A 57,671-nucleotide genomic window follows, 5' to 3' on the forward strand; every position below is an offset into this window, starting at 1 on the left:
TTGCTCCTTCGGAGAGAGGAATGTCTTAATTGCTTCTTCCAATTTTAAGGTAGAACGACTAGGTGCAGAATGTGGGAAGCGTAAGCGTTTAATACCCATAAAATCAGGAGAGTGGTTGTTGTTATAAGAGTAACCGAGATAACAATTTTCTGAATCCGTAAAGAAGAGATGAAGCGTAATATTTTCCCAACGTTTGGTGGTGTCGATATTGAAATAGCCTAGTGTTTTCATTTTTTGTCGTAGCGGTACGGTAAATTTGCGGCAGAATGTGAGCAATTCTTTTGCTTTATTGGTGTCCGCTGTTTCCACCCAAAGATCAGTAAATTGTTCCAATTTCAACGAAGATTCTTTCAATGTTTTGATAATCGGTGTGATTCGATCTGAATTTTCTGTGAAATTCAATTTTTGAATAGCAGCAAACCATTGACGACAGAAAATCATAGAATGGAATGGAATTTCTCTTATTAATGTTTGTGCATCTTCTTTGTTATTACACTCAAAGATAACAAAGGCACTTTTATCTTCTGTTTTAGCAAATCCATAAATACCCAAATTAGCCGCTTTATCAGTGATTTCCGCAGCCAATTCTTTTTCAAAACCGGCACGACAATAGAGTATGATTTGATTCATAGCACTTTCCTGTAAGTTAGAACGATGTTATTTACTAAAAGGATAACGTATCCCAGTATAGATTAAATTACCCCATCCCAATAAAAAGCAGAGACCGCCGAATGGCGTAAGATGCGCTAAACTTTTATTACCAGTAATAGCTAAACAATATAAGCTAAAACAGAATAATACAATACCACAAAGCCAACAATAACCGCTAAAAGCAATTTTTTTGGTTAATTTTTTATCATTAAGAGGTAGTAATGAGAATATGGTAACACCGAATAAAGCGAGTGTATGAAAAACTTGGTAATCCCATCCTATTTCTACCCACAGTAATGCTTGTTCGGAGAGTTGTGTACTTAGTATGTGAGACGAAAATGCACCAAAGGCAACACAAAAAAAGCCATTTAGTGCGGTGAAGATTAAAAAACGTTTAAACATTATTTTTCTTGCTCCATTACTGAAATCAACCAATCACGGAATGCCTTTACTTTATCATCATTTTCACGATCCGGGTGATAAACAACATAAAATGATTTCGGATCTTGGAGTTGTAGCTGCAATACTTCATGCAGGTTGCCCTGCTGAATTCCCTGTTCTGCTAATAATTCATTAGCTAAAACAATACCCTGTCCGTGAATGGCGGCCTGTAACGCCATAAATGTGTGGCTGAACACCGGATTATGCTGCAATTCAATATTTTCTAATTTCAATGTTTTCAATGCCATCTGCCAATTATCTCGGTTATGTACGTGTAATAAAGTGTGTTGTCGCAGATCTTCAGCCTGATTAATCGGATGAGAATGGAGCAGATCTGGCGAGGCGAGAATCAGTAATCTAGCCTCTTTCAATCGTTTAACGATTAAACTGTGCCAATCACCTTTACCATAATAAACAGCAATATCAATTTCTTGAGTCAATAAGCCCTCATCTTGATCAACGCCATTAATGCGTACATCAATATCGGGATAAAGTTGATTAAATTTGCTAAGTCTAGGAACCAACCATTGCATACCAAATGTTTGAGGAATATTGATCGAAATCACGTTTTGCTCTTTATTTCTTGTAAGGCGTTCGGTTGCATCCATTAATTTTTTTAATATATTAGCAACATCAAAAAAATAAATTTTGCCTGCTTCTGTAAGTTCAAGTGTGCGATTTTTGCGCAAAAAAAGAGCAGTACCTAAAAAATCTTCTAAAATTTTTATTTGGTGACTAATGGCGGCTTGAGTAACAAATAGCTCTTCTGCAGCTTTGGTGAAACTTAAATGTCTAGCAGCGGCATCAAAGGCTTTCAGGGCATTTAAGGGAGGCAAACGTTTAACCATAATTTCCAATCCATTATAAAAATTTTTCGTTAGTATTTATTTTATTTGTTATTAGTTTTTTTTATGCTAAAGATAAAAAAAAATTGTTTGTCTATTGTTAGGTTGACCCCTAGAATGGCGTCATACTTAATGATTGGTCATTCCTTACTAGTTAATGAGTTTCAGATTCTTAAGTATGATGTTGTGTTTGCATATTAGTCTAGATTTTCTAGACTGAGTAACTGAGAAGTTACTCATTTCACTTCCTGTATATTTTTATAAACTCTATTTAGTTTATATGCCACTTAATCTTTTAAGTGGCATTTTTTTCGTTCGGATTTTAGCATAGCCGGATCATCTTCTCTATAATGTTTTTCTTGAATCGCACGGCTTTCGTTTAAAAAGATATTTTTATGCAAATAAATGAATTTTTATGCATATTTACTGCATTTTTATTTTTAAATTTTATAGACAGTTGTCTGATTTTAGGGAATAATACCGACTCGGTAAATGTTCGTTTTATCACACTATCAAACACATCTCATTAATAGGAATTAATATGTCAACAACAATTCTCGAATCACTTCCAGTAGGTCAAAAGGTTGGTATTGCTTTCTCTGGCGGATTAGATACTAGCGCAGCATTGCTTTGGATGCGTCAAAAAGGTGCGGTTCCTTATGCTTATACCGCAAATTTAGGACAACCTGATGAAGATGACTACGATGCTATTCCGCGTAAAGCGAAAGAATATGGTGCAGAAAATGCCCGTTTAATTGACTGTCGTAGCCAATTGGCAAATGAAGGTATTGCGGCAATTCAGTGCGGCGCATTCCATATCAGTACCGGTGGCGTGACCTATTTCAATACTACTCCGCTTGGACGTGCGGTAACAGGTACAATGTTAGTTACTGCAATGAAAGAGGATGATGTCAATATTTGGGGTGACGGCAGTACCTTTAAAGGCAATGACATTGAACGTTTCTACCGTTATGGTTTATTGACTAATCCAAAATTGAAAATTTATAAACCGTGGTTAGATCAACAATTTATTAATGAACTTGGCGGTCGTCACGAGATGTCCGAATTCTTAATTGCAAATGGCTTTAATTATAAAATGTCGGTAGAAAAAGCTTACTCTACTGATTCAAATATGCTTGGGGCAACTCACGAAGCAAAAGATCTGGAGTTTTTAAACAGTGGAATTCGTATCGTAAATCCTATTATGGGTGTTGCTTTCTGGAAAGATGACGTGGCAATTAAAGCGGAAGAAGTTACTATTCGTTTTGAAGAGGGGATTCCGGTAGCGTTAAACGGCAAAACTTTTGCTAATGCAGTTGATCTTTTCTTAGAAGCGAATCGTATCGGTGGACGCCACGGCTTAGGAATGTCGGATCAAATTGAAAACCGTATTATCGAAGCGAAAAGTCGCGGTATTTATGAAGCACCGGGAATGGCATTGTTGCATATCGCTTATGAACGTTTGGTCACAGGAATCCATAATGAAGATACTATTGAACAATATCGTATCAATGGTTTACGTTTAGGTCGCTTGCTTTATCAAGGTCGTTGGTTCGATCCGCAAGCATTAATGTTGCGAGAAACTGCACAGCGTTGGGTGGCCCGTGCTATTACCGGTGAGGTAACACTTGAATTACGTCGCGGTAATGATTATTCAATCCTTAACACTGAATCACCAAATTTAACTTATCAGCCGGAACGCTTAAGTATGGAAAAAATTGAAAATGCACCGTTTGATCCGAAAGACCGTATTGGGCAATTAACAATGCGTAATTTGGATATTACCGATACTCGTGACAAGCTAGGCATTTACACCGAAACAGGTTTGTTATTGAACAATTCTGCATTTCCTCAATTAGGTAAAAAAGAGTAATTTTTTAATCCCTACCAATCGCTAAAAATCGTTAAGGTTTTTAGCGATTTATTTCTTTAATCACGCTTTTGCGCTATTTTTGATCCACGTTTTATCGTTATTTTTGCTATACTTCTGCGCTTAGTACAGTTAAATGGTGAATAGTATGGCGTGGACTCCGACTCGAACATCTCAGCTTAAAAACTCAACGACAACATTGGCAAAAAATAACAAAGATTTAGAACAATTTACGCCACCACACTCATTGGAAGCGGAACAGTCAGTGTTAGGAGCACTATTGTTGGATAACTCTTTATGGGACAGTGTTGCTGAAGCCGTGATAGCACAAGATTTTTACACTTATGCTCATCGTATTATTTTCCAAGAGATTGAAGCCTTATTAAGTTACGGCAAACCAGCAGATTTAATTACTTTAGAGCAGTCATTAAATAGTAAAGATTTAAGTGATTCAGTCGGTGGTTTTTCCTATTTGGTTGAGTTATCGCAGAAGACTCCGAATAGCGCTAATGCCTTAGCATATGCCAATATTATTCGAGAAAAAGCGATTTTGCGTGAGTTAATTGCTGCTAGCAATACCATATCTGAAAACTGTTATTCCACTAATGGGCAGGCTGTGAAAGATATTTTAGACACTGCTGAAAGTAAAATTTTGCAGATTTCTGAACAACGAATGGTAGGCACAGAAAGTGGACCGCAAAATGTGAATAAAATTCTTAAAGATACGGTCAATAAAATTGAGCTGTTGGCACAAAATCCGAATGGCGGTGTGACCGGAATTTCCACTGGCTTTACCGATTTGGATAAAAAAACGGCAGGTTTGCAACCAGGTGATTTGATTATTGTGGCTGCACGACCTTCAATGGGGAAAACTACCTTTGCAATGAATTTGTGTGAAAATGCAGCATTACCAGCAGATCAGGATAAAGCGGTGTTGATTTTTAGCTTAGAAATGCCGGCGGAACAATTAATGATGAGGATGTTGGCTTCATTGGCAAGAGTGGATCAAACCAAATTGCGTACTGGTCAGATCGAATTTGATGGTGCGGAAGGTGATGCGTTGGCAAGCTGTATCGGGATGCTTAAACAAAAACAGAATATTTATATTGATGATACTTCCGGTTTGACCCCGACAGAATTACGTTCGCGTGCCAGACGTATTCATCGAGAAAGTCCGAACGGTTTGGCATTAATTATGGTCGATTATTTGCAGTTAATGCGAGTGCCAGGTTATGCTGAAAACAGAACATTAGAAATTGCAGAAATTTCACGTTCATTAAAGGCATTGGCTAAAGAGTTGAAAGTGCCAGTGATCGCACTGTCACAGCTAAACCGAAGTTTGGAACAACGTGCCGATAAACGTCCGGTCAATTCGGATTTGCGTGAATCAGGTGCGATTGAGCAGGATGCGGACTTGATTATGTTTATTTATCGAGATGAGGTTTATAATCCTAATTCTGAATTTAAAGGTACGGCAGAGATTATTATCGGTAAACAGCGTAATGGGCCGATTGGTAGTGTTCGTTTGGCTTTCCAAGGTAATTTCTCTAAATTTACCAATCTTCAATATGATTCAGGATATGAAGATCATTATTAATAAGGCAGTTATATGAAAGCAGCAACGGCAAAGATTAGCTCTCTTGCCCTTAAACATAATATAGAAAAAATTCATTCGCTTGCGCCGAACAGTAAAATTATTGCGGTGGTGAAAGCGAATGCTTACGGACACGGTGTTGAGTTTGTTTCTCAGACTGTACAAGACAATGTAGATTGTTTCGGTGTCGCTCGCTTAGGTGAAGCGTTGCGTTTGCGCTCCAATGGAATTACCAAGCCTATCTTGTTATTAGAAGGCTTTTTTTCCGCCTCCGATTTGCCGATTTTGTCGGTTAATAATTTGGAAACAGTGGTACATTGTGATGAGCAGTTGGAAGCATTATTAGCGGCTAAATTACCGAATCCGATCAATGTTTGGATTAAAATTGATACCGGAATGCATCGTTTAGGGGTGCAGTTGGATGAAGTCGATCGTTATTATCAAGCGTTATCCGCTTCGCAAAATGTTAATCAAATCCGCTTTATCAGCCATTTCAGTCGTGCCGATGAGTTGGACAGCGATTACACCTTAAAACAGCTGGATCGTTTCCTAACCGCTTGCGCCGGTAAAGTGGGAGAAAAAAGTATTGCCGCGTCAGGTGGTATCTTGTTCTGGAAAGATTCCCATCTGGATTGGATTCGTCCGGGCATTATTATGTACGGCATTTCCGCCAATAACACACCGAGCAGTGCTTATGATTTAATTCCGGTGATGACGTTAACCTCATCATTGATTGCAGTGCGTAATCATAAAAAAGGCGAGCCGGTCGGCTATGGCGGTCGTTGGGTAAGCGAAAAAGATACTAAAATCGGCGTGGTGGCAATCGGTTATGGTGACGGTTACCCACGTGATGTGCCAACAGGAACACCTGTTTATATTAACGGCAGACGCGTGCCTATCGTTGGCAAAGTTTCAATGGATATGTTAACGGTTGATCTCGGTGCGGACGCACAGGACAAGGTCGGAGATGAAGTGATTTTATGGGGTAAAGAATTGCCGATAGAAGAAATAGCTGAAATTATTGGCGTAATCAGTTATGAATTAGTAACGAAACTTACTCCGCGAGTATTAGTAGAATATATTGATTAATTTTTAATTAAGGGAAATTATGTATGAAAAATATTAATCCAACTTCAACAAAAGCGTGGCAAGCATTGTTGCAACATCAAAAAGCACAAAAAGATGTCACTATTCAACAATTGTTTGCACAGCAACCGGATCGTTTTGATCGTTATTCATTAAAATTCAATGATGATATTTTAGTCGATTTTTCTAAGAACCGTTTCACTGATGAAACTTTAACTTTATTGCGCCAACTTATTGATGAAACTGCTGTTAAAGAGGCGATTGAAAGTATGTTCAGCGGTGAAAAGATCAACCGTACTGAAAATCGTGCGGTGTTGCATACTGCATTGCGTAACCGTAGCAATACCCCGGTTTACGTGGATGGCAAAGATGTGATGCCGGAGGTGAATGCGGTATTGGCAAAAATGAAATCTTTCTGTGAACGTGTTATTTCCGGAGAATGGAGAGGTTATAGCGGTAAAGCGATCACTGATGTGATTAATATCGGGATCGGCGGCTCAGATTTAGGGCCTTATATGGTTACTGAAGCGTTAAGACCATATAAAAATCACCTTACAATGCACTTTGTTTCCAATGTTGACGGCACTCATATTGCTGAAACATTGAAGAAAGTTGATCCGGAAACCACGCTAGTGTTGGTGGCATCAAAAACCTTTACCACACAGGAAACAATGACCAACGCACATTCGGCGCGTGAATGGTTTTTGGCAAAAGCGAAAGATGAAGCGCATATCGCAAAACATTTCGCAGCATTATCGACCAATGCAAAAGCGGTAGCGGAATTTGGTATTGATATTGAAAATATGTTTGAGTTTTGGGACTGGGTCGGCGGACGTTATTCTCTTTGGTCTGCAATTGGTTTATCCATCGCACTTTCTATTGGCTTTGATAATTTTGAAGCATTATTAAGTGGCGCACACGAAATGGATAAACATTTCAGAAATACAGCAGTAGAAAAAAATATCCCGATGACATTGGCATTAATCGGTTTATGGAATACTAATTTCTTAGGGGCGCAGACAGAGGCAATTTTGCCATATGATCAATATATGCACCGTTTTGCTGCTTATTTCCAACAAGGTAATATGGAATCCAACGGTAAATATGTCGATCGCAACGGAAATCCGGTTGATTATCAAACCGGTCCAATTATTTGGGGTGAACCGGGTACCAACGGACAACACGCGTTTTATCAATTAATTCATCAAGGAACAACCTTGATTCCTTGTGATTTTATTGCACCGGCAAAAACACATAATCCGTTAGGCGATCATCACCTTAAACTGCTTTCTAACTTCTTTGCACAAACCGAAGCATTGGCTTTTGGTAAAACAAAAGAAGAAGTGGAAGCGGAATTTGTTAAAGCTGGTAAAAACCTTGCTGATGTGCAGCACATTGTGCCGTTTAAAGTCTTTACCGGCAACAAACCGACAAACTCTATTTTGGTGAGTGAAATTACACCATTTACATTAGGTGCATTGATTGCGATGTATGAACATAAAATCTTTGTGCAAGGTGTTATCTTCAATATCTTCACTTTTGACCAATGGGGTGTGGAATTAGGTAAACAGTTGGCAAACCGTATTCTTCCGGAATTGGTGGGAGATGAAAAAGTTACTTCTCACGACAGTTCAACCAACGGCTTAATTAATCAATACAAAGCGTGGCGTTAATGTAGTGAGATAGATTGAAGATTCGGAACAGGCTTCGTCAATTTGGCGAAGCTTTTTTTGTTTCTATTAACAGTCGTTTCTGATACACTTCGGCAATTTATAATAAAGCTTAGAATGAGCCGGGCTAATATGAACTTATCTGTTAAGAACAATTTAAAAAATTTTTTATTAATTGGAATATATAGTGTTATTTTACTTTTTAGCGAAATTTTATATAGAAAGATATTTTCTATTCCCTCATTAACACGCTATTTTGAAAGTTATATTATTATATTTATTTTAGTATCTCTATTTTTCTTTTCTAAATATAGAATAACAAAGTTCTTAATCGCTTTTTTCTATTTTTTATGTGTTGTTGTTAATAATGTCCATTTTCAAATATATCAAAGTTGGATCAATGGAACTAATTATTTTTTAATGCTAAAAGAACTTTCTGAAGTCACTCATGCAGGTATGGGGATGTATGAGAAATGGTTTGGAAGTATGATCTGGGGAGTGGTTGATGTTTCTATATTTATCTCAATTTCCTATTTTAGAAAGAATAAGAGTAAATATGCAATTACCGATATTTTATTTTTGTTATCGATGATTTATATTTTTATTCGTTCTTTCTATACTAGTCAGGAACTGGGGATTTCTCCAAGCTCTAATTATTCAAGGATTAAAGCAAATTACTTTTCATTTGGCTATTTTATAGGTAGGGTATTACCGTATAATGTTCTTAAATTATCAGATATTCCGGAATATATTTACCCACAACCACCTATTAGCACAGAACCTAAAATTAAAAATATTGTTTTTATTATGGGAGAAAGTGAAGCCGCTTCTCACCTCTCTTATTTTGGTTATGATAGGGATACCACGCCATTTTTGAAAGAGTTGTCAAAACAACATCCAGATGCGGTTATTATGAAAACTTATTCAGCTGCATTTATGACAGCAGTTTCATTGCCAATATTATTTAATGCAATTCCTCATCCAAACGGAATGAATCAAATTATGAGAGGAGATACCAATTTATTTAATTTAGCCAAACAACAAAATTATCAAACTTATTTTTATTCTAGTCAGCCTGAGAATCAGATGATGATTATGAATTTAATTGGCAGAAAATGGATTGATATATTACGTTTCCCTACAGATGAAGGTTATAAAATCTCTGAATTAATGCCTGATAAAAATTTATTACCTCATTTATTTTCCTTAAATTTAGATAAAGGTAATAATTTTGTAGTATTACACCAGCGAGGTTCTCACAGTGTATACGGTGAAGCATTAACAGAAGATGAAAAAATATTTAAGGGAAAAACTCAGTTAGATGAGTATGATAATACAATTTTTAATACTGATAAAATTATTCAACAAACATATCATTATTTAAGTCAACGTGAAAAAGATGATTGGATATTAATTTATACTTCCGATCATGGACAAAATGTTACATCAAAAATACAAAATCAAGGAACACAAGCGACAGATAATTATGTTGTTCCATTGGTGATTTATTCTCCAAATAGAGAGATACAACAAAAGGTAAAAACAGTTTTCCAAAAATGTGAAATTGCTTTCCATCAACAGTTAGCTACCTTATTGATAGATTTGATGGGATATGATATGCCGATAGCCGGTTGTTCTTATGGCACAGTGACCGGAAACTTTATCACTGGGGATGTGGGGTATTTAAATATTAATGCGGATGGTCGTTCAGAGTATGTTTATCCTAAGCGAGGAGGGATTAAAAATTAAGCAATTCTTCTTTTTTAACAAAATTTTGTGAACTACAACAAATAATTGAAGATTGCTACAAGACAAATTATGTCGAAGACATTATGATTAGGGAATTGTTAATCATTGCTGCTATTAAGGAGTTTGTATGCAAAATTGGAGTGAAGAAATGTGGCATATTTTGTTGATTGGTTTGATTGCCGGCTTTTTTATTGGCTATTTAGTGGCTCGTTTTACTAACGGTAGTGTACGAAAACAAAAACAAGTTGAGCAACAGCTGCAACAAGCTAAAGAAACAATTTCTGAACAAAAACAGCAACTTGAGCAGCATTTCACTGAAGCATCTGATTTAATGAAAACTTTAGCTCAAGACTACCACAAGTTGTATCAACATTTTGCTTCGACTTCTACCACTTTATTGCCAAATTTAGATAAGGCAGTATTTACAGCGATTGAAGACGATTCTTCAGCAAAAACGCTCAATATCAAGCAACAACCGAAAGATTACTCTGAAGGTTCATCTGGTCTTTTTAAGCAAGAAAGTTAAATTTTTGCTTTAGTCATTTTAAAGTTTAGGTTTGCTTTTTTTAAGGAAAACCTAAACTTTTAATTTATAAAAGCAAACGTTTGCTTTATACTTATGCCCTCAAAATTTCTCATCTTTTTAATCACTAACAAAGGAAAAAATGATGCAATTACAACGTCCTATTCAACGTGCGTTAATTAGTGTTTCGGATAAAACCGGTATTGTCGAATTTGCTAAAGGTTTGATTGATCGTGGCGTACAAATTTTATCAACAGGCGGTACAGCAAAATTATTAGAAAAAAACGGTTTGACAGTGACGGAAGTTTCTGATTATACACAGTTTCCTGAAATGATGGATGGACGTGTTAAAACGTTACATCCAAAGGTTCACGGCGGTATTTTAGGGCGTCGCGGCATTGATGATGAAGTAATGTCGCAACATCAAATTGATCCGATTGATATGGTGGTGGTTAATTTATATCCGTTTGCTCAAACTGTCGCCAGAGCGGAATGCACTTTAGAATTAGCAGTAGAAAATATTGATATTGGTGGGCCGACAATGGTGCGTTCTGCTGCGAAAAATCATAAAGATGTGGCGATTGTTGTGAATAATCAAGATTTTTCTGCAATTTTGGCGGAAATGGATCAAAATCAAAATAGTTTAACGTTTGAAACTCGTTTTGATTTAGCGATTAAAGCATTTGAACATACCGCACAATATGATGCGATGATTGCAAATTATTTTGGTCGTTTAGTCAAACCTTACCAAGCTGCAGATGAACAGGAATTAGCAGAACCTTGTGGGCAGTTCCCTCGCACATTAAATCTTAACTTTATTCGTAAGCAAACAATGCGCTACGGCGAAAACTCGCATCAAAACGCCGCTTTTTATGTGGAAAAAGAGTTGAAAGAGGCAAGTGTTTCGACAGCAACGCAATTACAAGGAAAAGCGCTTTCTTATAATAATATTGCAGATACTGATGCGGCATTGGAATGTGTAAAAGAGTTTTCAGAACCAGCCTGTGTTATTGTAAAACACGCTAATCCATGTGGCGTGGCTTTAGGCAAAGATTTATTAGAAGCCTATAATCGTGCGTATCAAACCGATCCAACTTCTGCTTTTGGAGGCATTATTGCATTTAATCGCGAGTTAGATGCAGAAACTGCGAAAGCGATTATTGATCGTCAATTTGTAGAAGTTATTATTGCGCCGATTATTTCTGCTACAGCAAAAGAAGTGCTTAAATCGAAGAAAAATGTTCGTGTTTTAGAATGTGGGGAATGGCAGCAACGTCAGCCACGTTTAGATTTTAAACGTGTAAATGGTGGTTTATTAGTTCAAGAAGCTGATCTGGGTATGGTTGAGTTAGCTGATTTGAAAGTTGTAAGTAAACGTCAACCAACACCACAAGAATTGCAAGATCTCTTATTCTGCTGGAAAGTAGCTAAATATGTGAAATCAAATGCGATTGTTTATGCGAAGAATAATCAAACAATCGGGATTGGTGCCGGTCAGATGAGCCGTGTCTATTCAGCGAAAATTGCCGGTATTAAAGCCGAAGATGAAGGGTTGGAAGTGAAAGGCACAGTAATGGCTTCTGATGCGTTCTTCCCATTCCGTGATGGCATCGATGCGGCAGCGAAAGTAGGTGTGACTTGTGTTATTCATCCGGGCGGTTCAATCCGTGATCAGGAAGTCATTGATGCAGCGGATGAACACAATATGGTGATGGTGTTAACCGGTATGCGTCATTTCAGACACTAATTCGGAGGGAGCAAATGAAAGTTTTAATTATTGGTAATGGCGGTCGCGAACACGCATTAACGTGGAAAGTGGCACAATCACCATTAGTGGATAAGGTTTATGTTGCCCCTGGAAATGTTGGTACGGCACAAGAAGCTAAAGCGGAAAATGTGAATATTTCTGCAACGGATATTCCGGCATTAGTCAATTTTGCTAAAGAAAATGCAGTGGATTTAACCATTGTTGGACCTGAAGCACCATTGGTTTTGGGCGTGGTTGATGCGTTCCGTGCCGAAGGGTTGAAAATTTTTGGGCCAACTAAAGCAGCAGCACAGTTGGAAGGCTCAAAAGCATTTACCAAAGACTTTTTAGCCAGACACCACATTCCGACAGCAGAATATCAAACTTTTACTCAAGTTGAACCTGCATTAGCTTATTTGCAAAAAAAAGGTGCACCAATCGTGATTAAAGCAGATGGTTTAGCAGCTGGTAAAGGCGTAATTGTTGCTATGACATTAGCTGAAGCGGAAGCTGCAGTGAAAGATATGCTTTCTGGCAATGCGTTTGGTGAAGCGGGAAGTCGTGTGGTAATTGAAGAGTACCTTGACGGTGAAGAAGCTAGTTTTATTGTGATGGTCGATGGTAAAAATGTTGAACCAATGGCAACTAGTCAGGATCACAAACGGGTCGGTGAAGGTGATACCGGTTTGAATACTGGCGGTATGGGGGCATATTCTCCAGCACCAGTGGTAACGCCAGAAATACATCAACGCATTATGCAGGAAGTGATCTATCCTACGGTAAATGGAATGGCATCTGAAAATAATGTCTACACCGGTTTTCTTTATGCCGGTTTGATGATTATGCCTAATGGTCAACCTAAAGTGATCGAGTTTAATTGCCGTTTTGGTGATCCGGAAACGCAACCGATTATGATGCGTTTGCAATCAGATCTAGTAGAACTATGTTTGGCAGCGTGTGATGGAAAATTAGATCAAGTGAAATCACAATGGTGTGAACAAGTGGCGCTAGGTATTGTGCTGGCAGCGGAGGGCTATCCTAGTACACCAAGAAAAGGAGATGTGATTCGTGGTTTGGATGTGCCAACAGAATCGGACAAAAAAGTTTTCTATGCTGGTGTTGCTAAACAGGAGAATGAAATTGTTACTAATGGAGGCCGTGTTTTATGTGTGACTGCATTGGGTGATACAGTGCTAGAATCACAGCAAAAAGCAGTATGTTTAGCAGAATCTATTCATTGGAGTGGGCGTTTTTATCGCCATGATATTGGTTGGCGTGCGATTAAACGAGAGCAGAATTAATGCATTGGTTAAATGATCAAATTTAACCATATTTTATTTTTCGCTTATCAATATGAATAAAATTCATCAAAGAAATGAAAAAATTAATTTTAGATTTTTATGACAATAGTATGGATAAAAAGCTAAACTAAACGGGATTAGACCACCATTTAATTTAAGAGGAAATTTAAATGCTTAAAAGAAGTATGAACATCGCAGATTATGATAAAGAGTTATGGGATGCTATTTGTAACGAAGATCGTCGTCAGGAAGAACATATTGAATTAATTGCTTCCGAAAACTATGCGAGCCCACGTGTGATGCAAGCGCAAGGTTCGCAACTTACTAACAAATATGCAGAAGGTTATCCGGGTAAACGTTATTATGGTGGCTGTGAGTATGTTGATATTGTTGAACAATTAGCAATTGATCGTGCTAAAGCATTATTTGGTGCGGATTATGCCAACGTGCAGCCACACTCAGGTTCACAGGCAAATGCTGCGGTTTACATGGCATTGGCTGAACCGGGTGATACTATTTTAGGAATGAGCTTGGCTCATGGTGGTCACTTAACTCACGGTGCGGCGGTGAGCTTTTCAGGTAAGATTTATCACGCAGAACAATACGGTATTACCGATGACGGTGTAATTGATTATGACGCATTACGTGAACAAGCATTGCGCGTTAAACCGAAAGTGATTGTTGGCGGTTTTTCAGCCTATTCTCAAGTTGTTGATTGGAAAAAAATGCGTGAAATCGCCGATGAAGTCGGTGCTTATCTTTTTGTTGATATGGCACACGTTGCAGGATTAATTGCTGCTGGTGTCTATCCAAATCCATTGGAATATGCACACGTTGTTACTACTACTACTCATAAAACATTGGCAGGTCCACGTGGAGGTTTGATTTTAGCTAAAGGCGGTAACGAAGAGTTATATAAAAAATTAAACAGTGCTGTATTTCCAGCAGGGCAAGGTGGTCCATTAATGCACGTAATTGCAGCGAAAGCTGTTTGTTTTAAAGAGGCAATGGAACCCGAATTTAAAGCTTATCAACAACAAGTAGTGAAAAATGCGAAAGCAATGGTAGAAGTGTTTAAACAGCGTGGCTATAACGTGGTATCTAATGGTACAGAAAACCATTTATTCCTTGTTGATTTAGTTAGTCACGGTTTAACCGGTAAAGCTGCCGATGCTGCATTAGGCAAAGCCAATATTACTGTTAATAAAAATGCAGTGCCAAATGATCCTAAGAGTCCATTTGTGACCTCTGGTATTCGTGTTGGTACGCCATCAGTAACTCGTCGTGGTTTCAAAGAAGAGGAAGTGAAAGAACTGGCGGGTTGGATGTGTGATGTACTTGATGCCGTAGGCAAAGAAAACGAAGAAGAAGTTATTGCTGCAACAAAAGAAAAAGTGCTAGAAATCTGTAAACGTTTACCGGTTTATGCATAAGTCTTAGAAAATCTAGTATTAAAAAATCCTTTTTCTTTATGAAAAAGGATTTTTTATTAACATTTTGTTTTATTTATGTTTTATTTTTGATATTTTATAGGTGAACAATAGTTAATAGGAGAGTTTATGTTAATTTTTTAAGATTTTCTCCTAATATAAAGTCCGCTTTTCTTTGTATTTCGTTGCAATGTACCTTGAGGTTCAAAAATGATAAATAAAACTTTATTATTATTTTATAGCAACCTTATTTTTTTCTATTTCAGTGATATGGCGTTGCTTATGATTATTTTGTGGTTTTCTTATCAAGTAACGCAATCTTCTTTATTATTGGCAGTTATTTTAGCGATCAGTGTAATTTTCCCATTAATCATTAGAAAGTTCATTAAAAAATGGGATTTATTGCATCTTTCATTGAGATCATTACTTAAACTTCGTATTCTGGTTTATCTTGCGATTGCACTTATTGTACCATTTTTTAGTCATTATATTTTTACTTTTATTGTTATTTCATTATTTTTTGGTTTATTGAGTTTGACGTTGCTAAGCACATATGAAACTGAAAACACAAAATTGGTGTTGAGGGGAATGCTGACCGCTAATTTAGCAGCAAGATTAATGCAAACGGTTATTCAAGCTGGAGCATTTGCCGGTGCGATGATAGGCACATTATTATTAGACAAATTTTCTTTTGTTTTTACTATTTTAGTTATCTCTTCTCTAGATATTTTTATTTGCTCGATTTATTATTTTTTTGTAGAAAATACAAGGGAAGAGATAAGTAAAAAAGAAATAAAAATTAGGGAAAAATCAATATCTAAACAATCCATTTTTATTTGTATTACTTTAGGCTTTATTGGATTACATATTTCAACGTTTAACCTAACAACGCCTATTTTCTTTCAAGAAATACATCATTGGAACGCAAGTGATTTTGGTAGAGCGAGTGGATTTGCCGGCATAGGTGCATTTTTAGCAGTATTTATGCCAATCACCAACAGAAAATGGTTTCTTCCTATTGGATTAATCTTTTTTGACCTTTTGTTCGTAATGAATACGACACTCTATTTAATGCCGATTTTCTGTTTTTTGCTAGGATTTCATATTAATAGTTTACGTATTTTTCTGCGTGAGAAATTAATTCTTTTAGCAGAGAATGATCAGCAAGCATCTTATTTAGGTGGATTAAGTGCGTCTTATTATACTTTATTTCAATCAATTGGTAGTTTAATTATCGGTATTGTCATCAGTAAACAATTTGGTTTGGTGAGCTTGGCACAATGGGGGTTACCGTTTGTAGCGGTATTACTGTTAATTTCTTTTTTAATAATGGGAGCTTATGATGAATAATGTCATTTTAATTGTTGATCCATTTTCTACTGGGAAATTATACGCCCCTATTTTTAAGCAGAAAGGATTTGACTGTTATGCGGTCTTTTCCGGTGAAAATATTGCTTCATTTTATTTATCCTCTTTCAATATGAGAGATTTTAGTAATCAACAGCCACTTACACCACAACAGGCAAAACAGCAGTTTTCTCCATCGCAAATTCGAGCAGTGGTGATTGGATCTGAAAGTGGTGTAATTGTCGGCGAAGCGTTGGCAGACTATTTTGGTGTGAATAGCAATGATATATCCGATTCGGAGCTGAGAAGAAATAAATTTAAAATGCAACAGGCGTTATCTCAAGCAAATTTAAATGCAATAAAAACAATAAAAATAACCGAAAATAATAAAAATGTATCATTATTTGACAGTGAAAAAGGATATATTGTTAAACCTTTAAATTCGGCTGGCTCTGAAGATGTTGTATATTTAGTGAATAAAAATAAGGTTTTATCTGAAATCACGACTTTGAATTGGCATAAAAGAAATATTACTGGTGAAGTGAATAGTCACTATTTAATTCAAGAATATTTGGAAGGTATTGAATTTGTGGTGGATATGGTTGCATATCAAGGCAGTTACTTTGTTCTTTCATTATGTAGATATAAAAAGGGAATACACAATGGTAGTCGTTTTGTATATGAAAATATGACAATGTTAGATTCGCAAGAAGGGGTATATCAAAATATTATTCAATATGCTAAAGCTGCCGCTGAGGCATTAGATTTTAAATTTGGACCTATTCATATGGAAATTATGTTGACAGCACGAGGTCCTGTTATGATTGAAGTAGGGGCAAGGTTACACGGAGGAATGGCCCCACAAATTTTTTCTCGTTGTTATCAACCACATTTGTTGGAAAGTGCTGTTTCAGCTTATTTAAGTCATCCAATATTGGAAGATGGTCATTTAATAAAACAGACAAGAATCGTTTTTTTGATTAATGAAAAAATAAATTATAGGTTAGATAATGAAAAGTTTTTGCAAAAAATTTCGTTATGTCCCTCCTTTGTTGATGCCATATTTCCATACAAATCAGCTTTACCATTACCATTAACCGTTGATCTATTAAGTTGTGTCGGCTATATCAGTTTGGTTTCGGATAATTTATTACAAATTGAACGAGACGAGCGTTTAATTCATCAGTTATTCAATGAGTTATATATATAGAGTAAAACTTTATTGCATAAATATGCAGAAAATATTAATATATTTGCATTTTTAGCGTATCAAGTAGAGTTTAGCTCAATGACCATCAGCATTAAAAATGTAAACTTTTTTTATGGTTCCACCCAAGCATTATTCGATATCAATTTAACCGCAGAACAGGGCGACATTGTGGTATTGTTAGGTCCTAGTGGCGCAGGAAAAAGTACTTTTATTCGTACATTAAATTTATTGGAAGTTCCTAAAAGCGGTGAGTTGGTGATTGCCAATAATCGATTTGATCTTTCCACTAACAATGATCCTAAACAGATTCGTCAGTTACGGCAGGATGTTGGAATGGTATTTCAACAATACAATTTGTGGCCACATATGACAGTAATGCAGAATCTAATTGAAGCTCCGATGAAAGTGCTTAATCTGAATGAAGCAGAGGCAAAAGAGCAAGCATTTGGGTTGTTAAAGCGTTTACGTTTAGAGGCTCAAGCAGATCGCTTTCCACTTCATTTGTCTGGTGGACAGCAGCAACGTGTTGCTATTGCCAGAGCGTTAATGATGAAGCCACAGGTTTTATTATTTGATGAACCAACAGCAGCATTGGATCCGGAAATTACCGCTCAAGTAGTTTCAATTATTCAAGAATTGCAACAAACTGGTATTACCCAGTTTATTGTGACTCATGAAGTAAATGTGGCGCGTAAAACCGCGACTAAAGTCGTGTATATGGAGCAAGGACACATTATTGAAGTTGGTGATGCCTCTTGTTTTGAAAATCCGAAAACACAACAATTTAAACAATATTTATCACACTAAATCCCATACAGGAGAAACAGAATGAAAAAAGTTTTATTAGTAAGCTTATTATTCGGTGCAGCAGTAGCAGCAAATGCGCAAACTATTACTTTTGCGATGGAACCGACTTATCCACCGTTTGAAAATACCAATGAAAAAGGTGAGATCATTGGTTTTGATGTTGATGTTGCCAATGCGATTTGTAAAGAGATCAAGGCGGATTGCAAATTCAGTAGCCAATCTTTCGACAGCTTAATTGCTGGATTAAAATTTAAACGTTTTGATGCTGCTATTTCAGCAATAGACATTACCCCTGAACGTGCAAAACAGGTGAGTTTTTCTGATCCGTATTACGATAGTTCTGCTAGCTTTGTGGCAGCAAAAGAGGGCATTACTTTAGAAAATGCGAAAAACGTAGGTGTACAGAATGGAACAACATTCCAACAATATATTGCTGCAAAAGCAAAACAGTACGATAGTAAACCGTATTCCACCTTGCAAAATGCGATTCTTGATTTAAAAAATGGCCGTATTGATATTATCTTTGGTGATACTGCAGTATTGGCTGAATGGATTAAAAGTGATAAAGCGGTGCATTTTGTAGGTGATAAAGTGACTGATCCGGAATATTTCGGTACAGGCTTAGGAATCGCCGTTAATAAGAAAAATACCGAACTATTGGGGCAACTTAATCAAGGCTTGAAAGAGATTAAAGCAAACGGCGAATACCAAAAAATTTATGACAAATGGATGTCTGGTAAATAATTAATATGTTTTCAGATTTTATCAATTTAATGTTTTCCGCTACCTTAGTTACACTGGGGTTAGCGGTTTGTTCTTTGATACTTGGATTGATTTTAGCCATCATTTTTGTGGTATTGGAAACTAGTAAAGTCCGTTGTATCAGCCGACCTACCTCAATAATCGTAACATTATTGCGTGGATTACCTGAAATACTGGTTGTATTGTTGATTTTCTTTGGTTCAACGCAAGTGTTGTTTTTATTAACAGAAGAGTACATTGAATTCAGTGCATTTTGGTGTGGTGCAGTAGCGTTAGCGATTATTTTTGCAGCATATGCTTCTCAGTCATTGCGAGGTGCGATTCAAGCTATCCCATTGGGACAATGGGAATCTAGTGTAGCATTGGGATTAAGTCGTCCTCAAACTTTTATCCGCATTATTATGCCTCAAGTGTGGAGACACGCATTACCGGGATTGAGTAATCAGTGGCTAGTTTTATTGAAAGATACGGCGCTGGTTTCATTAATCGGTGTCGATGATTTAATGCGTCAGGCGGAATTGGTTAACGCCAGCACACATCAACCTTTTACTTGGTACGGTATTGCGGCATTGCTTTATTTGGTGATCACATTAATCAGCCAAGCGGGTATAAGAAAATTGGATCTCTATTTTACGCGTTTTGAACGGGAGAAAAGCTAATGGTTCAAGAGTATTTTGTAACTATTGCTCAAGGGATTCCTACCAGTTTATTGCTAACCGTAGTTGCACTGGTTATAGCTTTCTTTTTAGCAATTTTATTTACTTTCCTATTGGCATTGGGAAATCCAATTATTAAAAAACTTGTCGGTATTTATCTCACTTTATTTACCGGTACGCCGTTATTAGTACAAATTTTCTTAATTTATAGTGGCCCAGGGCAATTTCAATGGGTTGTGAATAGCCCATTATGGTCGCTGTTATCAAATGCTTGGTTCTGTGCAATGTTAGCACTGGCATTAAATAGTGCAGCCTATTCGACACAGCTTTTTTATGGGGCAGTTAAAGCGATTTCCAAAGGGCAGTGGGAAAGTTGTGCCGCCTTGGGGTTATCGCGCGCGCAAACGTTGAAGATCTTGATTCCATATGCCCTTAAACGTGCATTGCCATCTTATACTAATGAAATTATTTTAGTTTTCAAAGGTACTTCGTTGGCATCCACTATTACCATTATGGATATTATGGGATATGCTCGTCAGCTATACGGTACAGAATATAATGCATTGTTAATTTATGGTTTGGCAGGTGTGATATATTTAGTGATTACCGGTGTTGCCACCTATTTCTTGCGTAAGCTGGAAAAACGAGTGTTGGTTTTTGAGCGCTTAGAAGTAGCGAAATAGAATGTTTGTAGAAAGCGTGATAAAAAACTTGGGCTATACCCAAGTTTTTTATTGTCTATCATTGTGTTTGAAAAGTTGATTTTCAAACCAGCTTTCTAGAATAAGACAAGCTGAAATAGAATCGATTTTTCCTTTGTTTAAGGCTCGGTAACCGCCACGAGAAAAAATTTCGGCACGCGCTTCAGTAGTGGTTAATCGTTCATCTTGTAAAGCGATTTTAACACCGAAACGACCATTTAAACGATTAGCAAATTTTCTTGCTCTTTGTGTTATTTCTTGTTCCGTGCCATCCATATTCAGCGGTAAGCCAACAACCACCAAATCCGGTTTCCATTCATCAAGGCATTTTTTTATCGCATCCCAATTTGGAATGCCGTCTTGTGCTTTGAATGCCGGCAAGGCTTGAGCAGTTTGTGTAATGCTTTGACCGACGGCACAGCCAATACTTTGTGTGCCGAAATCAAAAGCGATAACGGTTAAATTGGACATTATGCTCTCCCCATTTCGTGGCTTAATTCATAGCTTTGATTAATACCTAAAAGTTTATTTGCTGCTTGCCAACGTTGATCAAAAGGGAGCTTAAACAAAATATTGTAATCTGCCGGTACGGTTAACCAGTCGTTATTCTTGATTTCATCAGCGAGTTGTTCCGGTTGCCATAAAGCACAACCAAGAGCAATAAAATAATTTTTCGGCGCGTCTTCACTGTTTAATGACAATAAAATATCGGACGATGTTGTCAACATTAAATCATCATTGATTGCAAAAGAGTAACGATAGTTTTTATCAGTGGTGGTATGTAGCACAAAACCTTGTTCAATATTGACAGGACCGCCGGCGAAGATCATCTTTTCCGGATATTTGGGTTCGGTTGGCATTAGATGATTCATTTTTGCCATCATCTCTGCCAGGCTTAAATCGGTCGGTTGGTTAATCACTAATCCCATTGAACCTTGTTCATTATCTTCGCAGATATAAACAACGGATTGTTGGAAAAAAGGATCGTCCAAATCAGGCATTGCTACAAGAAATTGATTTTGTAATGTCATACAGTTCCTTAAAACTAAACTACAAATCACCAAAACAGATCTGTAATGCACTGATTGCAACGAGCGAAGCAGTTTCGGTACGCAAAACACGTTTGCCGAGCAACACTTCGGTGAAACCTTGTTGAACAGTTTGTTCAATCTCCTGTTCAGATAAGCCACCCTCTGAGCCGATTAATAAACGCACACCAGCTGCAGGTGGTGGAGGCAGTTGCTTAATTGATTGTGAGGCACGCGGATGGAGATTTAATTTCAACATTCCATCATTTTCTGCGCACCAATCTTGCAATTTCATCAATGGGCGAATTTCCGGAATGATATTACGTCCGCACTGTTCACACGCTGCAATGGCGATTTTTCTCCACTGTTGTATCTTTTTTTCCATTCTCTCTGCATCTAATTTTACACCGCAACGTTCAGACCATAATGGTGTAATTGTTTTTACGCCCAGTTCTACTGATTTTTGAATGGTAAATTCCATCCGTTCGCCACGTGAGATAACTTGCCCGAGATGAATATTTAATGGTGATTCGCGATCATCAAAGATTGCATTTTGTAGTGCAACCGTAATCTGTTTTTTGTTGATTTCCGTAATTATGGCAGGATAAATATGATTACTGCCATCAAATAATTCAAGGGCTTCACCCACTTTCATTCTTAAAACGCGCCCTACGTGGTGCATCGCCTCTTCAGTTAATTGGCATTGAGAGAGATGAGCTAAGAATGTCGGATGATAGATGCGTGGTATTCTCATAATCTGTTTTGATTTGTTGTTATTAAAAATCGGGTTAATCATTAAATTAGCGGTTATTGTAAAAAATTATCGCTTTTTTTGATATATCTCTAATGATTTTTAGTGATTTTTGCTATAGTAAGCGCCGTTATTTTTTTGAATATAATCAAGGAGAAAATTATGGCTCGTCGTCCTTTAGTTATGGGCAATTGGAAGTTAAATGGTAGTAAGACATTTACCAAAGAATTGATCAATGGTTTGAAAGCTGAATTAGCAGGCGTTGAAGGCTGTGATGTGGCAATTGCTCCACCAGTAATGTATTTAGCAGAAGCGGAAGCAGCATTAGCTGGTAGCAAAATTGCACTAGGTTCACAAAATGTTGACCTTAAACAGTCTGGTGCGTTTACCGGTGATATTTCTGCAACAATGTTAAAAGATTTCGGTGCAAAATATATTATTATCGGTCACTCTGAACGCCGCGCATATCACCACGAAAGCGATGAATTTATTGCGCAAAAATTTGCAGTATTAAAAGAGCAAGGGTTGGTGCCTGTACTTTGTATTGGTGAAAGCGAAGCTGAGAATGAAGCAGGAAAAACAGAAGAAGTTTGTGCAAGACAAATTGATGCAGTATTAAATACATTAGGTGCGGAAGCCTTTTTAGGTGCAGTTATTGCTTATGAACCAATTTGGGCAATCGGTACAGGAAAATCTGCTACTCCGGCACAGGCTCAAGCGGTGCACGCTTTTATTCGTAGCCATATTGCGAAAAAAGACGCAAAAGTTGCAGAACAAGTGATTCTACAATACGGCGGTTCTGTTAATGATAGCAATGCGGCAGAATTATTTGCAATGCCGGATATTGATGGTGCATTGGTCGGTGGTGCATCATTAAAAGCACCTGCATTTGCTACTATTGTTAAAGCAGCGGCAAAAGCAAAAAATTAATTGATTTTAGTATAAAAATTTGAATAGACCCTTTCACCAAGTAGAAGGGTCTTTTTGTTGCCTGTTTTTCATAACAAAAGATAACTTTCAAATACTGAATCTATATAACATATAGTTAAAAGTTATTTGCATTTCTTGATGAAATTTCATATTAATGCTCGGTTAATTTAGAACTCGAGAAAGGCTAATAAATATGAATATTCAGCAACTGATAACACAAAATCACCTTGAACTGTTATTCCAACAGGGTACGTTTGGCATTGAGAAAGAGAGTCAACGTATTGATGAAAAAGGAAAAATTGTTACCACACCACATCCTAAAGTTTTTGGAAACCGTTCTTATCACCCTTATATTCAGACCGATTTTGCAGAAAGCCAGCTGGAGTTAATTACTCCGCCACAGCAGAGTGTTAAAGATGCTTATCGTTGGTTGTCTGCGATTCACGAAGTGGTGTTGCGATCTTTGCCGGAAAATGAATATATTTCGTCGTTCAGTATGCCGTTGGCATTACCGCCGGAAAGTGAAATTAAAGTGGCACAGCTGGATAATGTAGAAGATGTCGCTTATCGTGAGCATTTGGTCGAGAGTTACGGTAAATATAAACAGATGATCAGCGGTATTCACTACAATTTCCAACTGGCGGATGATCTGATCGAAAAATTGTTCCAATTACAAAAAACATATCAGGATCCAATCGCATTTCGTAACGATCTCTATTTGAAATTGGGCAGAAACTTCTTACGTTATCAATGGTTGTTGGTCTATTTATTTGCTGCCTCACCAAGTGTCGAGAATGCGTTTTTCAGAAAAGGGCAGCAAATTCCACAACAGTTTGTACGTAGCTTACGTTCCAGCCATTATGGTTATGTTAATCACGCAGAAATAAAAGTTTCTTATGAAAATTTGCAGCAATATGTAGAAACATTGGAACATTGGGTGCGTAGTGGAAAGTTGATTGCAGAAAAAGAGTTCTATTCCAATATCCGTTTCCGTGGTGCAAAAAAACAGGTAAGAGAATTATTGGAAAAAGGTATTCGTTACCTTGAGTTTCGTTTATTTGATCTTAATCCGTTCGCACAATATGGCATCGAGTTGGAAGATGCGGAATTTATTCACTATTTTGTGTTGTTGATGTTATGGCTGGAACAAACGGCGGATCAAGGCGATGTTGAAAAAGGTCGGGAGATGCTGGCGGAAGTGGCATTGGAACATCCTTTATCAATTACCGCATATCAACAGGAAGGTTTGGCTTTATTTGATCAATTTGAGCAGATGTTGGCACAGTTAAATGCACCTGAATCAGTGAAACAGACCGTACAACAAAAACGTCAGCAACTGTTATCGCCGGAAATGACGCTTTGTGGGCGTTTAGTGCAAAGTATGCAACAGCCGACAGACTATCATCAGTTAGGATTGGCATTAGCAAAACAGAATAAGGCAGCAGCGACAGCACGTTATTATGCATTAACTGCTTTTGACAATATGGAACTTTCAACGCAAGCACTGATATTTGACCTAATCCAACAGGGTATTAAAACTGAGATCTTAGATGAAAATGATCAGTTCCTCTGTTTACAAGTCGGTGATCATATTGAATATGTGAAAAACGGCAATATGACCTCAAAAGATAGCTATATTTCACCATTAATTATGGAAAATAAAGTGGTGACGAAAAAGGTGTTGGCGAAAGCCGGTTTTAATGTGCCACAAAGCCTTGAGTTTAGAAATGTTGAAGATGCGGTGCGTGCCTATCCGTTATTTGAACATCGTGCGGTGGTGATTAAACCAAAATCAACCAATTTCGGTTTGGGAATTACCATTTTTAAACAAGGCGTAGAAAATCGGGAAGATTTCCGCCAAGCGGTAGAAATCGCTTTCCGAGAAGATAAAGAGGTGATGATTGAAGATTATTTAGTCGGTACCGAATATCGTTTCTTTGTATTAGGCGATGAAACTTTAGCGGTATTGTTGCGTGAACCGGCAAATGTGCTTGGTGATGGACAACATACTGTTGCTGAATTGGTCGCAGCAAAAAATGAACACCCATTGCGTGGTGACGGCAGCCGTACACCATTGAAGAAGATTGTATTAGGTGATATTGAAAAATTACAGTTAAAAGAGCAGGGATTAACGGTTGACTCAGTACCGGAAAAGGGAAAAAAAGTACAATTACGTGCGAATTCCAATATTAGTACTGGTGGGGATTCAATCGATATGACTGATTTAATGCATCCAAGTTATAAAGCGTTAGCGGTAGGCATTACCAAAGCAATGGGAGCAGCAGTTTGCGGCGTGGATTTGATTGTGCCTGATTACACTAAACCGGCAGAGCCTAAATTAAGTTCTTGGGGCGTGATTGAAGCCAATTTTAACCCAATGATGATGATGCACATTTTCCCCTATCAAGGGACTTCAAGACGCGTCACAAAAAATGTGATTAAGATGTTATTTCCAGAGTTGTTTTAATTGAGAATTAGGAATTGGGCATCAAGGCAAGATTGCAGATTGGTCTCAATTTGGTCACAAATTTAATAAATGCTTAATCTATTCCCTCTCACACTTGTAAAAAATCTTATTAGAATGAGGATTAGCAAGTGTGCGAGGGGCGTGAAACCTAAATAACTGTTAACAGAAAAATGCGCTAACAAAATCTAAAATTAGGCTCACTTAATATTAACGGTAACACCAAGCCAAAACCCGCCTTGCAAAGGTTTTCCATAACACAAATACTCCACAAAGCGCTAAAAACAGTAACGAATCAATGTTATAGGCTTTTAGTGATAGGTAATAATGAATTGCTGCTAAAACAACGACCAATAAGGATAATTGGTGTAGCGAAAACCAACGCTTACCTAATCTTCTTTTGATATAAGGAATTGAAGATAAGGCAATCAAAACCAACAGAATCATTGCAATAAAGCCAATTTGTAGATAGGTTCTACTCACGATTTCGCTAATAAAAAGTTGGAAATCAAAGCCTAGTTCTAACGCAAGATAACCAACAATGTGCAACGATAACCAAAATAATCCCCATAGCCCCAAACTGCGGTGTAGTGGGAGTAATATTGGTTGCCGTAAGCACTGCGTAATAATCCTAAAACTAAATAAGATTAATAAAAATAATAAGGCGGTATAGCCTAGAAAATGAATAATCTCTTTAATTGGATCAGTACCAAAGCTACTTACCAAATTAAAATTGATCGCATAGATAAGCCAAAGGAGAGGGATAACTCCTCCCAAATGAATACAATAACGCAAAATTTTAAATAACATCTTAGTAATTCTTGCTTAAATCCAGGTGAGAATATAAGTGAGCAACTTGTTCTTCATAACCATTAAACATTAATGTTGGCTGTCTTTTAATATCAAATAATCCACCAGACCCAATTACGCGTTCGGAGGCTTGTGACCAACGAGGATGATCTACTTTTGGATTGACATTGGCATAAAAACCATATTCATGTGGAGCGAGTTTTACCCAAGTGGTTAATGGGCGAGTTTCACTTAAGGTAATTTTGACAATGGATTTAATACTCTTAAACCCGTATTTCCAAGGTACAACTAAGCGAATCGGCGCGCCACTTTGTGGTGCTAAGGTTTTACCATATAGCCCGACAGACATCAGCGTTAGTGGATTCATTGCTTCTTCAATCGTCAATCCCTCGATATAAGGGTAATCAATATTACCACCGAAGAAAGGATTTTTTTGCCCTGGCATCTGCTCTGGATCATACAGCGTTTCGAAGACAACATATTTTGCTTTACTAGTAGGAGCAACAGCTTTTAATAAAGAGGAGAGTGGGAAACCAATCCAAGGAATAACCATTGACCAAGCCTCGACACAACGGAAACGGTAGATTCGCTCTTCTAATGGAAATTTAGTGAGGAGATCTTGGTGATCTAAGATAAGTGGTTTCTCAACTTCACCACCAATTTCTAATTGCCAAGGATCCGTTTTGAAATCTTTTGCGTAGTGTGCGGGCGATCCTTTTTCAACACCAAATTCATAAAAATTATTATAACCAATTACTTTTTCTTCAGGCGTTAATGGCAATGTATTTTCTGCTTGGGTAGAAAAATCTAATGCGATACGGCGATCGATTTTATCTTCTGCATAACTTAGTTTAGGCAGTAATGGCGTAATACTTGCTCCCCCTAATAAAGCAATTAGTTGGCGACGTTTTTTAAAAATATGTTCAGGAGTAACATCGTGTTCAGTGAGTTTCATATACTATCCTTAATAATAAATAAAAGTAATTAATTAACCGATATTCAGATTGGCATTTTTAGTAGAAGTTCCTGATGAATTGGAAAAGTTTATAGATTGCTGTAATAGGTAAGATAAAAGGGAATTTATTGCTCACCAGAAAAACGCTATACTACCAACACTTTTATGTAACCACTGAGGTGGAACTTGACCACAACAATTTCAGAAGTTTTTACGTTAGAACCACAAGATAATGCACGATTGCAATCACTTTGTGGACCATTTGATGAACATATCTCATTAATTGAAAAGCAGTTTAACCTAATTATCTCTCGCCGTAATTTTACGTTTACCTTAGAGTCAGCAGACGAAGAAAGTAAACCTCATCACGCACAGTTATTGAAAAATGTGGCAAAGCTCATTCAACGTTTATATGTCGAAACGGCAATGGTAAAAGGCAAAGTGAATGAACTCGATCTTGAGCAAATTCATTTAGCAATCCAGGAAAGCAGAATGTTGCTGCAACAGGTTGATACCGTTGAAGATGATGAAGCTAAAGTCTTTAGTACCACGATCAAAACTAAGCGTGGTGTGATCAAACCACGTGGCAAAAATCAGATCCAATATTTACATAATATTTTGCGTCATGATATTAGCTTTGGGATTGGGCCGGCAGGCACAGGAAAAACTTTTTTGGCAGTTGCAGCAGCAGTTGAAGCGTTGGAAAAACAGCAAGTACGCCGTTTGTTATTGACACGTCCTGCGGTGGAGGCTGGTGAAAAATTGGGGTTTTTACCGGGGGATTTAACACAAAAAATCGATCCTTATTTGCGACCATTATATGATGCACTTTTTGAAATGCTTGGTTTTGAAAAAGTGCAGAAGTTGATGGAACGTAATGTGATTGAAATCGCACCGTTGGCATATATGCGTGGCCGTACTTTGAATGATGCTTTTATTATTTTAGATGAAAGTCAAAACACGACTATTGAACAGATGAAAATGTTTTTGACTCGTATCGGGTTTAATTCTAAAGCGGTGATCACCGGCGATATTACTCAGGTTGATTTACCTCGTGGACAAAAATCCGGTTTACGGCACGCTATTGAAGTGTTAAGCAATGTAGACGATTTAAGTTTTAATTATTTTAAGAGTGAAGATATTGTGCGTCATCCAGTGGTGGCAAAAGTAGTACAGGCGTATGAAAAATGGGATGAGGAGGAACAATTACGCCGTAAAGAGATTGCGGAACAACGTCGTCAGGCAAAATTAGAGGAACAACAAAATGACGAATAATGCTGAAATGCTAGTAGATCTACAAATTGCCAGTGAAGATCAAAGCAATTTACCAACATTACAACAATTCACTTATTGGGCAACACAGGCGGTTAAACCGCAGCAAGATAATATAGAAATAACAATTCGGATCGTGGATGAGGAAGAAAGCCATCATTTGAATTTTACTTATCGAAACAAAGATCGTCCGACTAATGTGCTTTCGTTCCCGTTTGAAGTGCCAGAAGGCATTGAGTTGCCGTTATTGGGAGATTTGGTGATTTGTCGTCAAGTGGTTGAAAAAGAAGCACAGGAACAGCAAATTTCTTTAGAAGCTCATTATGCACATTTGACCGTACACGGCTGTTTACACCTGTTGGGCTATGATCATATTGAAGATGATGAAGCTGAAGAAATGGAAAATTTGGAAACAGAGATTATGCTGTCAATGGGATATGCTGATCCTTATGTAAGTGAGAAAATCTAAGTGCAAGATTTTTCTCGTCAAATTATTATTTTTTCCGGGTCGTCACACTGGAAAATAGAACAACAGCTCAAGATTATTCAACATTATCAACATTATCACGGTGTATATTGCGGTCATCAGCTACCGCAATATACTCAGGATTCTCTTTCTTGTTATGCTTTTCAACAAAGTCGCAATATATTAGGACAAGAATTTCAATTTGCTATTTTTGATGCGACAGTGGAAAAAGATATTGCATTCCATTTGGATAGTTTATTGATCTTATCAGCAACATTACAGGCTGGCGGTGCTTTATTTCTTTTCATACCTGAATGGCACAAGCTGGATGAATGTATCGATTTTGATAGTGAACGTTGGAACAACGGTCAACGACCGCATACCGTGCCACATTTTATGAATTGGTTTAAACAAACTGTTGCTTGGCAACAAATTGTTGTTTATCAAGAAAATGGAAGTGAAATCATACTTCCACAGCTGACTTCCGCTAATTGGCATATACCACCTTCTGCTATAAAGCATCAACAAGCAGTATTGATGCAGCTAGCTCAACGACCCAATGGCATTCTATTATTATCTGCTCGCCGTGGACGAGGTAAATCAGCTTTGCTTGGTCAATTAATTCAGCAACAGTCACAAACAGCAAATATTTTAATTACTGCTGCGAATAAAAAAGCAGTAACAACTGTTGCCAAATTTGCTTTACCTCAGAAATTGAATTTTATTGCACCAGATGAACTACTACAAAAAATTAAACAAAAACAGTTCAATAATAACGAATTTTTAATTGTTGACGAGGCTGCAATGTTGCCATTGTCAAGTCTTGCATTATTTTCCAACGCCTTCAGCAAAGTGCTGTTGACAAGCACCAGTGAAGGTTATGAGGGGTCAGGCAAAGGCTTTATCTTGAAGTTACAAGGATATTTAAAGCGAAAAATTCACTTTTTTGATTTAGACATTCCATTACGCTGGCAGCAGAATGACCGACTTGAACAATGGATGGATCAATTAGCATTAGTAGATCAAAACACCTCCAATATCCCTTATCAAAATAGTAAGCCGAAATTTAATGTTTATAATACTTTGCCGATCAATTTTCCATTTGCTGAACTATATCAATTACTCAACTTATCTCATTACCGCACTACACCTACTGATTTACGTCGTTTAATGGATAGTACTAATCAATATTTTATAACGGTAGAAATGGCGGAACGTATTATTGGTGTAGTGTGGTGTTTAGAAGAGGGAGGTTTTTGTGATGAAAAACTAGTTGAACAAATTCGGTTAGGTTATCGTCGTCCAAAAGGAAATTTGGTTGCTCAAGCTTTGTGTTTTCAAACTAATTTATCACACGCCTTAACATTACGTTCAGTACGTATTTCGCGGATTGCTGTGCTACCTCAATATCAACATCAAACCTTAGGAACACAGTTAATTCAGCAATGTATACAAAAGTATCGGCATCACGTTGATTATCTTTCGGTCAGTTTTGGCTTTGAAACCTCATTATTTCGATTTTGGAAAGAATTAGGTTTTCAATTAAGTGCTGTTAGTGTTAAGCCGGAAGCAAGCAGTGGTAATTACAGCGTAATGATGATTTATCCGTTATCTACTGCTGGTACAGTTTTTTGTCAACAGGCAGTGAATCGTTTCCAACGCGATTTTATATTAAGTGAACATCCATTATTAACAAAACTTGATTCACAAGTAGAAACAGATTGGCATTTAAATTCAGAAGATTGGCAGTTTATTGATGAATTTATTCAATATCAACGCACTTTAGCAGTAAGTTATGCTGCTTTACGTCGATTATTTCACCATTATCCAAATGATAATCTAGAAAAACAGTTGAAACAATTTAAAAGCTTATTTTTTACACAAAAAAAACTAAAAACAACAATTTTTAAACAACAACTTGAGCATTTTTTAGCTAATAAAAATAAAAAAATTTAGTTTTATATTAAGAAGAAAAGCTAGAGAATAAAATTAATCTTTTTATATTTATTAGTTAAAAATAGCTGTTTTTTATATTTTTTTAGGTTTTAACACTGCATTATGTATTTAAAAAAAGCAAAATAAGCCATTATTTAGCATAAAATGCTATTGACTTAAAATGCTCTTTTCGGCAAAATCGATCACGTTTTTCAGTTTTATAAGGTTTTGAACAATGTTTTCTCCTATTTCTTTATCTCTGATTCTGTTACTCACAAATTAACAATTTGTGCGGTAAGGCGTGGATAAAGAAAAAATTGAATTTAAGCAAACACACATCTGCCCGCACTTAGCGGGCTTTTTTTTAACTCTTTTTTATGTTGACGACGGTGGAGTATGAGCAATCAAGTTATTATTTTTGATACAACCTTAAGAGATGGTGAACAAGCGTTAAAAGCCAGTTTAACAGTAAAAGAAAAGTTGCAAATCGCACTTGCCCTTGAGCGTCTTGGCGTTGATGTGATGGAAGTGGGCTTCCCTGTTTCTTCGGCGGGGGATTTTGAATCTGTCCGAACCATTGCACAACAGGTTAAAAATAGTCGCGTTTGTGCCTTATCTCGTGCGGTGGATAAAGACATTGATGTGGCTGCGGAAGCCTTGAAAGTGGCTGAAGCCTTTCGTATTCATACCTTTATCGCCACCTCTGCTTTGCACGTTGAAGCCAAATTACGCCGCACTTTTGACGATGTGGTAGAAATGGCGATCAACGCGGTGAAACGTGCCAGACGTTATACCGATGATGTGGAATTTTCTTGCGAGGACGCAGGGCGTACGGGGATTGACAATATTTGCCGTATCGTAGAAGCGGCGATTAATGCGGGGGCAACCACCGTGAACATTCCCGACACCGTGGGCTATTGCTTACCGATGGAATACGGCAACATTATCGCCAATGTGATGAACCGCGTGCCAAACATTGATAAAGCCATTATTTCCGTGCATTGCCATAACGATTTGGGTATGGCGACTGCCAATTCTTTGACCGCCGTGCAAAATGGGGCAAGACAGATTGAATGTACCATCAACGGTATCGGCGAGCGTGCTGGTAACACGGCATTAGAAGAAGTGGTGATGGCGATCAAAACCCGCCAAGCCTTGTTTGGCGTGGACACTCGCATTAATACGCAAGAAATCCACCGCGTCAGCCAAATGGTGAGCCAATTATGCAATATGCCGATTCAGCCGAATAAAGCCATTGTGGGATCAAACGCCTTCGCCCATTCTTCAGGAATCCACCAAGATGGTATGGTGAAAAATAAAAACACCTATGAAATTATGTCGCCAGAAACTATCGGCTTGAAAAAAGAAAAATTAAATTTGACTGCCCGTTCTGGTCGTGCGGCGGTGAAAAACCATATGGATTCAATGGGTTATCAAGAAAATGAATATGATTTGGATAAATTATACGAAGCTTTCTTGAAATTAGCGGACAAAAAAGGGCAAGTGTTCGATTATGACTTAGAAGCCCTTGCCTTTATTGATATGCAACAGGGTGATGAAGATCGCTTAACCCTTGATGTGATCACCTCGCAAATGATTAGCCATTTGCCTGCTTCCGCTTTCGTGCAAGTGGAATTGGACGGCGAGAAATTAAGCCAAGTGTCGAGTGGTGGGAATGGACCTGTTGATGCGGTGTTCAATGCCATTTTGAAAATCACAGGCATTGAATTAAAAATGTTGAACTACAACTTAACCGCCAAAGGCGAGGGGGCGGAAGCACTCGGACAAGTGGATATTGTGGTGGAGCATAAAGGTCGCCGCTTCCACGGTGTGGGCTTGGCAACGGATATTGTGGAATCCTCTGCACGGGCGTTAATCCACGCGATCAATGCGATCTACCGTTCGCATAAAGTAGAAAATTTAAAATTACATAAAAATTCGGTGAATTAAGGAGTGTTGTGATGAAAAATTATAATGTTGCCGTGTTGAGCGGCGATGGCATGGGCCCTGAAGTAATGGCAGAAGCCTTAAAAGTGTTAAGTGCGGTGCAAAAAAAGTATGATTTTCAATTAACTTATCGTCATTTTGATATTGGCGGAATTGCCATTGACAATCACGGCACGCCTCTGCCAGCGGAAACCTTAAAAGGTTGCGAAGAAAGCGATGCGATTTTGTTCGGCTCTGTGGGCGGGCCAAAATGGGAGCATTTACCGCCAAATCAACAGCCTGAGCGTGGGGCATTGTTGCCTTTGCGTAAACATTTTTCTTTATTCTGTAATCTTCGTCCAGCGACCCTGTATAAAGGGTTAGAAAAATTCTGTCCATTGCGTGCGGACATCGCTGCGAAAGGCTTCGACATCGTTACCGTGCGTGAATTAACAGGCGGGATTTATTTCGGACAGCCGAAAGGGCGTGAGGGCGAGGGGGCGAGCGAAAAAGCCTTTGATACCGAAGTGTATCACCGCTATGAAATTGAACGCATTGCCAGAGTGGCTTTTGAAACGGCGATGAAACGCAAAAAACATCTCACTTCAGTGGATAAAGCCAATGTGTTGATGAGTTCTGTGCTATGGCGTGAAGTGGTGGAAGAAATGGCGAAAGCCTACCCTGAAGTCAAGGTGGATCATATTTATATCGACAACGCCACAATGCAACTGATTAAACAACCTGAGTTTTTTGACGTGCTACTTTGCTCAAATATTTTTGGCGATATTATTTCTGATGAATGTGCGATGATCACAGGATCAATGGGAATGTTACCGTCTGCTAGCCTTAACGAACAAGGCTTCGGTTTATACGAACCCGCTGGCGGTTCAGCTCCAGACATTGCGGGCAAAGGCATTGCTAACCCAATCGCCCAAATTTTGTCTGCGGCAATGATGTTGCGTTACAGCTTCAACCTCAACGAGGCTGCCCGTGAAATTGAAAGTGCGGTGCAAAAAGTGCTTGAAAATGGCTATCGCACGGCAGATTTAGCTGATGAAAACAAACCTGTTTCTACTAAGGAAATGGGGGATCTTATCACAAAAGCGATTTAAATCTCCCCCTATCCCCCTCTTTGTTAAAGAGGGGGGATTGATTAGTAGGAAAAATAGTAGAGCTGCCTTATTTCCCTATCTTTCTCAAAAAAGGGGAAATGGAATAGTAGAAATAACGAAGTCTCTTTCTTATTCCTCCTCTTTATTAAAGAGGGGAAATTGATAAGTGAAATAGCTTAGTTATTTTCTATCAATAAGGAGTAAATAAGAGAAACTGATAATGAAATCTCCCCCTAACCCCCTCTTTATTAAAGAGGGGGAATTGATAAGTGAAATAACTTAGTTAGTTTCTATCAATAAGGGATAAATAAGAGAAACTGATAATGAAATCTCTCACAAAATCCCCTCTTTGTTAAAGAGGGGGATTGATTAGTAGGAAAAATAGTAGAGCTGCCTTATTTCCCTATCTTTCTCAAAAAAGGGGAAATGGAATAGTAGAAATAACGAAGTCTCTTTCTTATTCCTCCTCTTTATTAAAGAGGTGGGCTTGATAAGTGAAATAGCTTAGTTATTTTCTATCAATAAGGGATAAATAAGAGAAACTGATAATGAAATCTCCCCCTAACCCCCTCTTTAATAAAGAGGGGGTTAGGGGGAGATTCTAAACAAGAGATTATAAAATGACGAAAAAAACCCTATACGATAAATTATTTGACGCCCACGTCGTCTATGAAGCAGCAGGCGAAACGCCGATTTTGTATATCAACCGCCATTTGATTCACGAAGTAACCAGTCCGCAAGCCTTTGACGGATTGCGAGTGGCGAATCGTCAAGTTCGCCAAGTGGGGAAAACCTTCGGTACAATGGATCACAGCATTTCAACCCAAGTGCGTGATGTGAATAAACTTGAGGGGCAAGCGAAAATCCAAGTGTTGGAACTTGCCAAAAACTGTGCCAATACAGGCATTGAATTGTTTGATATGAACACCAAACAGCAAGGGATCGTTCACGTTATGGGCCCTGAGCAAGGGCTAACGTTGCCAGGAATGACTATCGTCTGTGGCGATTCCCATACTGCAACGCACGGTGCATTTGGTGCATTAGCGTTTGGGATTGGTACATCAGAAGTGGAACACGTTTTAGCCACCCAAACCTTAAAACAAAGCCGTGCAAAAAATATGAAAATTGAAGTGCGAGGCAAAGTCGCCCCAGGAATTACGGCAAAAGACATTGTGCTTGCCATTATCGGCAAAACTACAATGGCAGGCGGCACGGGACACGTTGTGGAATTTTGCGGTGAAGCCATTCGTGATCTTTCAATGGAAGGGCGTATGACCGTGTGCAATATGGCGATCGAACTCGGTGCGAAAGCGGGCTTAATCGCCCCAGATGAGACGACCTTTGAATACTTGAAAGGTCGCCCTTATGCACCGAAAGGCAAAGATTGGGACGATGCGGTGGCTTATTGGAAAACTTTAAAAACCGATGATGATGCACATTTTGATACCGTAGTGGTGTTAGACGCGAAAGAGATTTCGCCACAAGTAACTTGGGGAACGAATCCTGGACAGGTGATCGGTATTGATCAAACCGTGCCAAATCCTGCGGAAATGAGAGATCCTGTGGTGCGAGCTTCCGCTGAAAAAGCACTGGCTTACATTGGCTTAGAAGCTAACACCGATTTAACCCAAGTGCCAGTGGATCAAGTGTTTATCGGCTCTTGCACTAACTCGCGTATTGAAGACTTACGTGCTGCCGCCGCAGTGATGAAAGGACGTAAAGTTGCCGATAACGTAAAACGCGTGTTGGTCGTTCCGGGGTCAGGTCTTGTTAAAGAGCAAGCGGAAAAAGAGGGCTTAGATAAAATTTTTATCGAAGCAGGGGCACAGTGGCGTAACCCAGGCTGTTCAATGTGCCTAGGAATGAACGACGATCAACTTGGCGAGTGGGAACGTTGTGCCTCCACCAGTAACCGCAACTTTGAAGGTCGCCAAGGGCGTAACGGACGCACGCATTTAGTCAGCCCCGCAATGGCAGCAGCGGCGGCAGTGTTTGGCAAATTTGTTGATATTCGTCAAGTGGAATTACTTTAAGGAGAAATTATGGCAGGCTTTAAACAGCATTCAGGCATTGTTGTACCTTTAGATGTGGCAAATGTAGATACCGATGCCATTATCCCAAAACAATTTTTACAAGCTATCACCCGTGTGGGCTTTGGCAAGCATTTATTCCACGAATGGCGTTATCTCGATGCGGCAGGCACACAGCCTAATCCTGATTTCGTGTTGAACTATCCGCAATATCAAGGGGCAAGCATTTTATTGGCACGCAAAAATCTTGGCTGTGGTTCTTCCCGTGAACACGCCCCCTGGGCATTGGCAGATTATGGCTTCAAAGTGATGATCGCCCCGAGCTTTGCGGATATTTTCTACAACAACAGCCTAAATAATCATATGTTGCCAATCCGTTTAAGCGAAGAAGAAATCGAAGAAATCTTCCAATGGGTGGCTAAAAATCAAGGGAAAACCATTGATGTGGATTTAGAAAAAATGACCGTTCGCGTCGGCACAAAAGTTTATCCGTTTGAACTAGACGAATTTCGCCGCCACTGCCTATTAAACGGCTTAGACAATATCGGTTTAACCCTACAACACGAAAACGCCATTGCGGAATATGAGAAAAATATTCCTAACTTCCTAAAATAAACAGCAAATAGGGTAAAAAATCTCGAATAAATTTCCAAAATCGTGTAAAAAGCGTGTATCCTTTTTGCAAAGAAAAACAAAAAGGATACCGCTATGCAACTCTCCTCAATGCAACAACAGCGTCTATTTGATCTGTTACAAAATTCAACCTTAAAAGATCATTATCAACTTCCAATTATCTTGGAAAATTTACCGGAAAATCTTCGCCAAATTGCAACCGCTATCTATTTTTCTGATTTTGTCGCAGAAATTTTACAGAAATACCCTGCTATTTTCGAACAATGGTTACTACAATTACCGCAGTTTACAGATTGTGGATCGTATCAACAGCATTTACTCGTACAACTGGAAAAAGTAGATGATGAAAACAATCTGTATCAAATTTTGCGTCGTTTTCGTCATTGCGAAATGGCTAAATTGAGTTTTTGTCAAAGTTTAAATCTTGCCAGTGTTGAGCAGATCTTTCATCAGCTTTCCGAATTAGCGGAAGCGATTATTGTGGTGACCAAAGATTGGCTTTATAAAAAGCTCTGTGTTGAATTAGGTACACCGACTAATGCTGAAGGAGAAGCTCAACCACTCATTATTTTGGGAATGGGGAAATTGGGTGGCAGAGAGTTAAATTTCTCTTCTGATATTGATCTGATTTTCACTTATCCGGATCACGGTGCAACGGTAGGTTCCAGAAGAAGTATCGATAATGGACAATTTTTTATCCGTTTGGGGCAACGTTTTATTAAAGCGTTGGATCAAGCTACCATTGATGGCTTTGTTTATCGCGTTGATATGCGCCTGCGTCCTTTCGGCGAAGCCGGCGCATTAGCATTAAGTTTTGCCTCGATTGAGGATTATTATCAAGAACAAGGGCGTGATTGGGAACGTTATGCGATGATTAAAGCGCGCATTATGGGTGAAGATGCCAATGATCCGAATCACCGTTATTTAAGCCAGTTGCTACGCCCATTTGTTTATCGGCGTTATATTGATTTTAGTGCCATTCAATCGCTGCGTGATATGAAGCAGAAAATCAATGCTGAAGTAAGACGACGGGGCTTAGTGGATAATATTAAACTTGGTGCTGGCGGTATTCGTGAAATTGAGTTTATCGTACAAGTATTCCAACTGATTCGTGGTGGTCGAGAAAAGGCATTACAACAAAGAGAGTTACTCCGAATTTTACCGAAATTGGTTGAATTAAATTTACTACAGCCACTTGAAGCAACACATCTATCTCAGGCTTATCTTTTTTTGCGTCGAGTGGAAAATATTCTACAAGCGATTAACGATCAACAGACACAATTATTACCAACCAATGAACAGGATAAACAGCGTTTAATTGATGCCTGTCGAGTTTTTACCTATTTTAACCAGCAGCATCAATTAGTTACTATTGAATACCCGATTTATGACTGGGACAGTTTTTATCAAGTGTTAAGTCAGCATCAACAAAATGTACGTCAGGTGTTCAGCTACTTAATTGGTGAAGAGGATGAAAAAAGTGAGGAATATCAAAGTGATTGGCAAGATTTTCTAGGCATCAATTTTAATCATCAGGATGTGATGACACTATTGGACAAATTAAATTTATCTCATCAGCAAGAAATTGCCGATCATATGTGGCAGTTCAAACAAGAAATGTTACGTAAATCAATTGGTGTGCGTGGTCGAGATGTGTTGGAACAATTACTTCCAATTTTATTTGATGAGATGTTGGCTATGAAAGATGCAGCAGTATTGCTTCCTCGTATTTTAGAAATTATTGCCAAAATTGCGACCAGAACGACTTATCTTGAATTATTGTATGAGAATCCAAATTCACGCGTATTATTAATGAATTTATGTGGCGCATCACCTTTTGTTGCTCGACAAATTGCTGATTATCCATTGTTATTGGATGAGTTATTAAATCCTAATACGTTATTATCTCCACCTCCATTTAGTCAATACCAAGCAGAATTAGAACATTATTTGATACGAATTCCTCAAGAAGATGAAGAACAATTAATTGATGTTTTGCGTCAGTTTAAATTAGCAACGCAGTTACGAGTAGCTGCTGCTGATATTCTAGGTGCTTTGCCAGTGATGAAAGTAAGCGATCATTTAACTTATTTAGCGGAAGCGATTATTGCCAGTGTAGTTAATCTTGCTTGGCGTCAGGTTACACAACGTTTTGGCACACCTAACCACTTACAAAATAATGACAAAGGTTTTTTAGTGGTTGGTTACGGCAAATTGGGGGGTATCGAATTAGGCTATAAATCAGATTTGGACTTAGTTTTCCTCTATGATGCACCAGCAAATAGCGAAACAATCGGTGGTAAAAGAAATATTGATAGTGGACAGTTCTATTTACGTTTAGCACAAAAAATAAATAGTATTTTCAGTATTCATACAAATTCAGGAATTTTATATGAAATAGATATGCGTTTACGACCTTCCGGTAGTTCAGGCTTATTGGTCAGTTCGATAAAGGCCTTTCACAATTATCAATTAAATGAAGCTTGGACGTGGGAAAAACAGGCTTTGGTGCGAGCAAGACCAGTTTTTGGTGAAACCACTATGAGACAACAATTTACACAGATTCGTCACGATGTGTTATCTACAGAAAAAGAGATAAATCAACTGAAGATTGATGTACGAGAAATGCGAGAAAAAATGTATCAACATTTATCACACACGGAAGCGGGCTATTTTGATATTAAAAAAGATCGTGGTGGTATTACCGATATTGAGTTTATCGCACAGTTTTTAATGCTAGCAAACGCTCCAAAGATACCAGAATTAACAACTTGGTCTGATAATGTACGTATTTTTGAGGATATGGTGAAATATCAAGTTATCACGCCGGAGATTGGTGAAAAATTAACCAAAAGTTATGTTGAATTGCGTAATCATATTCACCATCTAAACCTTGCCGGCAAGAATTCAGTGGTGGAGGCTGAACCGTTTTCTGCAATAAGAGTTTTTATCACTCAAGTATGGCGGCAGTTATTTTATTAATAGCAAGATTGTTTTCAATTTGATAGTTTCCACATTTGATGTGGCCTAAATTTTTTAACCGTTTCGGATAGAAGTTCCCCATCCGGAAAGACTAAATTGGGTGCAATATCAAATAAAGGAATAATCACGAACTCCCGATTTTTCATTTCACAATGAGGAACAATTAAGCGAGGATGCAAAATAACTTTTTGATTAAACAGTAAAATATCGAGATCAAGTGTACGCTCTCCCCAACGACGTAATCTGACCCGACCTTGATCGTTTTCGATTGATTGTAATAAATCCAGCAGTGCTAATGGTTCAAGTTCAGTTTCTATTTGTACAACTGCATTAATGTAATCAGGCTGATCTTGAGGCCCTAACGGCTTGCTACCATAAAAAGGACTAAGTGATTTTATTTTCAGCTCCGGATGTTGATTTAAAGTCTGCACAGCACGTGTTAATTGTGCTAAAGGATCATCTAAATTACTACCTAATGCAATATAAACGTTATTTATCAACTAGTTATCCTCATTTTAGTGGTATTTATTTTCTTTTGGTTGTTTGCCGGATGATAACGTCGGCGAGATTTACGTTTTCGTTTCTTTTCTTGATTTGGGTGTAACTCCTGCTGTACCTTGATTAATTCTTCACGTTGCGTACTATTACTTTGTTGATATTCATACCACCAAGCTGCCAATTCAATAGATTCGCCCTGTTCAATTTCGGCACGCATTGCTAATAGATCATAAGCAGCACGAAACTTAGGATGCTCCAATGTAACTTGTGGCTTCTTACCAGTACGTTTAGTGAAAAGTAACTGCAATGACCAAATATCACGGATGGTAGCAGTATGGCGACGTAAAATGGCAATACGTTGACAAATTAGCGTCAATAAATCATTACTAGCAAGAGAATAGGCATCAAAGTTATTTAAACCACCTTCATTCTTCAATATTTCAATACGCTCACGTAACGGATACCAAAAAAAAGCGGCAAACAAAAATGCTGGATTAATACGTAAATGATCGGCAATACGCTCATCAGTGGAACGTAATGCGGTAATAATCATTTTTTCTGTAAATGAGTCATTATTTGCGGTAAAAAATGGAATTAATGCCGGAAAAAGTTGATGAAATAATTGATATTTATAGAGTAATTGATATGTTTTCTCACCCTTCCCAGTTTGTAATAGTTTTAATGACTCATCAAATAAACGTGCCGCTGGAATGTTTTGCAATAAAGATGCCAATTGATAAATCGGTTTTTCACATTGTTTATCAAGAAACATATCCAGTTTTGCCATAAAACGGATAGCACGCAACATTCTGACTGGATCTTCCTGATAACGTTGAGTTGGATCACCAATCAACATCAATCGACCTGCGCGCAAATCTTTAATACCATTGAAGAAATCATAGAGTTTATCTTTACGGGGATCGTAATAAAATGCATTGACAGTAAAATCACGACGAGCGGCATCATCTTCCAAACTGCCGTAAACATTATCGCGTAGTAACATTCCTTCTGCACTCTGTTTAGCTAATTTATCATTATTAATTTCATCGTGAGCAGCGCGGAATGTTGCAACTTCAATGATTTCTCTACCGAATAAAATATGTGCCAACCTGAAACGGCGCCCAACTAAACGACATTGACGTTGAAATATTCTTTGAATCTGTTCTGGACGCGCACTAGTTGCAACATCGAAATCTTTAGGCATTTTGTTCAATAAAATATCGCGTAAACAACCGCCTACCACATAAGCCTCAAAACCATTACTCTGCAATTTTTCAACAACCTGTAATGCTTGACGGCTAATAAGATGAGGATAAATACCATATTCAGAAGCTTTTAAGTATGGTAATGCTGCTCGTTTAGATTTGTTTTTCACAGAGGAAAATTTCTGCTTAGTTTTTTTCTGACTAACAACAGGAGCAGATGTATGTTTTGTTGAGAAAGTGTTTTGCTGTTCTTCCGTTTTTTGCGGAAACAGTTTTCGAATAAATTTAAAAATAAGACCACCTCAATCTACTTTTAAAAAATATGTAAAAAATGATATTTTTTATCTATTTTTAAAATAGAAAACTCTCCCTAAACTGGATTAGGGAGAGAAATTTGGCTAATTACCGCTGTAAACAGCGGTAATTCAATCACTTGGGTATTTTGATGAATTTACCCACCAATCTGTTTTTCGCGAATTTCTGCTAATGTTTTACAATCAATACAAAGATCAGCTGTCGGACGAGCCTCTAAACGCTTTATCCCAATTTCAACACCACAAGATTCACAGTAACCGAAATCTTCAGATTCAATCTTTTTGATAGTACGTTCAATTTTCTTTAATAATTTTCGTTCACGATCACGATTACGTAGTTCTAAACTGAACTCTTCTTCCTGTGTAGCACGATCGGATGGATCCGGAAAATTAGAAGCTTCATCACGCATAAGTGCGACAGTTCTATTTGCTTCTTCCATGATTTGATCATGCCAAGCAGTTAAAATCTTTTTAAAATGAAGAAGTTGCGCTTCATTCATATATTCTTCGCCGACTTTCTCTTGATAAGGTTGCACACCGGCAAGAGCTAAAACACTTAGTGATGATTTTGGCGTAGTTGCCGTCATATTTAAATCTCTCCTAGACACCAAAAAATAAATAACGACTAATAAAACACTCCATATGAAATACTTTTATCAAAAATAGAGCCTTTTTTATACAATTTTCCGTCGATTTTCATACACTTTGGAGTGAGCTATTCCAAAGGACGGTTATAAATATCAGAACTTATACTTTTTAGCAAACAGAATTTTTTAAAATGATGATTATTTAAACGAAGAAATACAGAAAAACAGATATTTTTTGTAAATTTTCGATGAAGCTCACATTTTTACTGCTTATCTTTTGCACATTAATACAGATCTATTATTTTACTCCAGAATAAAAAGGAGGATATGTGGAGCGAATTGCCATTGCTTGTATTGTCAGTTGTTTGGTGATGATGTATTTGCCGTTTGAATGGATTTTTTTAACTAAATTTTGGGGTATTTTTTTCGCTATTACTTCGTCACTGACCGTATTGTTAATAAGAAAGAAAAGTCCGTGGAGTAATGTGATTATTGCAATAATATTTTCGTGTTGTTGGTGTTTATTTTTGATGCAACAACTCATCACGCAAGCACAGTATTTGCAGACACTACCGAAAAAACAGCGTGCGGAAATTTTGATTGAAAAGGTTTTGCACCAACGCGATTATCAAACGGCAATTGCATCATTGAAATTTTCACATAAAGATGAAAAGTATCGTTTTTATTTAAGTTGGCAAACACCCCAACAGATAGCTGCCGGACAGTCTTGGCAAGGAGAGGTGACATTAAAACCTTTAGCATCAAGAGTAAATTTTGGTGGTTTTCAGCGTCAAAAATGGCTGTATGCAAATCATATCGTTGGTTATGCCGTTATTAAAAAAGCAGTTTTTATTGCTGATAATCCTGATTTACGCGAACGATTATTACGACATAATCTTAATTTATGGCAACAGCAACCACAATCGGAATTATTTCTTGCATTGGGGTTTGGTGATAAACGTTTTTTAAGCAAGGAAATGCTACAACTGTTTCAACAGACTGGAACAGCGCATTTAATTGCGATTTCAGGATTGCATATCGGTTTGGTAATGTTATTGGGGGTTGCTTTAGCTCGTTGTGTGCAATATTTATTGCCTACTCATCGTATTACACCGTTTTTCCCATTACTATTCGGTGGAATATGCGCTTTGTTATACAGTTATTTAGCCGATTTTTCAATCCCAACTGTCAGAGCAATTATTGCATTGATTTTTCTATTGTGGCTAAGATTTTTTCGAGGTCATTTAAATTGGTGGCAATGTTATGTACGTTGTATCACTATCTTTGTGTTATTAGATCCATTTATTCTATTAAGTGATAGTTTTTGGCTATCTGCATTAGCAGTTTTATGTCTATTGATTTGGAATCATCTATTTCCCCTATCAATTTGGTCAATTCGGGGGAAAAAGCCACACCAATTCGGTAAAATAGTTTATTACATTTTTACTCTTATTCATCTGCAAATCGGGCTTTCCCTACTATTTACACCGATTACAATTTTCTTTTTTTCAGGTTTTAATTTCTTTAATCTATGGATTAATTTGTGGATTGTGCCGATTTTCAGCTTTGTACTCATCCCATTAATTCTATTTTCCATTTTAACATTCAATTACTTCCACAGTTGGTCACTATGCCAATTCATTGCACAACAGTGTGTTGATAGTTTAAAGATATTTAAAATAGGTTGGCATCCTGTTTCAGAGGTAGAAAATCTCTGGATTAGCTTGGTTTTTCTAGGCTTGTGTTTGATTTTGGGTATATGCTGCACTCGTTATTATAAATATCAACAAACTAAAGATAATGATCATAATTGGTTATCAACACCAACATTATTACGTTTAGAGTTATCTTCTTTAGTTGTTAGTACCGATTTTCAAACTATTTTAAAAATAATAGGAATAATTGGGGCAATCGTATTATGGCAATTGGGCATCTATTATTATCAACAATATCGCACGTTATGGACGCTAGAAATGTTGGATGTCGGGCAAGGAATGTCTATTCTGATACAACAAAATGGTAAGGGAGTTTTGTATGATACCGCTGCTTCGTGGCGTGGTGGTAGTATGGCTGAATTAGAAATTATTCCTTATTTACAAAGGCGAGGCATTGTATTGGAAACGATTATTCTAAGTCACGATGATAATGATCATAGTGGCGGTGCTGAAACGCTACTTAACTATTATCCGAACGCAACATTAATCACATCTTCTAAAAAAACATATGCCGAGAGAATCCCTTTACCGTGTTATAAAGGGATTCAATGGTATTGGCAAAATTTAAATTGGCAAGTAATTGCACCGTATAAAATAGAGAAAATAGCTAAAAATCGCCAATCTTGCGTTATATTACTTAATGACGGGAAACATAATGTGCTGTTAACCGGTGATCTGGATAACACTGAGGAATTACGGTATTTAGCGGATTTCCCGATGATTGATATTTTGCAGGTTGCTCATCACGGTAGCCGTACTTCTACCAGTACTGCATTTTTGCAAAAAACACAACCTAAAATAGCATTAATTTCCGCTGGCATAGGCAATCAATGGCATTTTCCACATCAGGAGATTATTTCACGATTACAGCAATTTCAGGTAGATACGCTAGTAACAGCAACAGTAGGACAAATTCTATTACGTTTTACCAAACACGGAGAAATTGAAGTTGAAACAGCGAGAACCTTCTTACAACCTTGGTTTAAGCAGTTACTTTAAGGGCTGATTTGATAAATAACAGAATAAAGGTAGAATAGCGTTTTAAATTTATTTACGGTACAACGCTATTTTATGAATGATAAAGATTTTTCAACAAAAGCGACATTTAAACGTTTATGGCCAATGATTTGGCAATATCGATTAGGTATTTTAATTGCAATTATTGCCTTGGTTTTTAACGCATTAACCGAAGCTGGATTAATCTATTTATTGAAGCCATTACTGGATAAGGGATTCGGTGAGGCAGATCTGTCATTCCTAAAATGGTTGCCAATCATCGTTATCCTGCTTATTTTTTTACGAGGGATTACCAGTTTTGTTTCCGATTATTGTCTTTCGTGGGTGTCGGGTAATGTAGTAATGGTAATGCGCAGAATGTTATTTAAACATTTAATGTATATGCCGGTCAGTTTTTTTGACCATCAAGCGGCAGGGAAACTGCTTTCACGCATCACTTATGATTCCGAACAGGTCGCGAACTCCTCTTCCAATGCCTTGATTACTATCGTGAAAGAGAGTGCTACCGTGGTTTCATTGCTGGGGTTAATGCTTTATACCAGTTGGCAGTTGTCGTTGGTGCTTTTCGTGGTCGGGCCTATTATTGCAGTATTAATCAGTGTGGTATCCAAGCATTTTCGCCGTTTAAGTAAAAATATGCAGAATTCAATGGGCGAATTGACAGCAAGTGCAGAACAGATGCTGAAAGGGCATCGTGTCGTGCTTTCTTTTGGTGGTCAACAAGTTGAAGAACAACGTTTTGATTTAGTCAGTGATGATATGCGTCGTAAAAGCCTGAAAATGATGGCAATGAGTGCCATTTCAGATCCTATTGTGCAAATTATTGCCTCTTTTGCATTGGCGGTAGTGCTATATTTGGCAACAATACCAACAATGATGGGAGGACAACTTACCGCTGGTGATTTTACGCTTGTTTTTTCATCAATGTTTGCTTTATTAAGACCTTTAAAATCTTTAACCAATGTGAATGCACAATTCCAACGTGGAATGGCAGCTTGCCAGACTTTATTCTCTATTTTGGATTTGGAAACAGAACAAGATAATGGCAAATTTGTAAGTGAAAAAGTTAGTGGTGATATTGCTTTTAAAGATGTCAGTTTTTACTATCAAGGCAAGGATGAACCGGCACTTTCTCATATTTCGCTTAATATTCCTGCTGGAAAAACAGTGGCATTAGTAGGGCGTTCAGGTTCAGGTAAATCAACAATAGCCAATCTCATTACACGCTTTTACGATGTCCAACAAGGTGAAATTACACTTGATGGGCGTAATATTAAAGATTATACCTTAGCGAATTTGCGTCAGCACTGTGCCATTGTTTCGCAACAGGTTCATCTTTTTAATGATACTATCGCAAATAATATTGCTTATGCGGCAACAGAAAAATATAGTAGAGAACAAATTATTGCGGCAGCAAAAGCAGCTCACGCAATGGAATTTATTGAAAAAATGGAACACGGTTTGGATACTATGATTGGAGAAAACGGTGTTTCACTTTCGGGCGGACAACGCCAACGTTTAGCAATTGCAAGAGCATTATTAAGAAATGCTGCAGTGTTAATTTTAGATGAGGCTACCTCTGCCTTAGATACGGAGTCTGAACGTGCGATCCAAAATGCATTGGATGGTTTGCATCAACATAAAACATTGTTGGTAATAGCACACCGTTTATCAACGATTGAACGAGCAGATGAAATTATTGTCATTGATCAAGGAGAGATTGTTGAAAGAGGAACGCATCAACAGTTGCTGCAATATGGGCAAATCTATGCTCAATTGCACAAAATGCAATTTGAAGGTTAAGAGGTTTATAAAAGAAACAGTATGAAATTCTGGTATCAACAATCGTGGTTGCAATGGTTATTATTACCTTTCTCTTGGGTATTCCAATTGGCGACATATTTACGACGGAAAGCCTATCAAAAAGGTATTTTTAGCTCTTGGAAAGCACCTTGCACGGTTGTAGTGGTTGGTAATTTATCGGTAGGCGGAAATGGGAAAACCCCATTGGTGATTACATTAGTGGAACAATTACAACGACAGGGAATCCGTGTTGGTGTGATTTCACGCGGATATGGCGGTGAGAGCGATGAATATCCGTTTTTGGTTTGTGCCTCTTCCGATGCTAAAAAAGTGGGGGATGAACCGGTATTAATCGCTCAACGGACATCAGTACCAATTGCAATTTCTCCTGATCGGCGACAAAGTATTGAGTTACTACACAAAGCATACCACCCACAAGTCATTATTAGTGATGATGGTTTGCAGCATTATAAATTACAGCGTGACCTTGAATTGGTGGTGGTGGATGGTGAGCGTCGCTTTGGTAATGGCTTATTGTTGCCGGCTGGACCGTTAAGAGAATTACCTCAGCAACGATTAAAAACAGTTGATGCGGTTATTTGTAACGGCGGCATAGCACAAAATAATGAAATTCTGATGATATTACGTAGTACCGAAGCTATAAATTTGGTCACAAACGAGAGAATAGCATTAACACAATTTTCTCAGGTGAACGCTATTGCTGGAATCGGTTACCCACCACGTTTTTTCACAAGTCTTGAACATCAAGGAATAGAGATATTATCAAGTATTTCCTTCCCGGATCACCACTCTTTTAAGCCATTGGATTTTTCCACTTTTGATCAAGATGATATTCCTTTGTTGATGACAGAAAAAGATGCAGTAAAATGCCGACAATTTGCAAAAAAGCATTGGTGGTATGTGGAAGTTACGGCGGAAATTAAGAAAGAGCAATTAGAAAATTTAATTGCAAAGATTATTGCTAAGGTAAATAAATGAAACAAAAAGTGATTAGTATGTTGGCGTGCCCACACTGCCATCAACCGCTGTTGCTTGATGAGCAACAACAACGTTTAATTTGCGAAAATGAACAATTTGCCTATCCAATTATGAACGGTATTCCAGCACTGTTGCCGGAAAATGCAGTGTCGTTAAAGCAGGATAATCAAAACCAAACAGTGAAGGAGATATAAAATGAGATTCAGTGTCATTATTCCGTCACGGTATGCCTCTAGTCGTTTACCGGGTAAACCACTGAAAGATATTGCAGGTAAACCTATGATTCAACACGTTTGGGAAAAAGCGCAATTAGCTGGAGCAACAAGGGTAATTGTTGCGACTGATCATCCCGAAATAGAGCAAGTAGTGAAAGCCTTTGGTGGAGAAGTTTGCCTCACTTCAGATAAACATAATTCCGGCACTGAACGGTTAGCAGAAGTAGTGACAAAATTGGCATTGCCTGATGATGAAATCGTGGTCAATATTCAAGGAGATGAACCTTTGATTCCACCGGTAATTGTAAAACAGGTAGCTGAAAATTTAGATAAATATCAAGTAAATATGGCAACTTTATCAGTGAAAATTGATGAAGCTCAGGAGCTATTTAATCCGAATGTAGTGAAAGTATTAACTGATAAAAACGGTTATGTGCTTTATTTCTCTAGAGCGGTAATTCCGTGGCATCGGGATCAATTTGCTGGCGTATATCAACAACCACAAGAAATTAAACATTTTGAATTACTTACTAATTTGTATCAACGTCATATCGGCATTTATGCCTATAGAGCAGGCTTTATTCGCCAATATGTGTCGTGGCAACCGACAGCATTGGAACAGTGCGAATCATTGGAACAGTTGCGGGTTTTATGGCACGGTGAAAAGATTCATTGTGAGCCGGCGTTGGAAATTCCGGCAGTAGGTGTAGATACTGAAGAAGATTTATTAAAAGTTCGTGCAATTTTGTCCTGTTAAACGATGTTTGATGCAAAAAAATTTCTTGCCGATGTTTTGGAAAATCCTGGCGTTTATAGGATGTATGATAGGAATAACACCGTTATTTATGTCGGCAAAGCAAAAAATCTAAAAAAACGGCTTGCTAGTTATTTCCGAAAAAATGTTAATAGCAAAAAAACAGAAGCATTGGTTGCTGCAATTGCTCATATTGACACAACAATTACACACTCTGAAACAGAAGCGTTGTTACTTGAACATAATTTCATCAAGCAATATCAGCCTCGTTATAATGTATTGTTACGGGATGATAAATCCTACCCTTATATTTTATTAACTCACGAACATCACCCTCGAATTACTTCATATCGTGGAGCAAAGAAAATCGCTGGGGAATATTTCGGTCCTTATCCACACTCCTCTGCTGTGAGAGAAACATTATCATTAATGCAGAAACTTTTCCCAATTCGCCAATGCGAGAATAGCGTTTATAACAACCGCTCTCGTCCTTGCTTGCAATATCAGATAAAACGTTGTTTAGCGCCTTGTGTTGCCGGATATGTAACAGATGAAGATTATCAACAACAAGTTGAGTTGGCACGTCTATTTTTACAAGGCAAAGATCAGCAGGTGGTTACCCATTTGATAAAAAAAATGGAACAGGCTAGCAATAGATTAGATTTTGAAACTGCGGCACGTTATCGCGATCAGATTCAAGCGGTGCGATCTGTAATGGAAAAACAGTTCGTCAGTAATGATCGTTTGGATGATATCGATATTATCGCGATTGCTTACAAATCTGGATTGGCTTGTGTGCAAGTGTTGTTTATTCGTCACGGCAAAATATTGGGAAATCGCAGTTATTTCCCGAAAATTCCGGCAAATACGCAGGTTGCTGAAGTTATTGAGACTTTTTTAGGGCAATTTTATTTACAGGCACATCAAGGGCGGAGTATTCCTGATTCGATTGTGATTGATCACTCTTTAGCCGAAAAAGAGATGTTGCAAACGTTATTGAGTGAACAGGCAGGGCATCAAGTTCAAATTCAAGATAAAGTAAAAGGTGAAAAAAACCGCTATTTACAGTTGGCTCAAACTAATGCTTCGATTGCATTAATAACGCAATTGAAACAACAAGGCAGAATAGAGGAGCGTTATCAAGCGTTGCGACAATTGTTACATATGGACAAGATTCAGCGAATGGAGTGTTTCGATATAAGCCATACAATGGGTCAAAATACAATTGCTTCCTGTGTCGTTTTTGATGCGGAAGGACCGTTAAAATCGGATTATCGTCGTTTTAATATTGAAGATACGCACGGTGATGACTATGCGGCAATGGAACAGGCATTGAAGAAAAGATACGATAAAGATCTAACGGCAGAGAAGATACCTGATATTATTTTTATTGACGGTGGCAAAGGGCAGCTCAATCGTGCTTTGGCAGTGTTTGAGAATCTGAATGTGAGTTGGGACAAACACAAGCCGTTATTAATCGGTGTGGCGAAAGGGGTTGATCGTAAAGCCGGTTTGGAAACATTGTTGATCGGTAACAGTGAACGGGAGATTCATTTAGAACCGGATAATTTAGCATTACATTTGATCCAGCATATTCGAGATGAATCACATAATCACGCTATTTCCGGACATCGTAAAAAACGGCAGAAAGCATTTATTCAGAGTGGTTTGGAGAGCATTGAGGGCGTTGGTGCAAAACGACGTCAAGCATTGTTGAAATATCTTGGCGGTTTGCAGGGGGTTCGTGCTGCTACGATAGATGAATTGGCTTCCGTACCCGGAATTTCACGTTCATTAGCAGAAAAAATCTTTGAAACACTAAAACATTGATATTGAATATAGGCAATTTAACTCAATATGCTTTACAATAAAGATGTTTGCTATTAATTCGATCTGGTGATCAAGATGAAATTGAATATTCCCACTTTTTTAACCTTTTTTCGTGTTATTTTAATCCCGTTTTTTATCATTCTGTTCTATTTTCCATTTAGTTGGGCACCGTTTTGGACTGCACTTATTTTTACCATAGCCTCTGTTACCGATTGGTTAGATGGTTATTTAGCGCGTAAATGGAAACAAACAACTCGTTTTGGTGCTTTTCTTGATCCGGTAGCAGATAAAGTAATGGTTGCCGCTGCATTGGTATTAGTGGTTGAACATTATCATACTTTTTGGATTACGATTCCGGCAATTATTATGATCTCTCGTGAAATTATTATTTCAGCTTTGCGAGAATGGATGGCGGAATTAGGCGACAGAAATAAAGTGGCAGTGTCTTGGTTAGGGAAAGTGAAAACCACATCACAGATGGTTGCGCTTATCGGATTATTATGGCGTTATAATCCTACAATGGAAATTATTGCTACAATTGCGTTATATGTTGCGGTTATCTTGACAGTTTGGTCGATGTGGCAATATTTGACTTTAGCGAAAGAAAGTTTATTGCAGGAATAACGATTTATCCGATGGAAATAAAACCTAGTGTTTGTAGCACTAGGTTTTTTTGCTCCTAAATTAGCTTGATTTATGTTCCAGTAACAGCGTTGCACCTTTTGCGATCATTCTAAGTTGTAGAATAACGCGTTGTTTCAGTGCCTCTCGTTCTTGATTATTCATATCCAGAGCGTGCGAACCGGCGGTAAAAACAATAGTAACCATCCCTTCAGATTGTGCTTTGGCAATATCATCGGGAATATTCTTATCTTTATTCATAATATATTCCGCCAATTCAGCAACAAAATGATTAATTTCTCGTGAAGCTGCCGTTCTGAATTCTTGAGATGTGCCGGAACTTTCACGCAATAGAAGGCGAAAAACATTAGGACGGTTTCCAATAAATTCAAAAAAAGTTTCAACCGAAATAACAATAACGCTACCGCCATCTTCAATTCGCTTTCTAGCTTGACGCATAAGTTGTCGTAAAATTAATCCAGCTTCATCTACCATACTTAGTCCCAAGTCATCCATATCCTTAAAATGACGATAGAATGAAGTCGGCGCAATACCGGCTTCTCGACTAACTTCACGAAGACTTAAATTGGAAAAACTTTTTTCAGCACTGAGCTGATCAAACGCTGCATCAATTAAAGCACGTCTGGTTTTCTCTTTTTGTTTGGCTCTGATTCCGCTCATTTTTAAGCATCTTTAGTTGGTGTAACAAGTAATGGTTTAATATTGTTGCCGATTAACTCCGCAACTCGTTGATAACGAGCTTTTAATGGTGAACCAGGGCGATAAATTAAGCCAATGGTACGATAAGGTCTAGGATTGGTACAAGGAATATACTTAACGCCCTCGCGAGAACGTTCGTTTAAAATTGCCAATTCCGGCATAAAGGTAATACCGGCATTAGCGGCAACCATATTGCGTAATGTTTCTAAACTTGTTGCCTGATAGTGAGTATTCTCTTTTGCACCGGCGACAAAACAGTAACCTAATGCTTGATCGCGGAAGCAATGACCATCGTCCAACATTAGAATTTCATATTGTTTGAGTTTTTCAAGCGGAATTTCATCCTCTTTAGCGAGCGGATGTTTATCAGAAACCGCAATTAACATCGCCTCATCATAAATAGGAATTTCAATAAATGCGGAAGTATCTTTCACTAATGCGACAATTGCACAGTCAATTTGCCCTTTTTCAAGCTGTTCTAATAATTGATGTGTTTGCGCTTCATAAAGATAAACTTCCAATTCAGGGAAAGATTCACGCAACATAGGGATAATATAAGGTAATAAATAAGGCCCGATAGTCGGGATCATCCCCATATGGAGCGGACCTGTCATATCTTTACCTTGGTTACTTGCCATTTCCCTTAATAACTGAACCTCTTTTAGAACATTGCGTGCCTGATCAACCAATAATAATCCGGATTGAGTGAAAAGCACTTTGCGGCTGGTTCTTTCTAATAGAAGAATACCTAACTCATCTTCTAATTTTCTAATTTGACCACTTAATGTCGGTTGGCTGACATGACAAGCATCAGCCGCTTTACGAAAATGTTTATGATCAGAAAGTGCCACTAAATATTCGAGATCTCTAAGATTCATAATGACTCCTTTATAGGTAGTAACGATTAAAAAATAAATTTTAATTGAAACAAACTATAACACAATTATTGGCGAGTACAACCGCTTTGTGGATCGCTTAACCACTGTTTTATCAGATCTTCAGTAATGAGTTTATGTGACCAAAGACTGGTAATATCCGGTTGTGGAAATTGATTATGGTTATAGGCAATTAATTGTTTAAAATCAAAAGCGGCGTGTGGGTAATCATTAATCAATAAAAGGGCAAAATAGCCGTCTTCCGACCAGCAAATTTGTAATTTCCGTTCTATCTGTTTTTGTTCGACTGCGGCAACATTATAGATATGCAAACTATCGACAATCTTTTCTTTTTGTTGAATATCTATGGCATAGAAATAACCACTATCGCCATCATCTTCAAAAATAACAGCTAAATGTGGATGCTGTGTGGAGTGTGTGCCAATTTGTTTAGGTTGGCTAATTAATAATTTGTCTTCAAGAGTTAGATAAAACATAAGATTCTCAGCTAAGGTAGTGTTGATAAGTGTTGTTCAAGTATCGTAATACATTCGGTCAATATTGTTTGTTCTTGTTCAGTGAAACGTGCGAAATAAGGACTATCAATATCTAATACACCGATAATCTCCCCATTTTTATGTAAAGGCAGAACAATTTCAGAATTGCTGGCATTATCACAAGCAATATGACCATCAAATTGATGTACATCATCAATTCTTAATATCCTGTTTTGGGCAACGGCTTGACCGCAAACACCTTGACCGACAGCAATTCGATTGCAAGCAATTTTACCTTGAAAAGGGCCTAAAGTAAGAATATTTTGTGCATTTAACAAGTAAAACCCGACCCAATTAATATCAGCAAGTTGTTGATTTAATAGTGCAGAAGTATTGGCCAGCACACTGATTAAGTTATCATCATCAACAATTAAAGATTGTAAATTATGCGGTAGATGTTGCAAATCGTTATCGGAAAACGAAAACATAAATTCTCCTTATAATAAAAAGACGAAAGATAAAATGATCCGTCCTCGAAAAGTTGGACTACTATTTTAAGGACTGAAGTCTGTATCAAACAGGACTCAGTTCATTTAATGTTAATTGTATTCTGTCCTCATTGTAATAACGAACATATTTTTTGATAACAAATTCCAGTTCTTCAATGCTTTCGAAGGCTTTGCCATAAAAACATTCTACTTTTATCCGACTAAATAGCGTGATTTTTTCATCGCAGGTCGTCCTTTAGATTTGGGATGTAATCTTTCTATACCGGATTGTTGAACAATTACCAATCATTGTCTAATGACACCCGAATTAGCAATACTAAAATTTCTCTGTTTTGAATAGTTTGTATGACTTGATATTTAAAGTCTGGGGTATGGTACGTTTGGTATGCAGCACGGCTAAACCATTTATACTAGAATATTGAGCAATTCAATGTCTTAATGTTCGTTTAGGTACTGTAAATGTACGACAGGTGAAAGAAAGACTTTCGTGGGTGTTGAAAGTAGAAATCAACAGCTTGTTGTTTAAATGTTTGGTTGTATTTGGTCATAAAAAATCTGCACCTCTATGTTGGATAATAAGTCCAATTTTTGGGGTGCAGATCAAAAACTCTTTTAGCTGTTTGAAATGTTAATAATTAAATTACCAACCTTTTACAACAGAATCTTTGAATTCCGTCATTGCTTTTTTATAAACTTCTTCCGTATTGTATGCCTTAACGAAGTTTTGAACATCCGGATCAGCTTTATTATCTTCACGTGCAACAATGATATTGACGTATGGAGAATCTTTATCTTCTACAAATACAGCGTCTTTACTTGGATATAAACCGGCAGCACCAGCAAAGGTATTATTGATGATAGCAAGATCAACCTGACCTAAAGTTCGAGGGATAAGGTTGGCATCAAGTGTTTTGATGTTTAAATTTTTCGGATTATCAACGATATCCAATGTGGTTGGTGTTAATCCGGTACCCTCTTTAAGTTTTAATAAACCCTGTGCTTGTAGTAATAACAAGGCACGGCCGCCATTGGTAGGATCGTTAGGAATCGCTACAGTTGCACCGTCTTTTAATTCCTTAACATCTTTGATTTTTTTAGAATAAGCGGCAATAGGATAGACAAAAGTATTTCCTACGATAACTAAATCAGTCCAACCACGATCTTTCATTTGTGAGTCTAAGTATGGTTTATGTTGGAAAGCATTTGCATCAATAAGTTTATTTTCAAGAGCCGCATTTGGTGTTACGTAATCAGTAAATGGCACTAATTCCACGTCTAGACCATATTTATCTTTTGCGATTTGTTTTGCTGTTTCAGCAACACTCATTTCAGGGCCGACTTGAATGCCCACTTTGATTTTCCCATCTTTAGCGAAAGCTGAGGATGAAAATGCAATAGCTACAGATAATGCACTGATAGTTAAGATGTTTTTGATTTGCATAGAAATCTCCTTCAAGATATTTATTTATGATTAAAGTAACGAACAAGATGATCGCCAATAGTTTGGATAAGTTGCACCATAATGACAAGAATTATAATGGTTGCAACAAGAATCTCCGGCACATAAGTTTGGTAACCGTACTGAATGCCTACATAACCTAAGCCGCCACCGCCGACAGTACCCGCCATAGCAGAATAGTTCACTAAGGAAACCAGTGTTATTGTGAGAGAATTAATGATACTAGGTAATGCTTCAGGTAATAAGAATTTGGTAATAATTTGCAGATTATTTGCCCCCATCGCACGTGCTGCTTCGGTTAAGCCGGAAGGAATTTCCATCAAGGCACCCTCAACCAAACGAGCCATAAAAGGAATGGCAGAAATAGTTAAAGGTACAATAGCGGCGGTTGTCCCAATAAAAGTGCCTAAAATAAACATAGTAAATGGAATAATTGCTACAAGTAGAATGACAAATGGAATGGAACGACCAATATTGACAATAGCGCTTAAAGCAAGATTTAGACTTTTATTTTCTTTAATTTGTCCTGGACGAGTAATAAATAGGATAACTCCGAGTGGAATACCAAAAACAGCAGAGAAAAAACCAGAAGCAAACACCATATAGAGTGTTTCTAAAGTAGCATTACCAATTAAAGTCCACACCTGTGGCGTTAAAACATCAAACATAACCCAATACCTCAACACGAACATTATGCTCGATTAAATAAATTTTAGCTTGTGTAATTGCATCTTCTTCACCTTCCACTTCGGCAATAACAAATCCGAATTTGACACCGCCGGCATAATCAATTTGTGACGTTAAAATACTGAGATCGATACCGAATTTTTTTGATGCTAATGACAACAATGGAGCATCAACGGAACGACCAGTAAATTCAAATTTTATCAATGGATAGGATTCTGGTGAACGAGGTGAATCGCTAAGTTGTGCCAAATATTCATCCGGTAAATTAATGTGAAAAGTAGAGTGGATAAAATCTTGTGCCAATTGTGTTTTTGGATTAGAAAAAATTTCACTGACAGACCCTTGCTCCACCAATGATCCTTTATCAATAATGGCTACGTGATCACAAATTTTTTTCACAACGTCCATTTCGTGTGTGATTAATAGAATAGTGATGCCTAAATTACGATTGATCTCTTTAAGCAATTTTAAGATAGATTGTGTAGTAGCAGGATCCAATGCACTTGTTGCCTCATCACAAAGTAACACTTTCGGATCGTTTGCTAATGCGCGAGCAATTGCAACACGCTGCTTTTGACCGCCGGATAGATTACTCGGATACATTTCTTTTTTATCAGATAATCCGACCATATCCAGTAAACTGTTTACTTTACTATGAATTTGTTCTTTTGGTGTGCCGTTCAACTCCAAGGGCAATGCAATATTGCCGAATACAGTACGAGAGTTTAACAAATTGAAATGTTGGAAAATCATTCCGATTTGACGGCGAGCTAACACTAATTGGCTTGATGTTAGCTGCATAAGATTTTGTCCATCAACAAAGACATTTCCACTCGTTGGGCGTTCAAGTAGATTAACACAGCGAATCAGTGTACTTTTACCTGCGCCGGATGCACCGATAACGCCGACAATTTTACCTTTAGGAATGTCCAATGAAACATTGTCTAAAGCCGTCAGCTGTTTATCTCCAAGCTGAAAAATTTTATAGATATTTTCTAATTTGATCATTTTGTACTTAAATTAAGTTAATGAAGAAAATTAGCGTTATTCTAGACGTCTAGATAGCTATGTCAATAAAATTTTTATAAGATTTAGCTATTAGATAGTAAAATTTAGCACATACGGTTAAGCTAAAAAGAGTAATTTTATTAAAAAAAGATAAGTAAAATTAAAGGTAAATACGATGAAAAAAGCAATATTTTTAGATCGTGATGGCACTTTAAATATTGATTATGGCTATGTACACGACATTGATCATTTCCATTTTATTGAAGGAAGTATAGAAGCATTAAAGGAATTACAAGAGATGGGATATGCTTTAGTGATTGTTACCAATCAATCAGGAATTGCTAGAGGATATTTTACCGAAAAAGAGTTTAATCAATTAACAGAGTGGATGGATTGGTCACTAGAAGATAGAGGTGTGCATTTAGAAGGCATTTATTATTGTCCACATCATCCGAAGGGTATCGGTAAATACAAAAAAGAGTGCGATTGTCGTAAACCAAAAGCAGGCTTATTGTTGGATGCAATTGCAGATTTGGACATAGATCCTCAAAAATCTATTATGATCGGTGATAAGTTGGATGATGTTATTGCCGGTAAAAAAGCAAATGTGGGAACAACTATTTTAGTAAAAACGGGAAAAACAGTAACTGAAGAAATAGCAAGGCAGGCTGATT

At 37.7% G+C, this 57,671-nt stretch carries 52 protein-coding genes (2 of these 52 cut by a window edge); 33 read left to right on the top strand and 19 right to left on the bottom strand.

What is annotated here, in order from left to right:
* The 3 genes in view from rlmM to JP36_RS02985 are tightly spaced (at most 27 nt apart) and all read right to left on the bottom strand, a layout consistent with a single transcriptional unit that may run on beyond the window.
* Positions 1-630: the 5' portion of a 23S rRNA (cytidine(2498)-2'-O)-methyltransferase RlmM gene (gene rlmM, locus JP36_RS02975; RefSeq protein ID WP_039171798.1), read on the bottom strand. The gene continues 462 nt to the left of window position 1, outside the view; only the first 630 of its 1,092 coding nucleotides appear in the window; it begins with the start codon at positions 628-630; its stop codon lies off the left edge, out of view.
* 27 nt (positions 631-657) lie between these two features.
* Positions 658-1,053: a DUF423 domain-containing protein gene (locus tag JP36_RS02980; protein WP_039171799.1), complete on the bottom strand. Its 396-nt coding sequence runs from the start codon at positions 1,051-1,053 to the stop codon at positions 658-660.
* Entirely contained in the window at positions 1,053-1,940 is an 888-nt protein-coding gene (locus JP36_RS02985) for a transcriptional regulator GcvA (protein ID WP_039171802.1), read from the bottom strand. The genes JP36_RS02980 and JP36_RS02985 overlap by 1 nt, the downstream gene beginning before the upstream one ends.
* A 538-nt stretch (positions 1,941-2,478) precedes the next feature.
* Between JP36_RS02985 and argG the strand changes: the two genes are divergently transcribed.
* From argG to artM, 15 genes are all read left to right on the top strand, one after another.
* Positions 2,479-3,810, top strand: a complete 1,332-nt coding sequence (gene argG / locus JP36_RS02990; RefSeq protein WP_039134568.1) for an argininosuccinate synthase — start codon at positions 2,479-2,481, stop codon at positions 3,808-3,810.
* Between the two features lie 145 nt (positions 3,811-3,955).
* Positions 3,956-5,404 carry a replicative DNA helicase gene (dnaB, locus tag JP36_RS02995; RefSeq protein ID WP_039134566.1) on the top strand — a complete coding sequence of 483 codons (1,449 nt, stop codon included), beginning with the start codon at positions 3,956-3,958 and terminating at the stop codon, positions 5,402-5,404.
* 12 nt (positions 5,405-5,416) lie between these two features.
* Positions 5,417-6,490 carry an alanine racemase gene (gene alr, locus JP36_RS03000; RefSeq protein WP_018346843.1) on the top strand — a complete coding sequence of 358 codons (1,074 nt, stop codon included), beginning with the start codon at positions 5,417-5,419 and terminating at the stop codon, positions 6,488-6,490.
* Between the two features lie 23 nt (positions 6,491-6,513).
* Entirely contained in the window at positions 6,514-8,160 is a 1,647-nt protein-coding gene (gene pgi, locus JP36_RS03005; RefSeq protein WP_039171804.1) for a glucose-6-phosphate isomerase, read from the top strand.
* Between the two features lie 129 nt (positions 8,161-8,289).
* Positions 8,290-9,906 (top strand): phosphoethanolamine transferase, encoded by a 1,617-nt coding sequence (locus JP36_RS03010; RefSeq protein WP_039171806.1) that lies wholly within the window; start codon positions 8,290-8,292, stop codon positions 9,904-9,906.
* Between the two features lie 127 nt (positions 9,907-10,033).
* On the top strand, positions 10,034-10,432 hold the full coding sequence (locus tag JP36_RS03015) for a YhcB family protein (RefSeq protein WP_039171809.1): 399 nt from the start codon (positions 10,034-10,036) through the stop codon (positions 10,430-10,432).
* Positions 10,433-10,574: 142 nt separating this feature from the next.
* Complete coding sequence (gene purH, locus JP36_RS03020; protein WP_039171812.1) at positions 10,575-12,176, top strand: bifunctional phosphoribosylaminoimidazolecarboxamide formyltransferase/IMP cyclohydrolase; 1,602 nt, start codon at positions 10,575-10,577, stop codon at positions 12,174-12,176.
* Positions 12,177-12,190: 14 nt separating this feature from the next.
* On the top strand, positions 12,191-13,477 hold the full coding sequence (purD, locus tag JP36_RS03025) for a phosphoribosylamine--glycine ligase (RefSeq protein WP_039171816.1): 1,287 nt from the start codon (positions 12,191-12,193) through the stop codon (positions 13,475-13,477).
* A 170-nt stretch (positions 13,478-13,647) separates the two neighbouring features.
* Positions 13,648-14,910, top strand: coding sequence for a serine hydroxymethyltransferase (gene glyA / locus JP36_RS03030; RefSeq protein WP_039171817.1), 1,263 nt, complete (start codon positions 13,648-13,650; stop codon positions 14,908-14,910).
* 279 nt (positions 14,911-15,189) lie between these two features.
* Positions 15,190-16,257 (top strand): hypothetical protein, encoded by a 1,068-nt coding sequence (locus JP36_RS03035; RefSeq protein WP_156106920.1) that lies wholly within the window; start codon positions 15,190-15,192, stop codon positions 16,255-16,257.
* Positions 16,247-17,464 (top strand): ATP-grasp domain-containing protein, encoded by a 1,218-nt coding sequence (locus tag JP36_RS03040; RefSeq protein WP_081964325.1) that lies wholly within the window; start codon positions 16,247-16,249, stop codon positions 17,462-17,464. Before JP36_RS03035 ends, JP36_RS03040 begins: the two co-directional genes overlap by 11 nt.
* Positions 17,465-17,542: 78 nt before the next feature.
* Positions 17,543-18,271, top strand: coding sequence for an arginine ABC transporter ATP-binding protein ArtP (artP, locus tag JP36_RS03045; RefSeq protein ID WP_039134742.1), 729 nt, complete (start codon positions 17,543-17,545; stop codon positions 18,269-18,271).
* Positions 18,272-18,292: 21 nt separating this feature from the next.
* Positions 18,293-19,015: an arginine ABC transporter substrate-binding protein gene (locus tag JP36_RS03050; protein ID WP_039171823.1), complete on the top strand. Its 723-nt coding sequence runs from the start codon at positions 18,293-18,295 to the stop codon at positions 19,013-19,015.
* Between the two features lie 5 nt (positions 19,016-19,020).
* Entirely contained in the window at positions 19,021-19,692 is a 672-nt protein-coding gene (gene artQ, locus JP36_RS03055) for an arginine ABC transporter permease ArtQ (protein ID WP_039171825.1), read from the top strand.
* Positions 19,692-20,372, top strand: a complete 681-nt coding sequence (gene artM / locus JP36_RS03060; protein ID WP_039171828.1) for an arginine ABC transporter permease ArtM — start codon at positions 19,692-19,694, stop codon at positions 20,370-20,372. The genes artQ and artM overlap by 1 nt, the downstream gene beginning before the upstream one ends.
* 48 nt (positions 20,373-20,420) lie before the next feature.
* On the opposite strand, the gene ruvX is transcribed toward artM, so the two are convergent.
* The 3 genes from ruvX to rsmE are packed head-to-tail and all read right to left on the bottom strand — an operon-like array spanning position 20,421 to position 22,172.
* On the bottom strand, positions 20,421-20,861 hold the full coding sequence (gene ruvX, locus JP36_RS03065) for a Holliday junction resolvase RuvX (RefSeq protein ID WP_039171831.1): 441 nt from the start codon (positions 20,859-20,861) through the stop codon (positions 20,421-20,423).
* The gene (locus JP36_RS03070) at positions 20,861-21,421 is read right to left on the bottom strand and encodes a YqgE/AlgH family protein (protein WP_039171832.1); all 561 of its coding nucleotides are present in this window, start codon (positions 21,419-21,421) and stop codon (positions 20,861-20,863) included. Before JP36_RS03070 ends, ruvX begins: the two co-directional genes overlap by 1 nt.
* Before the next feature lie 19 nt (positions 21,422-21,440).
* Positions 21,441-22,172 carry a 16S rRNA (uracil(1498)-N(3))-methyltransferase gene (rsmE, locus tag JP36_RS03075; RefSeq protein ID WP_039171892.1) on the bottom strand — a complete coding sequence of 244 codons (732 nt, stop codon included), beginning with the start codon at positions 22,170-22,172 and terminating at the stop codon, positions 21,441-21,443.
* Between the two features lie 159 nt (positions 22,173-22,331).
* Between rsmE and tpiA the strand changes: the two genes are divergently transcribed.
* Positions 22,332-23,099, top strand: a complete 768-nt coding sequence (gene tpiA, locus JP36_RS03080) for a triose-phosphate isomerase (RefSeq protein WP_039171834.1) — start codon at positions 22,332-22,334, stop codon at positions 23,097-23,099.
* A gap of 193 nt (positions 23,100-23,292) precedes the next feature.
* Positions 23,293-25,566 carry a bifunctional glutamate--cysteine ligase GshA/glutathione synthetase GshB gene (gshAB, locus tag JP36_RS03085; protein WP_039171837.1) on the top strand — a complete coding sequence of 758 codons (2,274 nt, stop codon included), beginning with the start codon at positions 23,293-23,295 and terminating at the stop codon, positions 25,564-25,566.
* A 207-nt stretch (positions 25,567-25,773) separates the two neighbouring features.
* Here the strand turns inward: gshAB and JP36_RS03090 are convergent, their stop codons facing one another.
* Complete coding sequence (locus JP36_RS03090) at positions 25,774-26,373, bottom strand: protein-methionine-sulfoxide reductase heme-binding subunit MsrQ (protein ID WP_039083182.1); 600 nt, start codon at positions 26,371-26,373, stop codon at positions 25,774-25,776.
* Between the two features lies 1 nt (position 26,374).
* The gene (gene msrP / locus JP36_RS03095; RefSeq protein ID WP_039083184.1) at positions 26,375-27,328 is read right to left on the bottom strand and encodes a protein-methionine-sulfoxide reductase catalytic subunit MsrP; all 954 of its coding nucleotides are present in this window, start codon (positions 27,326-27,328) and stop codon (positions 26,375-26,377) included.
* 186 nt (positions 27,329-27,514) lie between these two features.
* Here msrP and JP36_RS03100 point away from each other — a divergent pair, with 186 nt between their 5' ends.
* The 8 genes from JP36_RS03100 to glnE all read left to right on the top strand — a co-directional run bounded on the left by JP36_RS03100 (position 27,515) and on the right by glnE (position 39,684).
* On the top strand, positions 27,515-28,603 hold the full coding sequence (locus tag JP36_RS03100) for a PhoH family protein (protein ID WP_039134538.1): 1,089 nt from the start codon (positions 27,515-27,517) through the stop codon (positions 28,601-28,603).
* Entirely contained in the window at positions 28,593-29,069 is a 477-nt protein-coding gene (gene ybeY, locus JP36_RS03105) for an rRNA maturation RNase YbeY (RefSeq protein WP_234702139.1), read from the top strand. Before JP36_RS03100 ends, ybeY begins: the two co-directional genes overlap by 11 nt.
* Positions 29,070-31,022, top strand: coding sequence for a GNAT family N-acetyltransferase (locus JP36_RS03110; RefSeq protein ID WP_039171839.1), 1,953 nt, complete (start codon positions 29,070-29,072; stop codon positions 31,020-31,022). It abuts the gene before it with no gap.
* Between the two features lie 375 nt (positions 31,023-31,397).
* Positions 31,398-32,951, top strand: coding sequence for a 2-isopropylmalate synthase (gene leuA, locus JP36_RS03115; RefSeq protein WP_039171842.1), 1,554 nt, complete (start codon positions 31,398-31,400; stop codon positions 32,949-32,951).
* A gap of 11 nt (positions 32,952-32,962) precedes the next feature.
* A complete protein-coding gene (gene leuB / locus JP36_RS03120; protein WP_039171845.1) occupies positions 32,963-34,039 on the top strand; it encodes a 3-isopropylmalate dehydrogenase in 1,077 nt (358 codons plus the stop codon).
* Positions 34,040-34,659: 620 nt separating this feature from the next.
* On the top strand, positions 34,660-36,072 hold the full coding sequence (gene leuC / locus JP36_RS03125) for a 3-isopropylmalate dehydratase large subunit (protein ID WP_039171847.1): 1,413 nt from the start codon (positions 34,660-34,662) through the stop codon (positions 36,070-36,072).
* Positions 36,073-36,081: 9 nt separating this feature from the next.
* A complete protein-coding gene (leuD, locus tag JP36_RS03130) occupies positions 36,082-36,684 on the top strand; it encodes a 3-isopropylmalate dehydratase small subunit (RefSeq protein ID WP_039171850.1) in 603 nt (200 codons plus the stop codon).
* A 93-nt stretch (positions 36,685-36,777) separates the two neighbouring features.
* On the top strand, positions 36,778-39,684 hold the full coding sequence (glnE, locus tag JP36_RS03135; RefSeq protein WP_039171854.1) for a bifunctional [glutamate--ammonia ligase]-adenylyl-L-tyrosine phosphorylase/[glutamate--ammonia-ligase] adenylyltransferase: 2,907 nt from the start codon (positions 36,778-36,780) through the stop codon (positions 39,682-39,684).
* Positions 39,685-39,698: 14 nt separating this feature from the next.
* Here glnE and folK read toward each other — a convergent pair whose 3' ends face one another.
* The 3 genes from folK to dksA all read right to left on the bottom strand — a co-directional run bounded on the left by folK (position 39,699) and on the right by dksA (position 42,288).
* On the bottom strand, positions 39,699-40,181 hold the full coding sequence (gene folK, locus JP36_RS03140; RefSeq protein WP_039171897.1) for a 2-amino-4-hydroxy-6-hydroxymethyldihydropteridine diphosphokinase: 483 nt from the start codon (positions 40,179-40,181) through the stop codon (positions 39,699-39,701).
* The gene (gene pcnB, locus JP36_RS03145; protein ID WP_418904659.1) at positions 40,181-41,659 is read right to left on the bottom strand and encodes a polynucleotide adenylyltransferase PcnB; all 1,479 of its coding nucleotides are present in this window, start codon (positions 41,657-41,659) and stop codon (positions 40,181-40,183) included. Before pcnB ends, folK begins: the two co-directional genes overlap by 1 nt.
* A gap of 179 nt (positions 41,660-41,838) precedes the next feature.
* The gene (dksA, locus tag JP36_RS03150; protein ID WP_039134528.1) at positions 41,839-42,288 is read right to left on the bottom strand and encodes an RNA polymerase-binding protein DksA; all 450 of its coding nucleotides are present in this window, start codon (positions 42,286-42,288) and stop codon (positions 41,839-41,841) included.
* A 329-nt stretch (positions 42,289-42,617) separates the two neighbouring features.
* Here dksA and JP36_RS03155 point away from each other — a divergent pair, with 329 nt between their 5' ends.
* The 7 genes from JP36_RS03155 (at position 42,618) to pgsA (ending at position 51,245) form a co-directional block, all read left to right on the top strand.
* Positions 42,618-45,002, top strand: coding sequence for a DNA internalization-related competence protein ComEC/Rec2 (locus tag JP36_RS03155; protein ID WP_039171858.1), 2,385 nt, complete (start codon positions 42,618-42,620; stop codon positions 45,000-45,002).
* A gap of 72 nt (positions 45,003-45,074) precedes the next feature.
* Complete coding sequence (gene msbA / locus JP36_RS03160; RefSeq protein WP_039134526.1) at positions 45,075-46,823, top strand: lipid A ABC transporter ATP-binding protein/permease MsbA; 1,749 nt, start codon at positions 45,075-45,077, stop codon at positions 46,821-46,823.
* 21 nt (positions 46,824-46,844) lie between these two features.
* Positions 46,845-47,822 (top strand): tetraacyldisaccharide 4'-kinase, encoded by a 978-nt coding sequence (gene lpxK / locus JP36_RS03165; RefSeq protein WP_039171861.1) that lies wholly within the window; start codon positions 46,845-46,847, stop codon positions 47,820-47,822.
* Positions 47,819-48,016 (top strand): Trm112 family protein, encoded by a 198-nt coding sequence (locus JP36_RS03170; protein ID WP_039089278.1) that lies wholly within the window; start codon positions 47,819-47,821, stop codon positions 48,014-48,016. The genes lpxK and JP36_RS03170 overlap by 4 nt, the downstream gene beginning before the upstream one ends.
* Before the next feature lies 1 nt (position 48,017).
* Positions 48,018-48,794, top strand: a complete 777-nt coding sequence (gene kdsB / locus JP36_RS03175; RefSeq protein WP_039171864.1) for a 3-deoxy-manno-octulosonate cytidylyltransferase — start codon at positions 48,018-48,020, stop codon at positions 48,792-48,794.
* 3 nt (positions 48,795-48,797) lie between these two features.
* Positions 48,798-50,621 carry an excinuclease ABC subunit UvrC gene (uvrC, locus tag JP36_RS03180; RefSeq protein ID WP_039171868.1) on the top strand — a complete coding sequence of 608 codons (1,824 nt, stop codon included), beginning with the start codon at positions 48,798-48,800 and terminating at the stop codon, positions 50,619-50,621.
* Positions 50,622-50,696: 75 nt separating this feature from the next.
* On the top strand, positions 50,697-51,245 hold the full coding sequence (gene pgsA, locus JP36_RS03185) for a CDP-diacylglycerol--glycerol-3-phosphate 3-phosphatidyltransferase (protein ID WP_039171871.1): 549 nt from the start codon (positions 50,697-50,699) through the stop codon (positions 51,243-51,245).
* 60 nt (positions 51,246-51,305) lie between these two features.
* Here pgsA and fabR read toward each other — a convergent pair whose 3' ends face one another.
* The 8 genes from fabR to metN all read right to left on the bottom strand — a co-directional run bounded on the left by fabR (position 51,306) and on the right by metN (position 56,997).
* Positions 51,306-51,923: an HTH-type transcriptional repressor FabR gene (gene fabR / locus JP36_RS03190; protein WP_039171873.1), complete on the bottom strand. Its 618-nt coding sequence runs from the start codon at positions 51,921-51,923 to the stop codon at positions 51,306-51,308.
* 2 nt (positions 51,924-51,925) lie between these two features.
* On the bottom strand, positions 51,926-52,840 hold the full coding sequence (gene oxyR / locus JP36_RS03195; protein WP_039171876.1) for a DNA-binding transcriptional regulator OxyR: 915 nt from the start codon (positions 52,838-52,840) through the stop codon (positions 51,926-51,928).
* Between the two features lie 65 nt (positions 52,841-52,905).
* Complete coding sequence (locus tag JP36_RS03200; protein WP_039163295.1) at positions 52,906-53,334, bottom strand: DUF2251 domain-containing protein; 429 nt, start codon at positions 53,332-53,334, stop codon at positions 52,906-52,908.
* 11 nt (positions 53,335-53,345) lie between these two features.
* Positions 53,346-53,822, bottom strand: a complete 477-nt coding sequence (locus JP36_RS03205; RefSeq protein ID WP_039171877.1) for a GAF domain-containing protein — start codon at positions 53,820-53,822, stop codon at positions 53,346-53,348.
* 85 nt (positions 53,823-53,907) lie between these two features.
* Positions 53,908-54,057: an IS3 family transposase gene (locus JP36_RS11950; protein ID WP_081964326.1), complete on the bottom strand. Its 150-nt coding sequence runs from the start codon at positions 54,055-54,057 to the stop codon at positions 53,908-53,910.
* Between the two features lie 426 nt (positions 54,058-54,483).
* Positions 54,484-55,284: a MetQ/NlpA family lipoprotein gene (locus JP36_RS03210; RefSeq protein WP_039134516.1), complete on the bottom strand. Its 801-nt coding sequence runs from the start codon at positions 55,282-55,284 to the stop codon at positions 54,484-54,486.
* Positions 55,285-55,304: 20 nt separating this feature from the next.
* The gene (locus tag JP36_RS03215; protein WP_039171880.1) at positions 55,305-55,970 is read right to left on the bottom strand and encodes a methionine ABC transporter permease; all 666 of its coding nucleotides are present in this window, start codon (positions 55,968-55,970) and stop codon (positions 55,305-55,307) included.
* Complete coding sequence (gene metN, locus JP36_RS03220) at positions 55,963-56,997, bottom strand: methionine ABC transporter ATP-binding protein MetN (RefSeq protein WP_039171883.1); 1,035 nt, start codon at positions 56,995-56,997, stop codon at positions 55,963-55,965. Before metN ends, JP36_RS03215 begins: the two co-directional genes overlap by 8 nt.
* Before the next feature lie 175 nt (positions 56,998-57,172).
* On the opposite strand from metN, the gene gmhB reads away from it, so the two are divergent.
* Positions 57,173-57,671 carry the 5' portion of a D-glycero-beta-D-manno-heptose 1,7-bisphosphate 7-phosphatase gene (gene gmhB, locus JP36_RS03225; RefSeq protein WP_039171885.1) on the top strand. 65 nt of this gene lie beyond the right edge of the window, so only the first 499 of its 564 coding nucleotides appear in the window; it begins with the start codon at positions 57,173-57,175; the stop codon falls past the right edge of the window.

Origin of the sequence: Gallibacterium genomosp. 1 (assembly GCF_000771875.1) — a bacterium.
Classification (GTDB): Bacteria; Pseudomonadota; Gammaproteobacteria; order Enterobacterales; family Pasteurellaceae; genus Gallibacterium.

Excerpts from the sequence above, each read along its gene's own strand:
- JP36_RS02980 (WP_039171799.1), bottom strand. The coding sequence starts at position 1,053 with ATGTTTAAACGTTTTTTAATCTTCACCGCACTAAATGGCTTTTTTTGT.
- JP36_RS02985 (WP_039171802.1), bottom strand. The coding sequence starts at position 1,940 with ATGGTTAAACGTTTGCCTCCCTTAAATGCCCTGAAAGCCTTTGATGCC.
- argG (WP_039134568.1), top strand. The coding sequence starts at position 2,479 with ATGTCAACAACAATTCTCGAATCACTTCCAGTAGGTCAAAAGGTTGGT.
- dnaB (WP_039134566.1), top strand. The coding sequence starts at position 3,956 with ATGGCGTGGACTCCGACTCGAACATCTCAGCTTAAAAACTCAACGACA.
- alr (WP_018346843.1), top strand. The coding sequence starts at position 5,417 with ATGAAAGCAGCAACGGCAAAGATTAGCTCTCTTGCCCTTAAACATAAT.
- pgi (WP_039171804.1), top strand. The coding sequence starts at position 6,514 with ATGAAAAATATTAATCCAACTTCAACAAAAGCGTGGCAAGCATTGTTG.
- JP36_RS03010 (WP_039171806.1), top strand. The coding sequence starts at position 8,290 with ATGAACTTATCTGTTAAGAACAATTTAAAAAATTTTTTATTAATTGGA.
- JP36_RS03015 (WP_039171809.1), top strand. The coding sequence starts at position 10,034 with ATGCAAAATTGGAGTGAAGAAATGTGGCATATTTTGTTGATTGGTTTG.
- purH (WP_039171812.1), top strand. The coding sequence starts at position 10,575 with ATGCAATTACAACGTCCTATTCAACGTGCGTTAATTAGTGTTTCGGAT.
- purD (WP_039171816.1), top strand. The coding sequence starts at position 12,191 with ATGAAAGTTTTAATTATTGGTAATGGCGGTCGCGAACACGCATTAACG.
- glyA (WP_039171817.1), top strand. The coding sequence starts at position 13,648 with ATGCTTAAAAGAAGTATGAACATCGCAGATTATGATAAAGAGTTATGG.
- JP36_RS03035 (WP_156106920.1), top strand. The coding sequence starts at position 15,190 with ATGATTATTTTGTGGTTTTCTTATCAAGTAACGCAATCTTCTTTATTA.
- JP36_RS03040 (WP_081964325.1), top strand. The coding sequence starts at position 16,247 with ATGATGAATAATGTCATTTTAATTGTTGATCCATTTTCTACTGGGAAA.
- artP (WP_039134742.1), top strand. The coding sequence starts at position 17,543 with ATGACCATCAGCATTAAAAATGTAAACTTTTTTTATGGTTCCACCCAA.
- JP36_RS03050 (WP_039171823.1), top strand. The coding sequence starts at position 18,293 with ATGAAAAAAGTTTTATTAGTAAGCTTATTATTCGGTGCAGCAGTAGCA.
- artQ (WP_039171825.1), top strand. The coding sequence starts at position 19,021 with ATGTTTTCAGATTTTATCAATTTAATGTTTTCCGCTACCTTAGTTACA.
- artM (WP_039171828.1), top strand. The coding sequence starts at position 19,692 with ATGGTTCAAGAGTATTTTGTAACTATTGCTCAAGGGATTCCTACCAGT.
- ruvX (WP_039171831.1), bottom strand. The coding sequence starts at position 20,861 with ATGTCCAATTTAACCGTTATCGCTTTTGATTTCGGCACACAAAGTATT.
- JP36_RS03070 (WP_039171832.1), bottom strand. The coding sequence starts at position 21,421 with ATGACATTACAAAATCAATTTCTTGTAGCAATGCCTGATTTGGACGAT.
- rsmE (WP_039171892.1), bottom strand. The coding sequence starts at position 22,172 with ATGAGAATACCACGCATCTATCATCCGACATTCTTAGCTCATCTCTCT.
- tpiA (WP_039171834.1), top strand. The coding sequence starts at position 22,332 with ATGGCTCGTCGTCCTTTAGTTATGGGCAATTGGAAGTTAAATGGTAGT.
- gshAB (WP_039171837.1), top strand. The coding sequence starts at position 23,293 with ATGAATATTCAGCAACTGATAACACAAAATCACCTTGAACTGTTATTC.
- JP36_RS03090 (WP_039083182.1), bottom strand. The coding sequence starts at position 26,373 with ATGTTATTTAAAATTTTGCGTTATTGTATTCATTTGGGAGGAGTTATC.
- msrP (WP_039083184.1), bottom strand. The coding sequence starts at position 27,328 with ATGAAACTCACTGAACACGATGTTACTCCTGAACATATTTTTAAAAAA.
- ybeY (WP_234702139.1), top strand. The coding sequence starts at position 28,593 with ATGACGAATAATGCTGAAATGCTAGTAGATCTACAAATTGCCAGTGAA.
- leuA (WP_039171842.1), top strand. The coding sequence starts at position 31,398 with ATGAGCAATCAAGTTATTATTTTTGATACAACCTTAAGAGATGGTGAA.
- leuB (WP_039171845.1), top strand. The coding sequence starts at position 32,963 with ATGAAAAATTATAATGTTGCCGTGTTGAGCGGCGATGGCATGGGCCCT.
- leuC (WP_039171847.1), top strand. The coding sequence starts at position 34,660 with ATGACGAAAAAAACCCTATACGATAAATTATTTGACGCCCACGTCGTC.
- leuD (WP_039171850.1), top strand. The coding sequence starts at position 36,082 with ATGGCAGGCTTTAAACAGCATTCAGGCATTGTTGTACCTTTAGATGTG.
- glnE (WP_039171854.1), top strand. The coding sequence starts at position 36,778 with ATGCAACTCTCCTCAATGCAACAACAGCGTCTATTTGATCTGTTACAA.
- dksA (WP_039134528.1), bottom strand. The coding sequence starts at position 42,288 with ATGACGGCAACTACGCCAAAATCATCACTAAGTGTTTTAGCTCTTGCC.
- msbA (WP_039134526.1), top strand. The coding sequence starts at position 45,075 with ATGAATGATAAAGATTTTTCAACAAAAGCGACATTTAAACGTTTATGG.
- lpxK (WP_039171861.1), top strand. The coding sequence starts at position 46,845 with ATGAAATTCTGGTATCAACAATCGTGGTTGCAATGGTTATTATTACCT.
- JP36_RS03170 (WP_039089278.1), top strand. The coding sequence starts at position 47,819 with ATGAAACAAAAAGTGATTAGTATGTTGGCGTGCCCACACTGCCATCAA.
- kdsB (WP_039171864.1), top strand. The coding sequence starts at position 48,018 with ATGAGATTCAGTGTCATTATTCCGTCACGGTATGCCTCTAGTCGTTTA.
- uvrC (WP_039171868.1), top strand. The coding sequence starts at position 48,798 with ATGTTTGATGCAAAAAAATTTCTTGCCGATGTTTTGGAAAATCCTGGC.
- pgsA (WP_039171871.1), top strand. The coding sequence starts at position 50,697 with ATGAAATTGAATATTCCCACTTTTTTAACCTTTTTTCGTGTTATTTTA.
- fabR (WP_039171873.1), bottom strand. The coding sequence starts at position 51,923 with ATGAGCGGAATCAGAGCCAAACAAAAAGAGAAAACCAGACGTGCTTTA.
- oxyR (WP_039171876.1), bottom strand. The coding sequence starts at position 52,840 with ATGAATCTTAGAGATCTCGAATATTTAGTGGCACTTTCTGATCATAAA.
- JP36_RS03200 (WP_039163295.1), bottom strand. The coding sequence starts at position 53,334 with ATGTTTTATCTAACTCTTGAAGACAAATTATTAATTAGCCAACCTAAA.
- JP36_RS03205 (WP_039171877.1), bottom strand. The coding sequence starts at position 53,822 with ATGTTTTCGTTTTCCGATAACGATTTGCAACATCTACCGCATAATTTA.
- JP36_RS03210 (WP_039134516.1), bottom strand. The coding sequence starts at position 55,284 with ATGCAAATCAAAAACATCTTAACTATCAGTGCATTATCTGTAGCTATT.
- JP36_RS03215 (WP_039171880.1), bottom strand. The coding sequence starts at position 55,970 with ATGTTTGATGTTTTAACGCCACAGGTGTGGACTTTAATTGGTAATGCT.
- metN (WP_039171883.1), bottom strand. The coding sequence starts at position 56,997 with ATGATCAAATTAGAAAATATCTATAAAATTTTTCAGCTTGGAGATAAA.